The organism is Bacillus sp. YKCMOAS1 (assembly GCF_030268125.1).
GTDB classification, from domain to species: Bacteria; Bacillota; Bacilli; order Bacillales; family Bacillaceae; genus Bacillus; species Bacillus safensis.
Genome location: NZ_BSEI01000001.1, coordinates 631,035 through 688,705 on the forward strand (window position 1 = coordinate 631,035; position 57,671 = coordinate 688,705).

A 57,671-nucleotide genomic window follows, 5' to 3' on the forward strand; every position below is an offset into this window, starting at 1 on the left:
TGGAAATGGTCACAGAAAACATTAAACAGTCCGCTGCCGTTGTATTAGAACGAGACGGCCGGCTCATATCTACCATCACCATACGTTTTCCTTGGGAAAGCACTGAGCCGGTCTCAGGCTATCCATTTGTTTGGTGGTTTGCGACAGCTCCTGATTTAGCCGGTCAAGGGATTGGAAATAAACTGCTCGATTATGTAGAAAACACCTTGCTTCGGCAGACATATAAAGCGCCTGCATATACACTGGGCACTTCTGGCCGGAAACACCCTTGGCTTTTAGAGATGTACGAACGAAAAGGATATACAAAATATATTGAACGCGAGGCTGAAAATGGAGATTTAGGTGTTTTGATGTATAAAGTGCTTATCCCTGAGCGCTTTGATCCAGACATTCTAGGGGCACCACCCGCAGAAGAAAAAGTCGAAACGACTTCTACATAGGAGGTGATTCAACGTGGGTGAGTTTTTCAAATGGGAGTACGTGGTCACTCTCTTTCCTAAAGTGTTATCAGCCCTTCCAACGACCTTGCTGATTGTTTTATTTGCCACTTTGATTGGCGGCTTTCTTGGATTCATCCTTGCTTATTTTCGAATTGAGCGCATTCCTGTTCTGCACCAACTCAGTGCAGTCTATGTCTCATTTATTCGCGGAACGCCTATCCTGGTTCAAATGTTTATTGTCTTTTATGGTCTGCCAGGTGTGCTCGCAGCAATTGGCCTTGATATCTCCATGTGGAACAAATTGATCTTTCTTTATATTACATATGGACTCAATACAGCTGCCTACTTTTCAGAAATATTCCGATCAGCCTTATCGAGTGTCCCAGCATCTCAATATGAAGCGGCTGCCTCGATTGGAATGACGAAATGGCAGATTTATAGAAGGACACTCATTCCTCAAGCAGGGAGAATCGCGCTCCCGAATATTGGCGTGGCTATTGTCAACTTATTACAAAATACCTCCCTCGCCTTCACACTGGGCGTGATGGATATTATAGGAAAGGTCCAAACATTAGGGGCTTTATACTATCGCGTTTTAGAAGGATACTTTATTGCTGCCGTTATATTTATCATTTTAAGTCTGCTGCTGGAAAAAGCGTTTGACCTATTGGAAAAACAGATTAATACACCGAAAACAAGGAAGCAGCGTCAGACGACATTCGTTTCCTTAAAAAGACCCGAAACAGCTTTCACAGTCGAAAAGCGTGCGAAGTAAAACGAGGAGGATTTCACATGAAAAATAACAAACAATTCAAAAAACATTACATCATCGGTCTGCTTACACTCGGCTCACTGCTGCTTGCTGCCTGCGGAAATGCAGAACAATCGAGTGGAAACAAAGCGGAAGTAGCGAATAATGATCCAGATGCGAAAGAAATCATCGTTGGCACAGGGAACGCTTATCAGCCTTTCGTTTACTTAGATGAAAACGGTCAACTAACAGGCTATGAGAAGGCTGTATTAGATGAAGTGGATCAGCTGCTTCCACAATATAAGTTTAAATATGAATCCTTCGAATTTAAAAATATTCTGCCCGCTTTAGATGCTGGCAAAGTAGATCTCGCTGCCCATCAATATGAAATCAATGATGAGCGCCAGAAGAAGTATCTATTTGGAAAAGTTGGCTACACAGATTATACAAGCTATGTGGTTGTTGATAAAGCCTCCGGTCATGATTTTCAAAGCCTTGACGATTTGGCTGGACACAAAGTGCACACCTCTACAGGAAGTAATTTCGCTTATCTTCTTGAGCAATATAACAAAAAGCATGATCGGAAAATTGACATTGTCTACGGAGATGGCGGGAACGAGATTCTCGTCAAAAACCTTCAAAATGGCACAGTCGATGCGGCCCTGCTCACAAAGTATGACGTCAACAAGCTAAACAAACAATTTAATGCCAATCTAGTCACCTCTGGAAAGCCTGTAAACGTATCTAAAACGTATTATCTTTATCAAAAAAACAATACGAAACTTCAAAAAGACATTGATCAAGCATTACAAAAACTAATCGATAACGGCAAGCTCGCTGAATTGTCTAAGAAAATATTGGGCGGAGACTTTACTACATCATAAGAAAGGAGCGATCTGAGTGGATTTTGATGTTGCCTTTATGCTACAGGCCTTTATAGCCGCACTTCATTATTTGCCAACGACACTGCTATTAGGCTTTCTCCCGCTACTATTTGGCTCTGTCTTTGGATTTGGTATTGCCCTTATCCGTTTTTATCAGGTGCCTGTATTGTCTCCTTTGTTTAAATGGTTTGTGGCTATTTTTAAAGCAATTCCGGTTGTCCTGATTTTGCTCGTATCTTATCTGCTTTTTTCCGATTCACTGGACCATTTGGCTGCATCTCTTTCTCTTCAGATTCGTTTCAGTGATTTGGACAGACGATGGATTGCCATTTTCGCCCTTACTTTATATGCCGTAAGCGGGTTATCTGAAATATTTCGAAGCTCTCTTGCATCTATTCCAAAGGGACAATTCGATGCTGCTCTATCCGTTGGTTTCACCAGCAGACAGGTTTTAAGAAGGGTCATCATACCGCAAGTCTTTCCCATCTCCCTTCCAATGCTGAACAACATGCTGATCAGTTTAATCAAAGCCTCTTCTCTCGTTTCTATGGTGTCTGTGGTCGATATTTTAAACGGCGCTTTAATTAAAGCCAATGTGAACTATCGTTATCTTGAAGCATACATCGCCGTTGCCCTGATCTACTGGGCCCTGTGTGCCTCAATCGAAGCCATTACAGCCGGATATGAGAAATATGGACATAAAAACAAAAGGAGACGATTGGCATGATTGATATCAAACAGGTGCATAAAGCGTTCGGTAAAAATCAGATTCTGAGAGGAATTGATTTAACGGTAGAAAGAGGCGAAGTGGTCGTCATTTTAGGTCCGAGCGGTTCTGGAAAATCAACCTTTCTGCGATGCTTGAATTTTCTTGAGCGTGCAGATCAAGGAGAAATCAGCATTGATCACACGACCGTCAAGTTCAATCAAGCAAGGCCTAAAGACATTCTCGCACTTCGCAGAAAAACCGCCATGGTCTTTCAGCAATACGATCTATTTCTTCATAAAACAGCACTTGAAAACGTCATGGAAGGTTTAGTCATTGCCCGTAAACAACCAAAAGATCAAGCCTATGACACATCTCTCCAATTACTCACAAAGGTCGGATTACTGGAGAAAAAGGATGCCTATCCGCATCAATTATCTGGCGGACAGCAGCAGCGAGTCGGCATTGCACGGGCACTGGCTTTGAATCCAGAAGTCATTTTATTCGACGAACCGACCTCTGCATTAGATCCAGAACTTGTAGGAGAAACGCTTGATGTCATTAAACAGGTAGCACAAACCGGGGTCACCATGATCATCGTCACCCACGAGATGAGCTTTGCCTATGATATTGCTGACAGGGTGATTTTCATGGAGGATGGAGTCATCGTCGAATCAGGTACGCCGGAAGAAGTCTTTGAACAGACGAAAGAAGAACGTACAAAACAATTTTTAGCAAGATTCTCTTATCACCATTCATAAAATACAAGTCGATCCATGGGGTCGGCTTGTTTCTGTGCAAAATAAAAACCAGTCTGTTCTAGCCATCAGCCATCACATACTGGTTCTTCTCGTTAGTTCAATTCCTTCAACTGATCAATATAAGCAAGGGCAGCCTCAAATTCTTCGTCCGTATAGCGCTGCTTGCTTTTAATGGTGAAGACCTTTTCCTTTATCTCATCTTCTGGCAGGTCATCAAAATATAAAATCGTTGAGACAAGCTCTAGGAAACGGGACGATTGCTCGTTCATCTGGTGCGTCAGCGCTTTGAGGTCAGGCATGTCCACTTCACATTGATCGAGAAACTCTTTCCCATTGTCCGTCAGCGAATAGCGATATTGATAGTATCCGCCCTTTTTTTCCTTCATTTCGTCCAAGAATCCAAGGTTGCACAGCTCTTCAATTCTGAGCGTCAACTCCTCTGAATAGGGGCCATAAAAATGAAAATCGTATTTCTCGTAAAAAGGCAAATTTAGCTTTTTTGCTATGTAAATCATCTTTTGCAGCTTCTTCCGTCCAACGATTTCCCCTGATTCAGAGAATACCTTCATCAACTTTGCATGCTCTTTCAACAAATTCCCGACATCTCCTTTTTCAGTACTTCTTTATCCCAAACCAAGCAGCTTCATGATCGCCTTCTTTTCTTCAGCTTTTTCCGACATATCTACAATTAAGTCCATCGGGAAATAAAGTTTATGATCGGTTCTTCGTTTACCGGAAATGGCGTCAACAATATCTGACTGTCTCGACAGTTCTTTAATATGACCGCTTTGCGTCAAAAGGTGAATTGGCAGCCTCTCTTCTTCCTCTCCTGGTCTATAAAAGTCATAGGGCAAGTCAGAAGACGAGTCGACCACTAAATAGTAGTCAGGATCAATTCCTGCCTCCTTAAACAAGGCGGTCAGCTTGAAATATTTCGTCATTTCTTCATTTGGATTAAACTCTGTATATTGGAACAATCGGCGGTTCATAAAACGGCGGCACAAATCGGCCAGCACGTGATCTTCTTCGTCTTCCCACGCCTGAAAATAAAATAAAACAATGGATTCATCCAGCTTAATATAGTCCTCTGTGGTGACATTTCCCTCAAAGATTGAGTAAAAATGAACTGGGGCATGTGTAAAAATATAACCCGTTTCATGCAGCTCTTTTGCACGATGAAGGATTTTCGTTAAAATGACTTCCGCACTGCGTGTCACTGGATGGAAATAGACTTGCCAGTACATTTGATAGCGGCTCATAATATAATCTTCTACCGCATGCATCCCGCTCTGCTTCATCACAATCTGATCTTCTCTCGGGCGCATCACACGTAAAATACGTTCCATATCAAAGTGGCCGTAGCTGACGCCTGTATAGTAGGCATCACGCTGCAAATAGTCCATTCGGTCGGCATCGATTTGACTTGAGATCAAACTAACCACCTGTTTGTTTTGATACGTTTTGGCAATGACTTCAGCCACATGCTTCGGGAAATCATCACTCACCCGGCGGAGCACTTCATTGACTTCCGTCTGCCCTAAAATAATATCTCTTGTAAACGATTCATGGTCTAAGTGGAAGACCTTTTCAAAGGAGTGAGAAAATGGACCATGTCCGAGGTCATGAAGCAAGGCTGCACTAAGTACAAGCTCGCGCTCTCCTTCATCCCATTCAGGCCGCCCTTTAAACACATCATCCACAATTCGTCTCACAATCTCGTATACACCGAGTGAATGATTGAATCGGCTGTGTTCTGCACCATGAAACGTCAAATACGTGGTTCCTAGCTGTTTAATCCGTCTCAGGCGCTGAAATTCTCTTGTTCCTATTAAATCCCATATTAATGCGTCCCTTACATGAACATAACGGTGCACAGGATCTTTAAATACCTTTTCCTCAGATAATTTACCTTTTGGATACGCCATCGTTTCGTCCCTCTTTTTTTAAGACGTGTTTCTATTATATCGGGTAACTTTTCCCGAAAACATCCTTGAATTTGTTGGTGAATGTGTTCTCAAAGATTGCACGGACGTAAAAAGCCCGACCTGACAGGGACGGACCTCTTTTTAGGTCGACTGAACACATTCAGTGACATTTATTTGACTTTTTTTTGAACCTTTTCAAGTAATTCATCTTCTGTTGGTGCGGATAATGGGCGATTGTTCACAAACGCAAAAGCCTTTTTTCGTCCTGGACCACAATAGGATTGACAGCCAATCTCAATTTTTGCATCAGGGTCAACCGATTTGAGTCGAGGCAATAACGTCTTTAGGTTCGTCGCATCACAATCGTCACATACGCGAAACTCATTAGCCATGGTCTTACGCTTCCTTTCAATGATGATACTTCATTCTATATGAAACAGTTGGACAGCCAATCGTGAATAATATACCACCCAACATTGTACATCGAAGCGGCTGGACTTGCAAGACGCTTTGCCGCCCCAATGACGCGTTTACATAAAAGCTAGTATTTTCCACTATCCTTTTAGCAAACTTGTATAAACCTTCTTGAACTTGGCTAATCTAATACCATCAAATCATATGGGGGTTTAAACACATGTCAAAACAAAGACAAGATGCTTGGTCAGAGGAAAATGATCTCCTCCTGGCAGAAACCGTCTTACGTCACGTCAGAGAGGGCAGTACGCAGCTAAATGCGTTTGAAGAAGTAGGAGACAAGCTGAACCGCACCTCCGCAGCATGCGGATTTAGATGGAACGCTGTCGTGAGGCATCAATATGAAAAAGCGTTGGCACTAGCCAAAAAACAACGAAAACAACGGATGCGTGCACTTGGCAATGGCCAGCCTGCGAAAAAACGATTACTTTATCAGCCGCAAGTAGAAGAAACGGTCACTCAGGAGGAATTCTCCCAGGAATTGGAGCCAGCAAAGGAAGAAACATTTGCACCAGCTGCTGAAACTGCCGAACAGCTTCAGTTTGTGGATCAAAGCTACAATGAAGAGTTAGCTAGTTTATCACATTTATTGTCACAGGCTTCTCCTGCCCCAAATACCGCAGAGAAAAAGCCGGAAGCAAATCCATTTAGGCAGCATCAAGAATTAACCATCGACGATATCATTGATTTCTTACGCCGTTATGAAGGCGATGGTCAGCAATCCACTGCCTTACGTATGGAAAACAGCCGCTTAAAAAGAGAAAACAATGAGCTTTCTCATAAAGTCTCGCAGCTAGAAGCTGAAGTAAAAAAGCTTGAAAAGGATCAGCTCACGATTCAAGAAGATTATGAAACACTCGTCAAAATCATGAACCGTGCAAGAAAACTAGTTTTGTTTGAAGAAGACGATAGTGCCGCACCAACCTTTAAAATGGATCGGAACGGCAACCTCGAAAAAATGGCAGAATAACAAAAAGTGCTCCCCGCCTCGGGAAGCACTTTTTTAAATGCCCAAAAATAGCATCACACTAAAAAGGACATTGATCAAAAACACGAACATAAAAATATACCTGACCTGCCTTACTTGAAAATCACCAAACATAAAAATATAAAGACCTGCGATGCCAAGTGTCAGTACAGGCTGAAGAAATGGCACTAAAAGCGAAATGCCGTAGCCGGCTCCCATGATGACAGGAAGCCATAGTAAATAGAGGTAACCGCCATTTTTGGATTTCAAGAAACCACTCCCTCTCTTTCTTCTATCTGCTTGATTTCAGGCTGAACAAACTTGAGTCCGGCTATTGTGCGGCCGCGTTTTTGTGATGTCCAAACCACAATCGCCGGCTGCTCTGTCAGAGATTCTGTATCAATGGTGATTAGCACTTTGTCATGTAATTCAATTGAAGCTTCAGACTCGATTTTACACCCAGATAAACTAATATCATGTATATTCACCGGCACCTTCTCTTCTAACCGGTCCTCATAGACTAGCGTGCCTGCCACACCTTGCAATGGTCTTCTCATCCATTTGCGCCGAATAGCCTTTGGTACTTTCTCCGTTTCTCTTACAAAGCGGAGAAATGTCCGAACAGCATAGGATTTTTTCTCACGATCCGTTATCGATACGTGCTCTCGTGTGAATAAGAAGCGGATCAGTGATAGGTACTGTGATTTTTCTGTGTTAGTAAAAGCCACACCAACCATCAGCTTGTCTCCCTCCGAATGACTCCAGACCACATCACATGCCACACTTTCATTCTCTGAAAAGGATAATTGCATTTGTCCTTGATTTAGAGAAGAAGCTTGATCCAATGGAATGGATAGACGTGCACCTGAATCACTCATATCTAGTAGAAAACAAGCAATCGACTCATCTTGATGATCAGAACGGAGCTGCCCCTCTTTTTCAATGACAAACCGCTCTGATTTTCGATAACGCGGACGATCAAACGCCACAATAAGTGCCATGAACAGCCCTGCACCGTTATAAAGTACCCAAAAAATATTAATCAACGTGAGATCAGCATTCATCGTCCCATTTACTTTCATATCGTATCCTATTTTCACAAGGACAAGCAATGAGAGCAGCAAGAAGATCAAATGAGGAATCATCGTTTTCAAATGGAAATGTCTCTTGTCCGTTTGAATTCCCTTCGGCGTGACAAGAAATTCAACCCTCTTCTTCAAAAACAGCTCACTTAAAGCCACACCAGCCAGGTGGAATGCCATAGAGCTTTCGTAAATATGACTCCAAAACATACTTCTTTTTTGATTCGACACCAGTTTAAACGCTAAATACGAACTAAAGAACGCCGGCAGCCAAAACATGAAAATGGACTGAAAATCGGCCCAGAAACTTTGAATACCAAATAATAAAAACAATATCGGTGTAAGAATGTAAATCATTTTAAACAAACCGTTAAACCAATACACAATGCCATCTAAATAAAGAACGCGCTGCATAAGCGTTAAGCCGCGAACCTTCAATGGATTAAACTTACGGGCACACTGAATGTTCCCTCTCGACCACCGGTCTCGCTGCTTTAACAGATCAAGCCAGCTTTCAGGTGCCAGACCGACAGCTAATACCTCTCCGACAGACACAGATTTGAACTTCCCTTGGAGAAGCATTCCTGTCGCCATGTCTTCTGTAATTACCCCAGTAGCAAATCCGCCAATTTCCTCTAATGCTGTTCTTCTAAATACCGTATTACTCCCGACATACATGACCGCATTGAATCGATCTTTACCAGATTGGAGGGTTTGCATGAAGAAGTCCTGCTCATTTGGAATTCGATCCTTCGAGAACATATTATATTGGAAAGGATCTTCGTTATAAAACGCTTGTGGAACTTGAACAAATGCAGTCGCTCCATCATGAAAGTAAGGCACTGTCTTTTCTAAAAAGGCAGGAAGCGGGACCATATCAGCATCAAGTGTGAGAATCAGCTCCCCATTCGTTTGAGACATCGCATGGTTTAAATTCCCCGCCTTAGCAAACTTGTTATCCGTTCTTGTCAGATAATGAACACCAAACTCAGAAGCAAGCTGCTTCACAGACTCCCTCTTGCCATCATCACATAAATAAATATGGACGCTGCCTTTTGGATAAGACAGATTCAAACAACCTGCAACCGTGCGTTTTAGCACTTCAATTGGTTCATTATATGTAGCTATGAAAATATCAACTGTTGGCAGCCTTTCAAGATCACTGATCATGACTTGTTTCCGATTTGAAGGCTTCCAAACAAGTGTATAAAACACAAGCAGCTGTAAAAATCCAATACATTCACAGGCCACAAGCAAGATGCCCATTATCATATTAAATGTACCTTCATGCGGCAGTGTAAAGAAAAGACGCCAGCAAATGTATGCGGCATTTGTTAACACACAGAGCACAATGATGATTTTTTTAATCGTAGAGGCCATTGGCTGAATACGATACATCACATACAACAAAGACAAAACACAAAGCATAAACAGCGGGTAATACGTGGTGATGAATGACAATACATTTTCCTTCTTTCTTATGTCATAAAGGACTATCACATATATAAAATTTCATAACAAAGGAGGGGATTCTTCCATTACATTGCCCCTCCAAATCTATATAAATCATTTCCACAATCTATCTAACTGATTCGAATAAAAATCAATGGCCTTTCGATAACTCAAAATAGCAGGATCGTTTGTCGTCTCAGTTAAACAGTTCAGTAATATTTCCATCGCTTTGCTATGTTCCTTCAAATTATACAAAGTCATGGCATAAAACGTTTGAATGGCTTTATTATGCGGATAAGCTTCCATCGCATGCAGGAATATCTGTTTTGACTTTTCATATTCCCCTAAGGTTCTGTATGTACTTCCTAACCCTAGTAAAGCGTCTTCTAGTTCTTCTGAAGACAATCCTAACTCAATGGCCCTTTCATAAAAAAAGACAGCTTGTTTTTCCTTTCCTAACACATCATAACTCCAAGCACATTGATAGTGAATGGAGGCATGGTCTGGATACTCTTCTACAAGACGGGTGAGCATGTCATTGGATTCTTGAAGATGTCCACTTTCTCGAAGTTCAATGGCTTTCAGAAGTTTCGTTTCCATTACATCACCCCTAATTTTTAAGATGGAAAGATGTGTTTACGAGAACACTTTCTCATTTCGCTCAATCATCCGCGTCATGTTTTTCTCAAACTCTAGCTGTTCCTCGGTGGTCAGTCCTGAAGCTGTCAGTTGGTCGCTCAGCTTTTGGAGTTCTTCTAGTAAAAGACGCATGAGAAGCGCACAGTCAATTGGTTCTCCAGTTAATTCTGATAGGGATGCCATCGTATCCGGCTGTATATCAGGGAATACCGCTTTCACCTCATGTCGTTTATCCTTTAAGGCCACCTCATAAAAACGGCGAATCAAATCAGCTCGTTTTTGACCGCTTCCATCTGCACACAAATAGATTTGCACAGCGACCCCTCCGCGTAATCTACGCTGAGAAATGCCGGCAAATTTCTTTCCATTGATACTCAAATCGTAGCTGCCTGGACAGTAAGAGCCGACAATTTCATAAGCTTCAATGTCCACCTCATACACCGACAGCATCCGGCGGATCAATTCCACCATCGCATCATACCCGCGGTCAATATCAATGCCCTTCTTTTGTTCAGCAAAGATTAAAGACACATTCAGTACGCCTTCATCCAGTACCACAGCAAGACCGCCTGAATTGCGCACAATCACACGATATCCTTCATCCTCAAGCAGCTTTACACCATCTTGGAGAAAAGGAAGTCTTGTATCCTGAATCCCAAGCACAATCGTATTGTGATGCACCCAAGAACGGGCTGTCGCTGGTGAGAGGCCCTTCCCCACCGACGCGCAAAGCGTATCATCCATCGCAAAGGATTGCTTTGGGTCTACATAGAGACCTAGGCTCGATTGATCTATGATTCGCCATGTCGGCTGTGTCAATAACTCAATAGGTTCATTTTTCATGTCCTGCATATCCTCTCGTTCATAAACTGTGTTTATTATACCATGGGAGGAATGGAGGGAGAATGCAAAAAAGCTCCATAACATTTGGCGTCACAGAGCGTTTCAGTTAGATGATTTTGTTTTCTTGTTCTTCCTTTTCGAGATGAAATAAACAGCTGCAATTAAAACGACAGGAACCCCAACCACGAGGCATGCAGCGATCAATGTATTCCACGGCAAATTGATCATCTCCTTAATAAACTAAACTTCTATGAAACAGCCCTCATTTACCCAGCTCAACAAGTCTTCAGCGACCAGTTCCGCATGCTGAGAGTCCATCACACCAGTATCGACGATCCACACTTTTTTCTCCTCTTCTGCCTGCCGCATGAGAAGTACTCGCCCGCCGCCATCGTCACCAATTGCTGCATAGCCGCTTGCATACTGCTGAACCTCCCACGTTGCATTGCGTTCCACTATGTCCTCAGTTCCGTATAGTAGAACATCGCCTCCAACAGAACATCCATTTGTCTGTTTCAGCAATTCCTTATAAGCACGGGGCAGCACCATGTTTAGCTGGGATTCTGCCTCTTTGATATGTATGTCACTTGCTGGTTTGTTCACGTGCAAATTTAGGATTTGAGTTAAATTGAGCATTTTAAGAGCCTCCTCTATGTTAAGCAGCTGATTTTTTCATGACCCTTTTATACATCTTTAAAAGAAAATAGCCTCATCTAGAACTATAGACAGCCATTTTATCTATTACAGCATTTCTTTTAGCAAACTCTCTGCTTTATGTAATTCATCTAGAAAGGGGTTTAGATAATCATTGTAACTATCCAAATAAGCTCTTACCCCGCCAATGATCAACATCTTTTGGAGATCTTCATTGTTCTGAATGATCCTTTGTGCATCCTTATATCTTTTGTATATTAATTGGAGAACACCTTGATTGATTTTTTGGGAATAGTCTTTTTCTAGGATGTTGATGACGGTTTGGATTTGTTTCGTTAGTTCTTGTTTTTTGTTCATTGAACGCTCCTATTTTCGAAGTTTTATTTAAATCATTCAATGGTACTTTACTGTTAATAATATAGATTGAGCTTTGATGATACACATGCGCTATCATATTTCAGCCCAAACTGCCCCGGGTATGAACCTACAGAAACCGGTTTTGCCAACGATCAACTTGACGCATATTTCACTAACTCATAAATAATTAAAAGGCCCTCTTACCGAGGGCTTGGATTTTAAAGTTCTAAGATGTCAATTGTTACTCAACTGCCAATTCCCATACTATTTGACCATCTACCAAAATCTTATTTGGTGGATCATCATAAAGAGATATCTCAACTAAAGAGCTTTTCTCTTGAATTAACCAATCGTATACACTGCCACTGTTTTCATTAGGATGAGATAGAATATCATTCACTTGGAAAGCAGCAGCAATATATTCTGTAAAATTAATATCATCTTCATCTAACATATTATTTGTTTCAAAAACTGTATCTAGTTTTCCTAAGATTTTCAACCCACTATTCCATTCCAAAATCATATCTTTTTTTTCATACTTTATTAATGTTCCAATCAAAGAATCGTAACCCATTTTTTACCTCCAATTCATTTTAAGGCCTCGCTGGTACGATGTGAGCACCATCTTTCCCATAATGTATCATTCCCTTAGTAGTCTCTTCATACTTTCCAGTATCAATATTATAGTATTTTCCTATTGCTTGGCCAAAGTCTATCCTTTCTTTATTCTTACCCAATTCTTTGCCTGTCCCTGCATATTTATCCAGCAATTCTTGTGCCTTTTTATTATCTCCGTAAAAAATGCTTTTATTTTTTCCATTTGCTACTTCTTGCTTGTAATTTGGTGTTTCTGGAATATGTTTTTCTTGAGCTCCTGATTTTACTTTTGCTGGGAAACCATTTACTTCACGGTAAGGTCCTTTAGGTACGGATTGTTTTCCGTAAGCAGGTGTTTTAACCCTCTTCACATTCTTCTCTTGATCCAACCTAAAAACATATTTCCCAACCTTCACTATTTTCGTGATTGGGATGATAGAGACTGCGGATAAGGCTCGGTCTGTGCTACTGATGTTTTGGCTGGTTTCTGGGTCTTTGCCAGTAACGGCTCGGTAGCCGTCGTAGATGCCGCTGTATTCTAAGATGATGTTTTCGGTAGTTGAGACAACTTCACCATCTAATATGCGTTTAGCGTTGCCACGGCTACGGCTTTCTGGAATTTTATCGACTTCTTCTATTCTTATTTCGCCGTTTGTGAAATACGTTCGGATGATTTGTTTATTGGCATAAACGGTGTATCGTCCACCAATAAAATCAATATTCGATGGGTCCGTGACGACTTCATCTGCGATGTCGAATTCTTTTAACTTTTTAATGCCTTTTACGTTGAATAGTTTACCATTTATGACCCTGATGTCTCTATGAATCTTGTTTTTCCCGTTCACGGCTTCCCTTTGCAATGTCGTAAGCGATGGATCGTTTGCTGTGATTTGTTTACTGATGTTTTTATGGGTGTCATTCCGAACAACCGTCTCCACATTCGCTTGTCGTTTCTCTTTCAGTTTCTTCAGCATGATGATCATTGGATTGTCTTTTGGGTTGTCTATTTTGTCGTTCAATCCACTGATGGTGCTGCTTACTTTTTCTTCTTTTCCATCTTTGAAAATAGATCCCTTTTGATAGCTCGTGATGTCGATTTTAGGGCTGGTGAACATGGTACTTAAGGTATCTATGTATTGCTTCATTGTTTGAAGGGAGCTTTTGGTTTCATGTAAAGCATTTTTCTGCTCCCTGTCAAATGCATGAAGCAGACCAATGGTTTTTGAGGTCTCAAGCCATGCCTTTTGATAGTTTTGCTGAAAAGCTGATTCGTCTACACTTGGCAAGTGAACAATATGACCAACTCTGCCGATGGCGTGGTTTACCTCTGATACGATTTCAGAAATCGTACGTTCAGCTTTTTTTAAGCCTTGATCAAGTTCTTGTTCAATAAACGCTTGTGAGATAAAGCCGTGCTCGTTTGATTCTAGTGCGTGAAGAGCCTGCTTTGTGTTTTTCAATGCAGCACTATATTCCTCAGTGACGACCTGAAAGAATTGCAGGAAGGGAATATGGCATTCTGTATAGAAGGCGCGGATGGCTTGTCCCGCCTCTCCCTTTAGTGCGCCGTCGAGTGAGATGATGTGATTGATTTGTTTTTCTAAGGAGCTGATTTGCTGTGACTGCTGCTTTAACGTATTCAGCGTTTGATCTATTCCGTTTATTAGCCCAAAGGCGTCAAGGGTTTTCATTGCGTTCTCCTTTATTTTCTTTTACTGCTGGAAGCAAGCGCCTTGTCCGTTTCAATCATGGTGTTCACCGCTTGTTCTGTTTGTACAAGCTGTTTCTGAAGGATGCCTATATAGGATGTAATTAATTCGTTCAGTTGTTGATTAATCTTTTCTAATGAGTCTGCCGTCACGAGCTGATTTCTTCCTTTGATGGTTGTTGGAAGGGCTGCATTCATTTGAGCGCCTGATTGTTTTGCATGCTGTAATACTCGTTTGACCTGACTGGCATCTATTTTAATTTCTCTCATCATGTGACTACCCTCTTTTTTCTTCCAGTTGTTTCTGCTTTTCTTTCTCTATTTTTCTTTCAACCGAATGAATTTCATGTTCTAACGAATGAATCTCCGATGTGAAATCACTAATTATCTCATCAATTCGATTTAATAGATTGGTTAGCTGTACTCCTTTTATCTCCTGACTGGCGGAAGCCATTTCGTCTCGAATGTCATCAAACGTGTCTGCCAAATGGCCAAACCATGTATGTGATGTCAGATCCGGATGAGTGATTTTCTTGCTGGCATCTGACAGGGTTAATTTTGCCTCTTTGATTTCTTTGCGGCACAGGTTGAGTTCGATGATTTGTTCTTTTTTTATAGATATATCTGCCTTTAATGAATACAAGGCTGTTTTATAACCGATGATTGCTCCAGATATGGTCAAACACCTCTATCCCTTAAATAGTCCTCCGTTATGTTACCATTTACTAGAACAAGAGGCATATGATTGAAAGTGAATTGACCAAAAAATGAATCGTACGTATTGGGTTTTAATACCTATTTCTAACGCGCAAAAAAGCTGAATTCATTTACTGAATCCAGCTTTTTATTGCTTATTTGAGCGAATCACTCGCTGATGCTGATGGATGATCGCTAAATGAGGTGTCTTTCTTTTCAGGAATATAATTCAGAGAGAAACCAACAAGACTAAAAAAGGCACTTAACACCAGTGTTGGGTTTTTGAATAGATTCGTACTTGCAATAATCATATCTCCCTTTTGCAAGACAATCCCTAGTATTTGACCAAATACCAACAGGGCTCCTGACGTTAAGAACAGGACAAGCAGCACTTTAAATAATAATTCCATTAATGCTCTCATGTGTTTCTCCTTTCTATACTGGAAGTATTCCCATTCCGATGAGCCAGCCAATTCCCACGATCGGCAGCATATAGTAGAGAATCAGTGGTATAAAGGTTTTCTCAGGTTTGGCTCCTGCAAGACCAGAAGCAATGAAAATCGATCCTGATGCCGGCGGGGAAGCGCCTTCTGTCGATGAAAAAGCAAGAATGGCGACAACAGCCACAACTGGATCCACTCCGACTGAGACTAAAGCTGAAAACGAGACAAGTCCAACAGCTGTTAATGTGGCTGTAGAAGATAATGGTCCAGCCACCAGCGTGACAAGAATTCCCACAATGAGTACCATGAGCCATTTCGGAATGGTAAGTACTGATGTGATTTGCGTCAAATCTTCTGCCAATCCTAATTCAGCAAGCACCTGGCTTGCCGCAACAGCAAACAGCATCAAGGCACCGATCGTTGTAAATTTAGGAATGGCCGACTTGAAAAACTGAGACCAATCAAGTGCAGACGCCTTTTTTCTCCCGATCGTTAAACTAATCAACATCATGAGAATCGGAATCCACGTAATTAAAGAAATGTGATCCATTGCCTCTGGTCCAATGTTTGGATTACTTTTTAAGTAGTTTGCCAGTGGACCAATTGTGATAATGATAGGAATCAAGGCACCGAAAAAAATAAAGATCGACTTCCACCCTTGTTTCACAGCTTCCCTAAAAGGAAGAATATCATCTGGCGGCATGGCCTGAATTTTATTCTTTTTCACCAGAATATACACCAAAATAAATCGGTATACGACTTGATACAGTCCCCCTATTAGAAGCGCAATATATAAATCTCCTTCCGATACAAGGGCTGCAATTGGTGCAAACCCCAGCATGATAAACATGGAAGAGTTCGGAGGCAGTGCTGCTCCAAGTCCGCCATTCCCTGCTAAAATGGTCGCTGTATGGGTTCGGCTCCAGCCTGATTTAATCATCCAAGAGGCCGTGATAGAGCCAGTGGCAGCTGTGTTTGCAGAATTTGAACCTGAAAGAGCACCTAAGACTGCTGAGCCTAACGTACTCATATAAGCTGCTCCACCAGGAAGTTTACCTACAACCGAATTTAAGATTCGCAAGAGTGCATGAATTAATTCCAGCTTTTCAATTAAATAAGCCATGAATACAAATGCAACAGCTGCATAGAGCACCTCATATGTGGATGCGAATTTTAATCCATCCCAGAAAAGTCTTAATGCATCCAATCCGCCAAATAATGTGGTTGCAATAAAGCCTAATAGCATGGCTTCTCCCATATTCCGTTTCACGACGACATTCCATATAATGATGACAGCTATGAATACAATCAACGCAATAAAACCCATATCGTTTTTTCGCCTCCCCTTTGTTAAATAAAACGCTTACAATTTATTACCCCTGCTGCATCACGTCAATGACTTCTTCCCAGCTGGCCGGCTTTTTCCCATTAAACCGTTCAACGAATTGAAAGTCTGCTAATCTCTCTAGCTTCTGTTGTGCTGCCCGAGACATGCTTGCATCAATATGAGCTGAATCCAGCATTTCAATAGAGCCAAGAAGCTCAACCGCTCGTCTTTTCGCATGCAATGCACTCCCTGTTACAAGACGATTCATGGTCTCTTCAAAACTTTTGCTATCCATTGTATTGCTTAGTGAAGAAATCACTTTATGCTCCACATTATATTTTTTGGAAATTTCCAAAAATTCAATCATGAGACCAACGATCCCCTTCATATAAATGCTTCTGATCAGCTTTAAAGCCGAAGCATCTCCTGGCTGGTCACTGATTTTTGTGATATTCATGCCATAAGCATTCATTACTTTCATGAATTGGTCAGTTCCACTGCCGCTTGCCGTGATCGGAACCTTGTGTTTGTTGACTGGAAGAGGCCCTAGCATGGCGGCATCTACAAATAGAGCTTCTTGCTTTTCAATTTCGTTTGCCACTTGTTTTTTGATGTCTGGTGTTGATGCCGACACATCCACATATAGTTGATTCTTTTTCAAACTTCCCGTTACAGATTGTGCCACTTCTAAGGTTTTATTCGCTGGCACAGCTGCAATCACAATATCAGATTTCTCAATGACTTCGCTGATACTGCTGGTTAATTGAACTCCTGTCTGCGATGCTTTCTCTTTCAACGCGCCAGCTAATTTCTCATTCTGTAATAGTACATCATACGCGTAAAATTGATCTAATCCTTCTGTTTTCAATCCCGTTGATAGCTCATATGCTGCTTCTCCATAACCGATAAAGCCTATCTTCATCACCGATTCTCCCCTATCCCTGAAATTTTTTCATTCTGCCATCCAGCCATGCCGGTGCTAAAAGACTGATGTCTTGCTTTCCTTCGTCCACATACTGTTGAATCGTTTTTAATCTCTGATTTTCATACGCTTGTTTCTCTTCCGCTAGTGTCAGCAGATGTTCCGCCTTTTCCTTTGGAACGATGACGACTCCATCATCGTCAGCAATGACTAAATCACCTGGAGCTACTTTGACACCGCCGCACGAGATGGTTTGATTCAATTCCCCAGGACCATCTTTAAAAGGTCCGTTTGGCATAAATCCCTTACTGTATATTGGAAAAGCCAGCTCCTCTAAAGAGAGTTTGTCGCGAACAAGCCCGTCAATTACGATTCCTTCAATTCCTACCGCCTTTGCTGAATGGGCCATCAATTCCCCTAAATATGCATGACCTTTATGGTCTTTTCCATCAACAATCAGTACATCTCCTTCTTTAGCAGAATAGATCGCTTGATGAAGAAATAAATTATCCCCTGGCCGTAAGCTAACGGTAAAAGCTGTCCCTACTATATTCATGCCTCTTGCAACAGGCTTAATTTGATGATCCATCGCTCCGGTGCATCCCATCACGTCTGACAGCAAGGTTGAGTTAAGCTTTCTTGCCCGATCTATTAGATCATTTGACACGAATTGAACAGTACTCATTGTTTCCATCATCCCCTTTGAGTTATATTCGTTACATTCAACTTTATTAAAGTAATATATATTACTTTCGTGACACGATCATACCATCTCGATTTTATTTAGTAAAGCGCTTTCATAAAAATTAAATGAAAAAAATGAGTCACCACACGACTAATGTGTTGTGTGATAACTCATTTTCGTTAACATATGATTGATTTGATCTAAACGAGGTTTTGTTCTTTCAGGGTCATTAATGGCTAAGGCACTTAAAATATAATCTACGATAAAGATAGCAGATACGACAGAGTTATGAGAGCCCACACTTGCTGAGGAACATGGTAATACATATTGTGCATACTTAGTTAGTGGAGAGCTGTAGCTGTCTGTAATTAAAAGCACTTCCACCCCATATGACTTCGCTGCCTCCAGCAAGTCCTTTATACGCTTTGCATAGCGGGGATAGCTGACCGCTATAATGAAATCATCAGATTGAAAATGAACGAGATCATCCACCCAGTCGCTTTTGTCCGCATCAATATATTGACAGTTCCCCAATAGCCGATTGATTCCAAATGACAGATACTCGCCAACAGGTCTTCCACTTCGGACACTTGTACACAGAACCTGGCGGGAGCTGGCTATTTTTTCAACAATATGCTGAAAGGTTTCTTCCGTGATATTGTCTAAAGCGTACTGGATATTTTGAAATTGCAGCTCCACATGGTTGTGCAGAAGCTTACTTTTATTTGAATGCTTGAGGTTCGCTTCAAGTCTCGTTTGAGGGGCAGCTTTATGCTTCATGTTTGATTGAAGCTCTTTTTGAAGCTCAGAGAAACCGGAATACCCTACAGCAGAAGAGAATCTCATGATGGTAGCTGTACTCGTCCCAACTTTTGAAGCCAATTTATCTACAGTTAAAAACGCGACCTCCATCGGATTGTGCACGATATAATCTGCAATTCTCCTTTGTGCCTCTGTTAATCCCGCGACCTTATGCTGAAGCTTATGTATGAAATCGTCCATTATTGCACCTGCCTATTCTATCGGCTTTATCTACGATCAAATTTTTTCTTTTCCCCCTATATTGTACACATTTGTCATCAAAAAAACAGCCAGCACGAATCTATCGTACTGGCTGCCTTTGTCGAGATCATTATAGTGCTTGAGCTGCTGTGATAAGCGCAAGATTGTAAACGTCTTCGGCATTACAGCCTCTTGAAAGATCGTTTACTGGCTGGTTTAAGCCTTGTAGGATTGGACCTACAGCTTCAAAATTACCTAAGCGCTGTGCAATTTTGTAGCCAATGTTTCCTGCTTCGAGGCTAGGGAAAACAAATACGCTGGCATCGCCTTTGATGACGGAATCTGGCGCTTTTTTCGCTGCTACTGAAGGAACGAAAGCTGCATCGAATTGGAATTCTCCATCAAGTACAAGCTCAGGTGCCTTTTCTTTTGCAATGCGAACTGCTTCAGATACTTTTTCTGTTTCGTCTGATTTAGCTGAGCCTTTAGTAGAGAAGCTAAGCATTGCCACACGTGGTTCGATATCAAACATTTTTGCTGTGTTTGCACTTTCGATCGCAATTTCAGCTAGATCTTGGCTGTCTGGAGCAATGTTGATTGCACAATCAGCAAACACGTACTGCTCTTCGCCGCGAGCCATGATGAAGACGCCAGATGTTTTCTTTACGCCTTCTTTTGTTTTAATGATTTGAAGTGCTGGACGCACTGTGTCAGCAGTTGAGTGTGCCGCACCGCTCACAAGTCCGTCTGCAAGACCTTTATACACAAGCATTGTACCGAAGTAGTTTTCATCTAGTAATGCTTTTCTTGCTTGCTCTTCTGTTGCTTTGCCTTTACGTCTTTCTACGAAAGCTTGTACAAGCTCTTCAAAACCTTCATATGTATGTGGATCATACACGTCAACACCATCAAGTGTAAGACCTAATTCTTTTGCTTTTGCTTCAACTTCTTGTTTTTTACCTACCACAATTGGCTGTAATACTTTGCCATCTGCTAGTTTTTGAACGGCTGTTAGAATGCGTTCGTCCATTCCCTCAGGAAAAACGATCTTTACTCCTTTACCTGCAACCTTTTCCTGAACTGTTGAAAAAATATCTGCCACTACAATACCCTCCTTGATTTTACAAAAAAAGCGTTCTCTTTTAAGCATACTCTTCTTCTACCTAAATTCAAACTACCAACTTATATTATAGCGCTTACAAATTAAATTCTTATTTTTCAAACTAATTTAATCAATTTTCATAAAAGCTGTTTTCTTCGTTCAAGTTTTGATCACATCTCCATTTGGACAAACTATGTTATAGTTGGAACAGATGGAAAACTGTTAATAGGAGTGAAAGAAATGAGCGAACAACATACAACAAATGAAGCAGCTCAAACACTAGATGGCTGGTATGCGCTGCATGATTTTAGAACGATCGACTGGACAGCTTGGAAGCTGCTGACAAGTGATGAGCGCCAAGCCATCATTCATGAGTTCACAGGTCTATTGGAAAAATGGAAAACAGCTGAGCAAGATAAAGCTGGGAGCCAAACAATCTATAGTATTGTCGGCCAAAAAGCAGATATTATGCTCATGATTTTACGTCCGACAATGGAAGAACTAGGTGAAATTGAACTTGAATTCAACAAAACACGACTAGCAGAATTTACGATTCCAGCTTATTCGTATGTTTCAGTTGTTGAGCTCAGCAACTACTTAGCAGGAGGCGGCGATGGCGGAGATCCTTACGAGAACCCGCATGTACGTGCGCGCCTATATCCAGAGCTTCCTTCTTCTCAATACGTGTGCTTCTATCCAATGGATAAAAGACGTTCTGGCAATGACAACTGGTACATGCTTTCCATGGATGAGCGTAAATCTCTTATGAGAAGCCATGGCTTAATTGGCCGAAGCTATGCTGGAAAAGTAAAACAGATCATTACAGGTTCTGTTGGTTTTGATGATTATGAGTGGGGCGTAACCCTTTTCTCTGATGATGTGCTTCAATTTAAAAAATTGGTTTATGAAATGCGCTTTGATGAAGTCAGTGCACGCTACGGCGAATTCGGTTCCTTCTTTGTTGGAAACCGTTTAGCAAACGAGCAGCTGGCGTCTTATTTCCATGTATGATAAACTCTTAAGGCTTCGGATCTTTCCGAAGCTTTTTTATGTATTTGTTTAGAAAGGTGATCACATCATGAAAAACTTCCCCATCGCTATTTTTGCGTTAACGCTCGGTGCGTTTTCGATTGGCATGACTGAATTTGTCATCATGGGCCTTTTGCCAAATGTCGCAAACGATCTTCATGTATCAATTTCTGCTTCAGGACAGCTGATTACTGGATACGCACTTGGTGTCGCAGTTGGTGGACCTATATTAACGTTATCGACTGGGAAAATGTCGAGAAAACGTCTCCTCATTCTGTTAATGATTCTTTTCGTGGCGGGAAATGCTGCTGCCGCTGTCTCGACCTCTTATGGTCTATTAATGGCCGCCCGTATTTTAACGTCATTTGCTCATGGAACGTTCTTTGGCGTCGGAGCCATTATGGCTGCACGGCTTGTGCCTAAAGAGAAAAGTGCAAGTGCGATCAGCTTCATGTTTACAGGACTGACGGTAGCCAATGTACTCGGTGTGCCGTTCGGTACCTTTATCGGAAATCAATTCGGCTGGCGTATGTCTTTTCTAGTCATTGCCGTCATTGGTCTCATTTCCTTAATCGGTATCATCAGCTTAGTTCCGAATCAATCAAAGGAAGAAGTATTGGATATTCGAAATGAAGTATCCGTCTTGAAAAAACCACAGGTACTCGTTTCCTTTGCGATGACCATCTTTGGTTTTGCTGGTGTTTTTACAGCATTTACGTATATCAGCCCAATCCTGCTGCAAGTCACTGGCTTTCAGGAAAATGGGGTAACGCTCATCCTTGTCCTATTTGGACTTGGGGTCACCATCGGGAATTTAGTTGGCGGAAAACTTGCTGACTGGAAGCTGATGCCGAGTATTATGGTGACACTGCTCCTACTCATTGCTGTCCTGTTATTGTTTACAGTCACTTCCGAATTCAAAGTGCCTGCCGTGCTGACCATTTTTGTTTGGGGAATCATTTCATTTATTCTTGTTCCTACCTTGCAATACCGCACGATGAACATGGCACATGAAGCACCGACACTCGCATCGACGCTCAGCCATTCTGCCTTTAATATTGGGAATGCCGGCGGTGCAGCGCTTGGCGGTCTTGCTATCGACATCACACATTTACAGCTTGTTCCGTTATTTGCTGCAGCTGTGACATTTATTGGCCTTATCATTACGTTTATGAGTTATCAGTCAGATAAACGAATAAAAAGGACCTGACATAGGTCCTTTTTTATTTCACCACGGTCATTTCTGGCTCTTCTATTTGTTTTAAGCGTTCCTGAATGGGATGGGAAAAAGAGTGCTCTGACAAGACAATATGGGAGACGGTTTTTGTAAATCCAGACACTTCTTGAATAAAGGCTTCAATTTCTTCAAGAGACGAAACTGACAGCTTAATGAAAAAGCAAGACTGTCCTGCCACTCGATAAGCAAAAAAAGCGCGTGGGTGCTCGTTCATAAAAGCCACAAAACGCTGATACTCCCCATTTAACACCGTAACTTCCAGCAGGCAGTCAATCAGAAGCCCTAATTTTTTATAATTGACCTGAACAGAATACCCTTCGATAATCCCTGCGTCCTCTAATTTACGCACTCTTTCTGCTACCGCAGGTGCTGATAAATTCACTCGTTTGGACAATTCCCTCATGGATAAGCGGGCATCTTCTCTCAATTCATTTAAAATATGCACATCAACATCGGTGATTTTCATTCGTACCTCTCCTATCCAAAAATCGTTCCATTTGAAAAGTATTTGATGATAATACTTATGATGCGAAATGTAAAATAAAACTAAATAATGGTAGAATTTATTTTAACGGAATTGAATGAAAAAGCAAGTATGGAGGGATCACTTGATGAAAGAATCTTTAGACAGCCAGGCTTCTAAAACATTTCCCATCACACTTGCCATCGCACTCACACTTGGCGTTTTTGCGGCGGGATCGGAGGAACTGGTGATTTCACCACTGCTGCCTGATTTATCAAACTCCTTTCAGCACTCTCTTGATGTTCTCGCTCTTTCCATCAGCATTTATGGGTTAGCTGTGCTGGTTGGAGCTCCGCTTCTCGTTCCTTTAGGGGACCGGTATTCAAGAGAGCTGTGTTTGATAATTGGGCTGTCTTTCTTTTTGATTGGAACAGTGATGTGTGCTGCTGCCCCAAATTTGGCCATGTTTTTTGCCGGCCGTGCTATTTCTGGGCTGGCGACTGGTGTATTTGTGCCAACAGCCTATGCTCTTGTGGGGGACCGGGTTCCATATGAATATCGCGGCAAAGTGATGGGACTCATTGTATCGAGCTGGTCTCTTTCTCTTGTCCTTGGTGTGCCCATTGGCGCTTTTATCGGTCAAAGTTTGAACTGGCGATGGACATTTTGGATTTTCGCCATGATGAGTCTCGTTGTCCTGCTGCTCGTCATCCTTGAATCTAGAAAACAAGTCGCCACAGCTCATCCGAAGGCACCTCAAGCTAGGGAGAAATCAGGTTCTTTATGGGGGGCTTTGAAAATCGATCGTGTCCCTGCCTATTTGACCGTGACATTTTGTAACATGCTTGGATTTTATGGTATGTATTCATTTTTAGGAGCTTACCTACAAAGTTTGTTTTCCGGAGGGCAATCAACAGCTGGACTTCTGATCATGGCTTATGGCGTTGGTTTTTCCATGAGTATATTTACCGGGAAATTAGCAGATTGGTTTGGCAAAACACGGTCTCTTTTCTTTGTGCTGGGCGGCATTGCGCTCGTTCTTGCCTTACTTCCTTATGCCCCGTTCTCATGGACATTGCTCATTTTCGCTTTATTTATTTGGGGTGCCATGCAAAGTTTATCCGTCACGCTTTTGAGCACCGTCCTGAGCGACTGCTCCCAAACACAACGAGGCAAAGTGATGGCTTTTTACAGCCTTGCTTCCAATCTAGCCGTTATGCTTGGGTCCGCTTTGATGGGACCTGTTTATGTCCATTTCGGCTATCATACGGTAGGACTTGTATGTGCACTCATTACGCTCGTTGGTTTTCTCATCAGCTTCATCAGCTATAAACGTGAAAAAACCTTACAGCAGAAACATAAAAATACCTTTGAAACGTGAGCTCATTTCACTGCACATCTCGATATGTGCAGTTTTTTAGATCAATTTTTAATATCATCATAAAATACATTTTTTATAAATTTTGTTGACAATTACCAATTTTATTTTTTATAATCTAGTAAAAATTTGAAAAGATTGGATGGTAAACATGATCTTAAAGAATGATGTTTTTCATTTCAAAGAGGAGCCCATCGTTTCACCTAAGATGTTTACAGTCAATACATTAGGCCCTAAGGGGACAAGCAGTGAATATGCAGCAAAACATTTCATCTCTCATTCCACCACTACACTCGGCACTCATACGAAACTATCCCTTTACGACACATTCGAAACTTGCATTGAACATACTCTCTCTAACGCACTCCAATACACTCTCGTTCCACACGCATACGAAGGAATTAAACACTTCTACATGAGACCTGACCTGCAGCTTTTACAAATATTCAGATGTGACACGCCCATGTATGGTTTGGCTGTCAGACCAGATTTCCCCTTTCAAGAACAAATGCTTCACCATTTAAAAATTGTTTCTCATCCTGCACCTGTGAATTTGATTCAATATTTTATTCATCAAAATGCTGAATTTGAGCTTGTCAATTCTACAAGTACAGCCGCACAAAAAGTAAGAGACGGCGAATTTGATTTCGCTTTAACCAATGAGGTGGCTAGAGCTACATACGGCCTCACCTTCATTCGAACATTTAAAAGCATTCCTATGAGCTGGTCTATATTCGGAAAAGGAGAGATGTAACATGACGACTGAACAAAAGGTGCAAGAATTATATTTTCCTCAAGCGAAAAAACGAGAATGGGATAATGGTGTCATCCAATATTCTACTGTCAGAGGCGATACGGAAGTGTTAATTTCATACGTCCCTCCTCACACGATCATCGAACCTCACGAGCATCCGGAAGCACAAATCGGTATCGTATTAAAAGGCGAGCTTCAAATGACGGTCGGCCAATCGACCCAAGTGCTCACCACATTAGAATCAGCCTATATTGCACCACCATTCGTTCCTCACGGCGCATCGAATTTGACAGATGAAGAAGTGATCGCCATTGATATTAAAAGATTAAAAGATGGCGAGGAATATACGGCTCCTCCTACTTATTTCTTAGACATTTTCAAAACGCGTGATTTGCTTCCTGGCATGGAAGTGACCTTTTTTGTGGAGGACTGGATGGAGCTTATGATTGCCAACATTCCGGGGAATGGCGGGGAAATGCCTTTTCATAAGCACCGTAATGAACAAATCGGGATTTGCATTAGCGGTGGTTACGATATGACGATTGAAGGCTTTACAGAGAAGATGGAATTTGGCACGACCTACTTCTGTGATCCAAAAGAAGATCACGGCGCCATTAATCCAAAGCCAGAAACATCAAAGTCTATTAATCTCTTCTTCCCTCCACGCTATAACCGTTTAAAGCCAAAAGCGTCTAAGGTGAAGAAATGAACATTGCCGGAAAAGTCGTCCTCATTACAGGAGGTGCATCAGGGATTGGGCTTGCCGCGGTCAAGCTTTTCCTTGAGCACGGAGCAAAAGTAGCAGTAGCTGACATCAATGAACAGAGCGGCAAACAACTCATTGAGTCATTGCCTCATGAACATGCTGCTTTTTTCAAAACAGATATTACGAATGAGTCTGACTGTCAAAAAACCGTTCAGTCCGTGCTGAGCCAATTCGGGACAATTGATGTGTTGATTAACAATGCAGGCATCGAAATTGTCTCACCTATTCACGAGATGTCACTGAAGGATTGGAACCATATTCTACAGGTCAACCTGACGGGTGTATTTCTTATGAGTAAGCATACATTGCCGCATATGCTTGAGAAGAAAAGCGGGAGTATTATTAATACTGGATCTGTCGGAGGTCTCGTTGGCTGGCCTGACATTCCTGCATACAACGCAACAAAGGGCGGTGTCATCCAGCTCACCAAATCGATGGCGATCGACTATGCCGCTCATCAAATCAGGGTGAATTGTATCGCCCCAGGCATCATTGATACGCCATTAAATGAAAAATCCTTTTTAGACAATCATTCAGAAAGTCTTGAGTTTGTCAAAAAGGAAAAAGCAAAGGTGAATCCCTTGCTTCGTCTCGGAAAACCTGAAGAAATTGCGGGCGTGATGCTGTTTCTCGCCTCTGATCTATCCAGCTATATGACTGGAAGTGTTGTCACAGCAGATGGCGGTTACACCGCTAGATAAAAAGGAGTGCTTTCATTGAGTAAAAAAACCGTACTTGTCATTGCTGACTTAGGAGGATGCCCGCCCCATATGTTTTATGAAAGCGTGGCGGCATCTTATCATATCGTTTCTTATATCCCTAGACCCTTTGCCATTACAAAGGGTCACGCTGAACTAATAGAAAAATACTCCATTGCCGTCATCAAAGACCGCGATTATTTTGAGACACACCCTTCTTTTGAACACCCTGATTCTATTTACTGGGCACATGATGATTATTTGAAATCAGAGGAAGAGGTGGTGGATGACCTAGTCCGTGTGGCTTCCTTTTTCAAAGCTGATGCCATCACCACCAATAATGAATTATTTATTGCACCAATGGCAAAAGCCGCCGAGCGGCTGGGGCTGCGCGGCGCTGGGGTAAAGGCAGCTGAAATGGCGCGTGATAAAAGCCAAATGAGAGCTGCATTCAACGCTGCGGGTGTCAAAGCGGTGAAAACTCAGCCTGTCACCACTTTAGCTGATTTCCAGCAAGCTATTGAACATATCGGAACACCGCTTATTTTAAAGCCTACATATTTAGCAAGCTCGATTGGCGTGACCCTTTTTCATGACAGAGCGGGCAGTGATGATCTCTTTTTAAACGTACAATCCTACTTGCAAACCATTCCCGTCCCAAACGCTGTGACATTTGAAGCACCATTTGTCGCTGAAACGTACTTAGAGGGTGCTTACGAGGATTGGTATCAAGAGGATGGCTATTCTGATTATGTCAGTGTAGAAGGATTAGTCGTAGAGGGAGAATATATCCCTTTTGTCATACATGACAAGACCCCTCAAATCGGTTTTACAGAAACGGCTCATATTACTCCCTCGATACTAGACAATGAAGCCCAGCAAATCATCATTGAGGCAGCAAAGAAGGCAAATGAAGGGCTGGGCCTTGAAAACTGTGCGACCCATACAGAGATCAAGCTCATGAAAAATCGAGAAACGGGACTGATCGAATCCGCAGCTAGATTTGCTGGCTGGAATATGATTCCGAATATCAAAAAAGTGTTTGGGGTGGATATGGCCAAGTTGCTGATCGATGTATTAGTCGATGGAAAAAAAGCGGAGCTGCCAAAAGAGCTGCTTTCTGGACATACGCATTATATAGCAGACTGCCATTTGTACCCTCAGCATTTCAAAGAAAGCGGGCACATACCGGCAGATGCCACACATATCACCATTGATCATGTCCATATTCCGCAGGATGCTTTAGTTGGAGATACTGTGATCATCAGTGAAACCGTCCCATCTAAAGGCACCTTTGTGGATCTCTCTTTATTCGAAGCCTTTAATGGCATCGTGTCGCTTGAATTAAAAGGGTCATCCTCACAGGATGTTGCCGCATCCATCCGCAACTTACAGAAGCAAGCTGCCATTCAGTTAATGGATGAATTAGTGAAGGGATAGAAAGAGAGGGTAATGTGGTGAAGATCTTACCATCTAACGTGATTGAACGGCTGCCAGAACAGAAATTTGGAACCGTCTTTGAGAAAATTGCACATAAAGCACAAAACGGGGCGAACATCATAAACCTTGGGCAGGGAAATCCTGATCTTCCGACTCCTGCACATATCGTAAGCGCCCTTCAAGAGGCAGCAGGCACTTTGCAATTTCAGCAGTATGCACCTTTTAGAGGCTTCGACTTTTTCAAGCAAGCCATTGCAGATTTCTACAAAAAGGAGTTCGGCACTGAGATAGACCCACAGAAAGAAGTGGCCCTTTTCAATGGGGGGAAAACAGGCCTTTATGTCATGAGTCAGTGTCTGCTTGACCCCGGGGACATTGCCCTCGTCCCCGATCCAGGATACCCAGAATATCATTCTGGGATCTTGATGGCAGACGCAAAGCCCTACTGCATCAAACTTGAATCGAAAAATGGCTATTTGCCGAATCTCTCTTCAATTGATCCGGAGGTGCTCAAAAAGGCAAAGGTTCTTTTCTTAAATTATCCGAATAACCCAACAGGTGCTGTGGCAAATGATGCATTTTTTGAAGAGGCTGCTGATTTCGCATCGGCTCACGGACTACATGTCATTCATGATTTTGCCTATGGTTCATTTCATTATGAGCAAAAACCAGTAAGCTTTCTGAATGCTCCTCTTGGAAAAAGTGTAGGAGTAGAATTATATTCTCTATCCAAAACATTTAATATGGCAGGGTGGAGAGTCGCTTTTTCTGTAGGTAATGAGGACATCATCCAAGCAATTAACGCCTTCCAAGATCATGTGTTTGTCAGTATGTATGGAGGATTTCAACAAGCCGCAACCGTCGCCTTACAAAGTGATGACCGTCACATTCAATCATTAAAAGAGGTCTACCTTGAACGAATTCACTTCTTCATCCGTCAGGCAGAAAAGCAGCTAGGATGGTCCATCGAACATCCAGCTAGCGCCTTTTATTTATGGGCTCCAATCCCTGATGAGTTTGAACATTCTCATGCATTTGCAGACTATTTACTCGAACATACTGATGTCGTTGTCACGCCTGGGGGTGTGTTTGGAGCACATGGAAAACGTCATGTCCGCATCTCAATGGTTGCTCCAATAGAACAGCTTGCCCTGTTTATCGACCGGCTTCGCATTCTTCCGATTCGCTTTAATCAAAAAAACCGCATATAGCGGTTTTTTTGATGCTATATACTTTTCATCGCTCCACCATCGACAGATATTTGTTGTCCTGTAAGATAGGAAGCTTCCTCTGATGCGATAAAAGCGGCCAATGAAGCCATTTCACTCGCTGAGCCCACTCGTTGCATTGGAATTCCTGACGCTACAGCCTGTACAGCTTCTTCCCGCGATAATGCCTGTTTACGCATCATGTTTCCGATAAATTGTTCATACCGATCTGTAGCAATAAATCCCGGGTTTAAACAATTCACTGTGATCCCTGAAGATGCAAGCTGTGTGGCAGCATTTTTACTAGCATTGATAATCGCTGCATTCATCATACTGTTCGTAAACATTTGGTCACCGGGTTCCTTCCATAGGTTCCCGACAATTTGAATGATCCGGCCATACTCATGTCGTTTCATCATCTCTGCTGCACGCTTCATCGTATCAATGTACGCAATGGCTTTTTGAGAAAATGCTGCCATCATCTGCTCGCTCTCACACGAATCAAAGGTATCTGGCTTTCCCCCCGGAATGTTATTAATCAACACATCCAGTCTGCCAAACTCTTTTTCTATTTCCGTAAAAGCCTCAGCCCTCACCCCTTCATCTGACATGTCGCCACAGAAAAGAGCCACCGGCTCCTTTGTTTCTGCCATACGCCCAATGTGCTGCTGCGCTTCTTCTAGTGAGGATTGATTTCTAGAATTGATGATGACCTTTACATGGTCTTGAGCGGCAAGCTTTATGGCAATGGCCTTTCCAATTCCTGTACTTGCTCCTGTTACAAATGCAATTCTTTTAGACAAAATCATCCACATCCCTTTTCTTATCGGTTTCGTACATATACATAAAATGACACATATAGAATGTATTTCAACAAAAAAAGACCTTTCTCCTGCGAAAGGCCCCTCGTTCTCTATTTAAATGTCGTTTCCCAATCAAACCCGATCATTTCGTCATTCCAGGCAATTCGCTTTTCATCTGGGTTTTTCGGGTCATACGATTCTGTTGTGAAATACACAATTTGCAGCGGCGTCTCACCTAATACACGGTAGCCATGTGCGACACCCTTTGGGATGAGAAGCAGCATCGGATTGTCTTCTCCCATATAATACACATCGGTTTGCCCCTTTGTGGGAGAGTCCTCACGCAAATCATATAACACGACCTGTGCATGACCTGCGGGGAAGAACCAAACGTCGTCTTGTTTTTCATGATAATGAAAGGCTTTGATCACGCCTGGAAAGCTTTTCGACCATGACGCCTGCCCAAAGCGTTTCAGCATCGGTTCATCATCTCGAATGAGCTCTGCAAAAAAGCCGCGGTCATCACAATGTTTCATGAGTTTTTTCGTTTCAACACCATCAATCATGCTGATGCCATCTCCCTTCTTTCTGCAAGTATTCGTGAAGTGCATCCTTCCAATGCCTCGGCTGCCAGCCTGTGGCTTCAATCGCTTGAAGATCTAAGACAGAATAGGCCGGGCGTGGCGTTTGGAAGCCGTACTCTTCCGTGGTAATAGGCTCAATTGTGGCGGACAAGCCGCTTTTCATCACAATTTCTGACGCAAAATCAAACCAGGAACAGCTTTCTCGGTTACTGACATGGTACACGCCTGCCTTCTGATCAAACAAATGAATCAGAGCCTCAGCTACATCCTTTGTATAAGTAGGAGACCCTATTTGATCGTTCACAATGCGTAAATGATCCTTCGTTTCAGCGAGCCGAAGAATGGTATTCACAAAGTTATGCCCCTCATGTCCGTAAAGCCACGAGGTACGAATGATTTTCACTTCGTCTGATACAAGCTGAATCAATTCCTCACCAAGCTTTTTACTCTTTCCATAAATGGTTTGAGGATCTGCTTGTGCATCGACTTGGTAAGGGGTGTCCGCCTGCCCGTCAAACACATAATCTGTACTGACATGTAACACATCAGCCCCTGCGCGCTTTGCTTCTAATGTTGTATAGTAGGCGCCAATACCATTCACAAGATACGCCTTTTCGGTTTCTGTTTCACATTGATCAACAGATGTATAGGCTGCTGCACTGACAACAATATCAGGCTGATAGTGTCTCATCGCATGCCTGACTGCTTGCTGGTCTGCGATATTGAGCATGTTCCTCGTTAAGGCAATGACGGTCATGTCTTTTTCCTTGAGCTGCCTGCTCAATTCTTTCCCTAATTGGCCGCCTGCACCGGTGATTAAAACTTTCATCCGTCACCCTTCTTCGCTCTGATCGTATTTGGCTCGATACCAATTGATCGTTTTTTCGATACCTTCTTCAAATGACGTCTCCTGCGTCCAGCCGAGCTCGCCTTTTAGCTTACTGGCATCAATGGCATACCGTCTGTCATGTCCTTTTCGATCTTGAATAAACACAATTTGATCATGACTGATTCCGAGCTGCGATAAAATCGTTTTGGTCAAATCGAGATTTGTTTTCTCATTGCCGCCGCCAATATTGTATACCTGCCCCGCTGTGCCATTTTCTAGCACCTGCTTCACAGCTCTCGCATGGTCCTCTACATACAGCCAATCGCGAATTTGCTGACCGTCTCCATAAATTGGGATGTTTTCTCCATTGACTGCTTTTCTAATAATGGTCGGGATTAATTTTTCCTCATGCTGATACGGTCCGTAATTGTTGCTGCATCGTGTAATCATCGCGGGTAATTGGTGAGTGTGGATATAGGATTTCACAAGCAGGTCTGAACTCGCCTTGCTTGCTGAATAAGGATTATTCGGTGAAAGTGGTGTTTGTTCTGTGAAAGCAGGATCATCTGGCTCCAAATCTCCATATACTTCGTCTGTTGAAATATGAATGAGCTTTTTCGCTTTTCCTTTTAAGACCGCTTCAAGCATACGATACGTTCCGAGGACATTTGTTTGAATAAAAGGCTCTGCTGATTCAATGCTGCGATCAACATGCGATTCTGCCGCAAAATGAATGATGGCATCATAGACTTCGTCAAATGCTTGATCCAGCTCATGCTGAAGGGTGATATCCCCTTGAATAAAACGAAAATGAGACAACTTTAATAATTCATCCATCTCCTCTGGATGGCTGGCATACGTTAATTTATCAAAAACGGTGAGCCGGACATCTGCATCCTGAAGCAGCAACTTCACAAAATTCAGTCCGATAAAACCCGCTCCGCCTGTAATTAAATAAGACTTCGTCATTCGGATCCCTCTTTTTTCTTCATCGTTTCAAACATTTTCGCAGATGCTTGGTGGAGAGATTCATGTGTTCCTGCATCAATCCACCACCCTTTTAACATATCATAGGTCAGCTGACTATTTGAGATATACAGATTGTTCACGTCTGTAATCTCTAATTCGCCTCGATCTGACGGTGAGATTCTCTCAATATATTGAAAGACTTCCTGGTCATAAAAATAGATGCCCGTAACGCAGTAAGATGAGCGCGGATACTCCGGTTTTTCCTCTATTGATAAAATCCGTTGGCGCGTGGCATCAATTTCTGCAATGCCAAACCGCTTTGGATCTGCCACTTCTTTCAACAAAACCTTGGCTCCTCTTTCTTGCTGCTGAAAGGCTTCAACAAAAGGGTTTAGTGAATCCTCAAATACATTATCACCAAGCATCAGCACAAACTTCTCCCCTTCTACAAAGGGCTTTGCATAGGATAAACCGTCTGATATACCAGACGCTTCAGGCTGTACCTGATATACGATGTTCAACCCCAGTTCCTGATCGCTTTCAAGCAGCTTTTGAAACAGCGGGATTTGTTCTTCTTGTGATATGACCATCACATCTAAAATCCCTGCTTCCTTCAATTTGAACAATGACCAATAAATCATTGGATATGGACCAACCGGCAATAAATGTTTATTGAAAATCTTCGTTAAAGGCGCCAGTCGTGATCCCTTTCCTCCTGCTAAAATAACTCCCTTCACATCTACACATCCTTATGTTCTTTTTGGTGATGATTCATGAGGTGTATAAGAATGTTTTTCACTCGTTCAGTTCCTTTTCCATCTATGAGTGTCCGTCCATTGAGATGAATGCTCCTGCGGAGAAAATAGCTGCCGGACAGTCTTTCCACAGCACGCCGAATATCTTTTTCATCCACAAGTTCACCTAATCCAAGATGGTGACAGGCTCCCTTTTGCGCAAAACGAGCGGCTGTCACTGCTTGGTGGTCTACTTGTGAAAGGACAATGCTGGGCACTCCGATACAAACTGCCTCGTATAACGTCATCCCGCCAGCCACTATTGCCAGATCGGCTTCCGAGAGACGCGCAGGTAATTGATCTGTATGACGAATGAATTGAATATGCTCAGCCTCTATTTGTTCTTCAATGCGGGAGGCTTTTCCTGTAACTGCTAAAATGTGTAGGTGATCAGCTTCGAGAAGTGCTGATACAGCCTTTGATAACAATCCGCGTGGGTCACTGCCTCCAAGGCTGATGACCACCTTTTTGCATTCTTTTCGAACCTCGTATGTGTCTTTTAATCGGCTTATCTCTTGATCTAACAATAAATAAGGTGTTCCATCAAAATATGCTGTCCCATCTACTTGCATGTGCTTTTCGTCCAGACCGCCATAAATGCCGTTCACGACAGCATCGGCAAGCTGACAGGCTTCTGCTCTATTTTCTTCGAATAAAACTAGCTTTGCAGAGCCGGAGGACGCTTTGATCGATCGAAGAAATTGGAGGTCACAATCAAGTACATCAATCAGCAAAAGATCAGGATTCAGCTCTTTTATGTCCTTTTCCATCTGAAGGAATGCCTTCGACTCCTGCACCAAATGAACGTGCCAATTTGGACCTGAGATCATTTCTACACAGATCTGTTCATTTGTATAGAAATATAAGTCGTTTCCTTCTTGAAGCAGTTGATTTGCCAGCCGTTTCATTCTGACAACATGCCCCATTCCTCTTAAAAACCCGCCATACACAACAATCATGATTTTCTTGTTCATTCAGCATCCTTCTGTTTCACAAATTGATTCAATCGAACAATATCAGGATCTTGTTCGCAAATGGTGATGAGTTCAGCCGTAGGCACATTAATGGATCCGCCAGCTCTCTCTAGTAAACGGGTCGCAAACTCATAATCTTCTTCTGTATCAATCGTGAATCGATAAGCAGGATATGCAAGTTCTTTGGGCGGTGTGAATAATTGCAGATGAAATTGCTCAGGATGCTTTCTGATATAGAGCGTGACATGCTCACGCTCTGGCTGCGTAAGGGGAAAATTGTCGATTTCACTTAAAATCTGTGCGTCGATCATTTCCCCGGAAATACCGAGTGGTGTGCCAGTCGTATACGTGTAATCAGCCTTCTCTTGTCTATGTTTTTCAAGCATTTTCGACAAAAGGGCCGGATCTATAAATGGGTTATCTCCTGTTAAACGCACAATGATTTGCGGTTCAAAATGACGGACAATCTGTGCAAATCGCTGCAATACATCTGTCTCACTGCCACGAAATACTTTATATCCCTTTGAGAGACAATAATGAGCCAGCAGATCATCTTCTGCCTCAATTGTTGTGGCGATCATGAGGTTCTGCGTTTTGTGATTGTAATGATCTGATTGCTTTACTCGTTCAACAATCAGGTCGATCAGCGCCATACCGCCGATCGGTTTCATCACCTTTTTGGGCAGCCTTGTTGAGCCCATTCTCGCCTGTATGACAAAGAGGACATCATTAATCATTTGGCGTCTCCTGCGTGAGTACATCTTTCCACGAAACCCCTGTATGGGCTGGGATATCTCTGACAGCCTTTGCGCCAAGTAAAATAGACATATACCGCGGATGCAGACCTTGGCTTTTTTGGCCTGGACGTAACACGGCTAGATTTTCTGCGGTCAATGCCTCGCCCTTCGCAATGCCTTTTGTCGTAAAAATGCCTCGATACGCAAATTCACGAATCTTGCCTTCAATAGCTGTTGTCGTTTTATAAGAACTGCCAAGGAGCTCTTCTGGCACTGAATGAGTGTCAGCTTCTTTTAGATGCCGCTGCTTTTCTGCCGCTCGAATATGCTGAACCATTTCCTTCAATTCATCAGGATCAAGAGCAAAGGAATGATCAGCCCCAGGTAACGTTTTATCTACTGTAAAATGCTTTTCAATGATTGCTGCACCAAGCTTCACAGCGGCCACTGGCGCATCAGTCGGATGCTCACTATGATCAGAAAAGCCAATGACTGCATCGGGAAATGCCGCAGCTAATGTTTGAAGCACTCGCAGGTTCGTGTAAGCTCTAGGTGCTGGATACTTTGCTACGCAATGCATGATAGCGACCTGCTGATTTTGTTCGCTTGTAATCGCCTCATATGCTTCATGGACATCTGAAATGGTTGCCCCGGCTGTTGAGAAAATAATGGGCTTTTGAAAAGATGCCGTGTGACGCATAAGCGGCAAATGATTGATTTCATAGGATGCTAGTTTGAAAGCCGGCGGATCAGTCTGATTCAACAGATCCGCAGATTCTTCGTCACACACTGTGCTTAAAAAAATCAGCCCTTTTTCCGCGCAGCGTGACAATAACACCGGGAGCCATTCTGGCGGCAGCTCCATTTTTTCTACTAAAGAAAAAATGGACACCTCTTCTCCCTTGGCTGTTTCATACAAACCCGGTTCCTTTTGATACATCCGATCAGCTTGAAACATTTGAAACTTCACCGCATCGGCACCTGCTTCTTTTGCCACATCAATTAAAGCAAGTGCCTGATCCAGCTTTCCATCATGGTTAATGCCTGCCTCTGCAATGATAAAGACAGGCGCACCATCCCCCACTTTGCGATCTCCGATATAGAAATGCGCCATCTTACCTCTCTCCTTTTTTCGGCCACACATGGTAATACAAGAAGGCATTTTTTGTTCTAAAGCCCAGCTTTTCGTAAAGCTGAATCGCGGTTGTGTTATGCATTTGAGTACCGGCAGACATAAACCGGTGCCCTCTCTCATACGAGGCTTTTATCATCGCCATAACCAGCTTTTTTCCGATCCCTTTTCCTTGTACATCCGGTCTAATGGACAATAAATCAAGCACTAGTTCATCGCCCTTTGTTACACCTTGAATCAATCCAATGACTTCACCGTTCACCTTTGCCGCGAGATTGATATCTGCACGTCCGAGTAGATTGTTTCTCATCCATTCCTGAAAGAAATGCTGGACGACATTCTGATCTAGAAAAGCATCAAGTGCATACCGGCTTTTCCCAAAAGCCTGATGAGCAAGTGACACCGCCTCATCGTATTCCTTTTCATCCGGAAGACTGATGACCACATCTTCACCTGTTGATGTTATTTCCATTTGAACAGGGGGCGCCTCAAGACGAGTGAGACCGCCTACATAGTACACATGTGCCAGCCTTTGGACGATGCGGTTTTTTTCAAGATCAGACGCTTCAAGACGTAAAAAGAAAAAATCGCATTTTTCTGTTCTCATCCAATTGATGAAACGCTCCATCAATTCTTGAAAAGCTGACGCTGACTCCGCTTCTATAAACTTCACATGAAAAATATGCTGATCAAAAATGCCGCTTTCCCATTTTGACCATTCATATAACAGGACCGCTTTGAGCTGGGCGCCATTAACAAGAGCAAACTGCTTGAAGGCGTTCATTTGTTCCGCTTGTTGGCCGTATTTCTCCAGCCAAGCCGCCAGCACCTGATCATCGATGGAATGAACGACCTTCATGATGATGCCTTCTGTTCTTTTAAAATAGACAACACCGCTGTGATAACATCCTGCACATCTTCATCTGTCATACTCGGATAGAGCGGCAGTGAGAGCGTCTGCTTGTAGTATGCGAGTGACTTAGGGAAATCCTCTGGTGAATAGTGATACGTTTGTTGATAGTATGGGTGCAAGTGAACAGGGATAAAGTGAACACTCGTGCCGATTTTATATTCCGTTTGCAGCTGATCAATCAGTTCATCACGCGTGATGAATGCTTCTTTTGGATTTACTTGCAGTACATACAAATGCCATGCATGTCTTCCTTCCTGATGCACAGGCGGCAGAATCAGGCCCGCTTCTTTTTGAAAAGCCTGATTGTATGCTTTCGCAATCTGTTCTCTCCGTACCTGCATGTCATCTAGTCGGCTTAGCTGAACAAGCCCTAACGATGCCTGCACGTCAAACATATTCATTTTATAACCAGGTTCCTCGACCTCGTAATACCACGTTCCTTTTTCTCCATAACGATTCCACGCTCCCTTACTCATCCCATGGAGCGCTAGTCGTCTAATTCGATCCGCAAGCGCATCATCATTTGTTGTCAGCATGCCGCCTTCACCAGTCGCTAGGTTTTTCGTTGCATAAAAGCTAAAAGCGGTCGCATCACCAATCGATCCAACGGGCTGACCATGGTACGTTGTGTAAAGAGCATGGGCAGCATCTTCAAGTACAAATAGATCATACTTTTTGGCAATCGCTAGAATCCGGTCCATATCGCACGATTGACCAGCAAAGTGAACAGGGACAATTGCTTTTGTATGTGGTGTTATGGCCGCTTCTATTTTCTCTGCATCCAGATTGAGTGTTGCTGGATCAATATCGACAAATACAGGCGCTGCTCCCGTATGGATGATTGTATTTGCTGTTGCGCAGAATGTCAGAGGTGTTGTAATCACCTCATCCCCAGCCCCAATCCCTCTTGCCTTTAACGCTAAAAATAAAGCAGCCGTACATGAATTGACTGCGATCGCATGTTTTGCACCGGTCAGCTGCTGAAATTCTTCTTCAAACTGTCTTACTTTTGGTCCAGTTGACAGCCAGCCGGACTTTAATGTTCCGATGACTTCATCGATTTCTTCCTGCTCAATGAAAGGCAGAGCATAAGGAAGAAATTGTGCTCTCTTTTTTCCCATATCGCATGCACACCCCTATCTTCATCTCTGAAAATCCACACCAGTTTTTGTTTTGAGCAGAGAAAGCAGAACATCGGTAGATCGCGCATGAGGATAGTGTTGTTTAATGAACTGAGCTCCTTGCTGCTTTGCCAGCTTCATCTCTTGTTCATCCGACAAAATACGAATGGCTTTCTCAGCTAGTTCAACAGGGTTTTCCATATGATAGCTGCCAAGCGACTCGTAATATGGGTATCTTCTGCCTTCTGTCATTTTCCCGATCAGCACACTCTTTTCAAAAAGCATGGCTTCAAGACCAACTGTTGATGTGAGCGTAATCACGATATCCACATATGGCAGCAGGTCATACAGGTCAATTTCTTTTTTAATCAATTTCACATGATTTCCCGCTCGTTCAATAGACACATAGTCGTTTAATCGATTTCGAGCAATTTCCCAAGGATGCGGCTTCATGACCAGCTGAATGTCTTTCCGTTTGGCAATCGTTTTAAGAACATCACCATAGAAGGCTTCAGAAAACGGCTGCGTTGCCACAAGCACGGTCTTTTTAGCCGGACTGAAGTTCAATTTACGAAAAATAAGATCCTGTTGAAGCGGTGTTCGCTCCTTCACCAAATCAAACCTCGGATGACCTGTGATTTCCACCTGTTCCGGCTGACAGCCTTTGTCTACATACCAGTCCTTTTCATACTTTCCAAACACCCCATGGCAAGTCGTGAAAATCGGTAAAAAGGCTTCGTCTCCCATAAGCGCGCCGTGCTGAAGACAGATACTCGTCAGCTGGCGTTTCACTGTTTGCAAAGCGAGTACGCGGCTGTAAGCATCCTCCGTCGTTCCAACAATGACAGCTGTAATCGGCTGCATTTGAAACAGCACTTCTATCTGGTCAATGACATCAATAAATTGCACAATGTCCTTCCGCAATTTTTCTCTAAAAAAGACATTGCCAAAGACAGGGTGGTGAGCGTAAGGTTTAAGGAGAGCATTTGCTTTTTCAATATATTCAGCGTGGGCTTCTTTATTAACCTCTCCGGTTAATTCCGGCTTACTGATAACAGGTATTCCGAAATAATCTGCCTTCTTCCAGCGAGCGAGCACCACCGTTTGGTTTGGATGGAACCGCTTGTAATTTTGTTCAGTAAAACGCAGGTGTTCAAAGTGAAGCAATACCTTTCCATTCGCCGGACGATAAGCGATACGCTTGATCTGCTGCTTATGCTGATCAAAAAATGGCTGAATCTCTTCCGGTAATGGACAATCGGTTGTCAGTTCTTGACCAAATGCTTCATCTTCCATGCGTTCCCTCACTTCAGGACTGATATATTGATAAAAATTGCTGATCAACCCAAGAGGAATTTCCTTGTAGGACAAATCTTTCATCAGATTCACATACTCAAAGTACACCTGCCAATAATGATGAATATAGTGCGACATTTCAGGTCACCTCCCATATTTTTGTTTTAATATGCTGCGGAGATCCCAGCAGGTAGACTGCTCGGGAAGTGCTTGAATAAAGGCACTTTTCTCTTCTGCTGCCAGTTGATAATGAATCGACTGTTCTGTGATGTAATTTGTATCTAATATTTCATCAAAGGGATAAAACGGATAAAAATGATTTAGCCGAAAAAAGAAACGGGCATCCCCTATTCGATAAAAATGCGGACTCTCGTCCCAGTAGGACCCAAATTCATCATGAATTTTTGATAAGATGGATGCACGATGCACGACAGAGCAATGATCTATAGCGCAGGGAGCATTCCATTGCACTGTTTGCGCCGGCCGAATCATTTCCTTCACTGGCTCTTTTTTGCTATTTAAATAGATAACTTTAGAACTAGAATAGACAATATCTTTACCTGGATGGGCATCTAGATAATGAGTGAGCTTCTCTAAACGGTCCGGGGCGTAGACATTGTCATCTGTGGCATAGGAAATATACTCGCCCTTTGCCAGTTCTAATGCTTGATTAATCAGCACGGCGTAGCGAGTTTTCGCTGTTCTCTCTTCCAATGTTTTGACACCGCTTTGGATAAAGTGAACGCGGGGATCTTTGCGAAACGGTTCAATAGCAGCAAGGGTTTTTTCGTTTGATCCATCATCCATGATAAAAAGTTCAAAGTCTGACAGCGTCTGCTGCAGGACCGCTTCAATCGATCTGCCGACGTAAGCCGCCTTGTTGTAGCTCGTCATAATGACAGTTACTTTTGTCAAAATTATCACCTCGGTCTCTTTCAAACTATGTTTATCATATGTGTCTCCTCTGAAAGAGACTGTAGAGTGACCTATTTTTTATAAAATTGGATTTTTTTAATGATCTTTCTTTGAAAAACGCGAAATTTTTGGTAATATAAGTAATCATTTATGTGTATTAAAGGAGTAAAGAACATTGGAAGCTATGAAGAATGATCACTCCCAAGAAGAGGAAGTAAAAGGATTTTTTCGATTTTTTAAAATTTTCGTCGCGACAAAAACGATTATTCGCTCATATCGACATTCCAATATTCCAATTTGGCTGATGATGCTCCTTGCAAGTTTCGCCGGTACAGGCTGGATCTACGAAGGGTATTTTAGCGAGTATATGGGCAATCATATTCCATTCCCTTTTATTCTGTTACAAGGAGCGGGATATGGTATTTTGGCAGGCAATATGATTCTATTTTTCGGTGCCCTCATCATCAAATGGTTAGGGCGTCTCTTTTTCGGCTGTCAAACGGCGTATCGAGATATACTCAAGGCCTGCACACTGACAGTCTTTTTCCCTTCTGCTTTATTTGCACTTACTTGGATTTCCACTGTTGGGATGCTCGGTCCGTATACGTTTGTTAAAATCACACCATATTTAGATCAGCATTATGAAGTATGGTATTATATCGATCTTTTGACTCTTACGGATGTATATGCAAAGACGTGGATATTTGGAATGGCTGTTTTAGGCATTGTCGCTGTGATGAAACTCAGATTATGGCAAGCCTTCATCATTGTGATCACACCGCCCGCCGCGTTTTTTCTCATCGTGACACTTTTATTTGATGTCCAGCACGCTGTAAACTGGATCATGTAAAAAGGACGAGTACCGATAGAATACGAAGATTTTTCTCCACTTTAGGAACTGTAGAGCAGTTCCTTTTTTTCGTTCAATGTACATATTCTCCCCTCCTGTCTCATAGTGTGAAAGAGAGAAAGAATGCTATGGAAACAACAGGCGCCTAAACGCCTTCTGTTTAGAACACCATGAGGAAAGAGGAGGAACGTTATGAAATTGAAAAATCAATTTGGGCAAGGTTCGGGTTTCGAAGGTCAAGATTTCCGCCAGCAACAATATGGAGCAAATCCGTATCCTGCGCAGCAGATGGGTTATTCAGTCCCTCCCCAAACGCAGGGTCAAATGCAAGGTCAAATGCAGCAGGGGTTTTCACCAATGCCGTCTACCGGCACTTCACAAGGAGGCCAAGGAACGCAAGGCGGCGGTCAGCCATATCAAATTCCCTCTGGACCGATCTATCAGCAAAATGTCACCGGACAGCTGCCTATTGAGCAGTCCTATATTGAAAATATTTTACGATTGAACCGCGGCAAGGTAGCCACGATTTATATGACATTTGAGGCGAGTAAGGAATGGAATTCGAAGATTTTTAGAGGCGTCATTGAAGCTGCAGGACGTGACCACATTATCATTAGTGATAACAAAACAGGAACACGATACTTACTATTAACAATCTATCTTGATTACATTACGTTTGATGGAGAAATTCAGTACGACTATCCATATTCGATGTCAACATATTCTCCGAGATAACGTCATACATGGCAAAAGCAAGGCACAGGTGCCCTTGCTTTTTTCTTTTGTCTAGGTTTTTGTCACACCGCTGGGGCGCGGCTCATAAGATGCCTAGTAGTTTTTATCAAAAGCCTAGAGGTGACATCAATGACTGTTGAACTGGATTATACATCACCAAATGTGAAATTTTCATACGATCTGAATCAAAGCCCCCTTGTGAAATACGATCAGCATAACCTGATTAATGTGTTAGGAAAAAAACAATTAAACTCATTGGATCAAGTGTCCCTGCTGGATATATATTTGAGTAAAAGCAAAGTCGTAGAGCCTCATTATCATCAAAATGCCGCAGAGCTTGTTTATTGTATAGCCGGTTCTGCTGCCGTATCGATGCTGAATCCATTTACAAAAAAACTGCACACCTATACCATTACACCTGGACAGGTGGCAAACGTGCCTCAAGGCTGGTGGCACTATGAAGTCGCTCTCCAAGACAGAACTCATTTGTTAGCCATTTTTAACGCATCTACACCTGAAGTGATCCTAGGCTCAGACCTTCTTACCCTCACCCCTTCTCACATCATGGCCCATACTTATTGCATGAACGAAACACAGTGGAAGCAGGCGACAAAGCCTGTGAAACCCAGCGTGTTTATCGGACCATTTTGCCACCGGGAAGAGGAGTCTCAAACGCACCCTGTCCCTCCTTCTCACTACGTCCCTTATTATCAAGCACCACCCAATTATACTCCTTACTGGAGTTAAGAAAAAAACCGATGCCCCTATAAGAGCATCGGTTTTTTACCTTATAAATTTTTTGCTGCTGCAATTACCAGCATGATCCAAGAGGCGATAAATGCTACTCCGCCAATTGGGGTAATGGCACCTAGAATCTTCACCTGAGTCAATGCCAGCACATAAAGGCTTCCTGAGAAGAAAAGGATGCCTGCAAGCATCACCCAGCCAGCGGCAGGAACCAAGGAGACACCTGACAGCTTATCTGCAAGAAAAGCGACAACAAATAAGCCAATGGCATGGAACATCTGATATTGAACACCTTTATTCCATATTTCTATATATTTTTCAGGGATTTTCCCTTCTAGACCGTGCGCACCGAAGGCTCCAAGGCCTACAGCAAGCATGGCGTTAATGGCACCTAAAATGAAAAATAGTTTCATTCGTCATTCTCCTTATCTCGTCAATTATGTTTATCATAGCGCGGGTGAAGGGCGACATTCAACTTTCCCTTTACGTTGACACGAGATTGTCGGATTTCTTTTTCTTTCGTAACAAGACCTGATCGACAACAATCGCAATGAGCGTGCCTAGAACAAGACCGTTGCTTAATAATGAAATGAGCACAGGATGCATTCCTTTCAAAGCCCCCTGAGGCACAAACATCGCCCCTACTCCTGCTAAAACGGCAATCCCAAGAACAAAGCGAATCCGCGGGATTTCTTCTTTCTCATATTGATCAAACTCCGACATCGCAATCCCAATCATGGAAGAGAAGACCACAAAGTTTACAGCAAGCCCCACAGGTGATGGCAATGCAGAGAAAAAGCTCATGAGCAGCGGAAACAAACTAATGAGAACAATAAGCAGACTTCCTATGAAAAAAGGCTTTCTAGAAGGAATTTTGGTTGTCTGGATAAATCCTGCTGCCCCCGAAATAGGTACAGGCGCAATCGCACCGATCAGCCCGCTTAGTAAATGACCAAATGCTGCGACAAAACCAGCAGGGCGTGCTCTCTTCCGCTCACGCAGTTCACCAAATGCCTTCACTGAGCTTTCCACAATTCGAATACTTGCCAGCATGTTCACAATGAGTAAAATCGTTATAAAAAAGGACGTGACAAGCAATCCGCTGTCAAAGACCGGCATACCGAATGGAAACAGCTTCGGAAACTCGATGATTTGCTCTGGAATTCGAACTGGCTTCGCCAATCCGAGTAGAGCGAATAACAGCCATCCGCCTGCAAGTGCGAATAACACAGAAAACTGCCTCAAGTAATGCCATTTTGAGCGGCTGATCATGAAGGTGAGGATAATAATCAAGATCGATAAGCAAAAGACAAGCCCATCTACTTGATTTCCTCGATAGCCGATCCCCATCAGCCCTTTCATGATTGGCTGACTTAGCTGCACAACAAGCAGCAGCAGGTAAATGCCTGTGACGACTGGCGTAAATAAAGACGCGAGCCAATTGATGATTTTAAATAGACTAAAAATAAAAAAGAAAATAGCACTAATAATTAAAGCCCCTTGTAATGCTTGCAAAGTTTCAGGATACGTCGCAAAGATTGTTCCTGTCATGCCGGCATAAAGGGTATACACACCCCACCAAAGCCCTGCTGGACTTTCATTAATCGGCAGCATATGGCCGCATAAACACTGCACCATCGCCACAAGACCAAGTGAAAAGAAAGTACTTTGAATCAGCTCTGCCGATTGTACTTGATTCAATTCAAATGCTTGTGCAATCGCAATTGGTACGGCAATAGAAGCTGCGATAAAAAATGCCATCCACTGAATGGCGCCCAAAAATAGTTTCAAACCGATCACCTTCCCTTTGTCGTGACAAGACCATTAAAAATCAAAAATAGAGTCGCCGTTCCCGTCCTTCTCTTTTTGACCCTCATCATTTTGCTGAAATTTCTTCGCGCCACTTGTGCCCATGAGTTTCTCCAGCATGGCTTGATCTGTAGACACAGATGGCGCTGATGGTGTATGTATCGATGGAGGTGGTGAGATGACTGGCGACTGCGGCATTTGCGCCTGTGATGGTGCGTCGAGAATGACATCACATAGTGAAGAAATCGCTGCCACTTGACGTTTCACCTCTTCATCATTTCCACTTTGTTTTGCTTTTTGAACCGCTTCCTCCATTTTTTGAAGCAGGCTTGATATATGAATATTCAAGGGTAGACCCTCCAATCTAAAAAAATCTCTTTTCAACATTATTTTACCAAATGAACAAACCAAATGGGTTCATTTTTTCAAAGCAGTGCGCTCAGCCTCTCTAATTTGACCCCTCATCTTCATTCACACATAATAAAAGAAACAAAATCGTCTATGAAAGGATTAAATCATGAACAAGCTCACCGCTCTATTTCAGAAACAAAAAGTCTTTCAGAAGCCGGCAGTTAAAGAACGCATCCGCATTCTTCAAGACTTAAAAGCAGCAATCAAACAGCATGAGAAGGATATTTTACAGGCCTTAGCCCATGATTTACATAAATCCGAACAGGAAGCCTATACAACAGAGATCGGAATGGTGTATGAAGAAATCAATCATACCATCAAGCACCTTCACAAATGGGCGAAGCCAACACGCGTGAAAACACCGCTGACTCATATCGGATCGAAAAGCATGATCATCAAGGAGCCCTATGGAAGTGTGCTCATCATTGCTCCTTGGAACTATCCTTTCCAATTGGCCCTTTCTCCATTAGTCGGCGCGATTTCTGCGGGAAATGCCGTGATTTTAAAACCGTCTGAGCTGACCCCGGCAGTCTCACAAGTGATCAGCACTATCATCAAACGTGTATTTCAAGAAGACCATGCGGCTGTTGTAGAGGGCGGTGTCGATGTTAGTACAGAACTGTTGAAGCTGCCCTTTGATTATATCTTCTTTACTGGAAGTGTGGCAGTCGGCAAAGTCGTCATGGAAGCCGCCGCAAAGCATTTGACCCCTGTCACACTTGAGCTTGGCGGAAAAAGCCCCTGCATCGTCATGCCTGATGCCGACATCAAGCTAGCAGCGAAGCGGATCACCTTTGGAAAATTCACCAATGCAGGGCAAACTTGCATTGCACCAGACTATTTGCTCGTTCATGAATCCATCAAAGAGGAACTTCTGCGAGAAATGACGGCCTGTATCCGTGACTTTTATGGTGAACATCCCGAAACGCATCCGCACTTTGGCAAAAATGTCAGTCAGCGTCATTTTGACAGGCTCACACAATTTCTCTCAAATGGAACGATCGTCACAGGTGGACAGCGCAATGAACACGAGCTTAAAATCGCTCCGACCATTTTAGACGACATCACCTGGGAGGATCCCGTCATGCAGGAGGAAATTTTCGGGCCGATCCTGCCTGTCATGACCTTTGATTCTCTGCATGAGGTAGCGCATATGATCGAAGCAAGGCCAAAGCCGCTTGCGCTTTACTTATTTACAACAAATAAAGAAACAGAATCCTATATTCTAGAGAACCTCTCATTTGGCGGAGGATGTATCAATGACACGCTTATGCATGTCGCTACACCTTACCTGCCATTCGGAGGCGTCGGCGAAAGCGGCATGGGACGATATCACGGGAAGGAAAGCTTCTTTACTTTTACGCATGAAAAAAGCGTCCTGCGCCAAACGAACCGCTTCGATTTTTCCTTCCGTTACCCAAATGCGAAAAACGGACTCGACTTGGTCCGCAAATTTTTAAAATAAACAGGACGAAGGGGCTCTCCCCTCGTCCTATTTTCATTCAATATCCTTGATACACCAATTGATTTCTTCGAATCCCATTTGCTTTAAATACGTGTTTACCTTTGAAAACGGACGACTGCCAAAAAAGCCGTTTCTTGCAGAAAAAGGACTTGGATGAGGTGACTCAATGATGTAATGCTTGTTTTGATCAATGCGTTCTTTCTTGTTTTGAGCATGTCTGCCCCATAACACAAAAACGACGGGCTGATCACGTTCATTCAGCACATCAATCACGCGGTCTGTCACACGTTCCCAGCCTTTTCCTTTATGCGAATTCGCCTCGCCCTTTCTCACAGTCAGTACAGTGTTTAAGAGTAGCACACCCTGCTCTGCCCAGCTGACAAGTGAGCCGTGGTTTGGAACAGGACAGCCAAGATCATCCTTTAGCTCTTGAAAAATATTTCTCAAAGATGGCGGGTGTTTGACACCTGGCTGAACAGAAAAGCTTAATCCATGTGCCTGCCCTGGGCCATGATAAGGGTCTTGTCCTAAAATCACCACTTTGACCTTTTCATATGACGTCAAATGAAGGGCACGATACACGTCATCTGGTTTTGGAAAAACGGTCTGCGTGCGATATTCTTCCTTCATCCATTCACGTAATTCCTGATAATATGGCTGTTCAAATTCACTTTTCATCACAGCCCACCAGCTATCATTTAAAAATGGCTTCATTGTGGTTTTCCTCCTTCTACTTGCTGCGCTAGTCTGGAGATCATCGGTTTTCCATCCCACACAATCTCACTCTCTGATTCTCGCTTTTTCATCGCTGGTTCTTCTAATAATATAGCAAAGTTAGCTGTTGGCAGGTCGCCTAAATCATGCTTTTCACTTAAATCATCTAGGTAGTTCTTCCTTGTTTCACCAAGATCACTAGACTGATTTCCACCGCCGTCAAAAAACGCATAGATCACGCTGGCAGCTGGTACTCGTTTGACTCGGGCATGCTGTGATACACGCAAAAAGAAGTCCCAGTCCCAATAATGATGCATCGCTGGATCAAAATAGCCAATCTCATCGTGTATAGAGCGTTTGTACATACTGCCAGAAGGAACATATGTAGAAAAGACACGCATATCCTCAATGTCCGCTGTATAAGCAAACAAACGTCTCGACAGTGGAAAGCGGGTCGCGCCTTTTTCTTCAAACGACACAATTTCTGCATCAGAAAAAACAAAATCGGCATCTTCCAACGCCTTGCTCATGCGTTCGATATGACAAGGTGTGAAGTAATCATCGTCGTCACTCAGCATGATGACGTCGCCTGTCAGCTCCCGGATCCCCACATTTCTGGCATTCACATGCTGGACATTCTCATCTAAATGAATCAAGCGGATCGGAAGCTCAGGGTAAAGTTCCTGAATGCTGTCGACTCGCTCTCCTGCATCATTGACGACGACAATTTCAAAAGGCTGTACGGTTTGTCTTGAAATGGATTCAAGCAGCTCACACAATGCGCTGAGCCGGTTATGTGTCACAATTAATAAGGAAATCTTCATATGCAGCTTACTCCTTTAATAGATTCGTCTTTTTCCATTAAAACATAAATTGACTTTCTTCTCATGATATAAAAGGCGGTTTGATTTGATGAGAAAATGGGAATTTTTGATGAAAAGGAGTGATGATAATGGAATATATCACGGCTGAGAATAGTAAAGAAGCGAAACAGGCCATCGACCACATTCATTCATCGGGTTCAACAAAGGACGCTGTATTTGTTTTTGCGTACGACCCAGAACGCTCTGATACCGTAACAGAGTATACAGACGCCAAAAGCATGACTGCGGTCGATCAAGGGATTTTGGATCAAGTCGCCAATGTCATTCGTACCCGGGATGATGAACTGATGGCCAAAATGATGTCAGCTGGCGCCGATCAAGAGTTAGCTTTAACCCTTTTAGACGAACTGAAAAAAGGGAAATTGGTGATTTGTAAAAGGTAAGAAAGAGAGGCGTTCCGAAGAGAGGAACGCTTTTTTATGCCGTTTCATTGTGATAAATGGAAAAGCTGATTATAATAAGGGATAGAACAATAACTGTTACACATCACATTGGAGGTTCAGCAACTATGTCTATGAATAAAGCACTCACCATCGCAGGTTCGGATTCAAGCGGCGGTGCAGGTATCCAAGCAGATTTAAAAACGTTTCAAGAAAAAAACGTCTACGGGATGACAGCTTTAACCGTTGTCGTTGCAATGGACCCTCATAATCATTGGGATCATCAGGTGTTTCCAATTGATACGGCGACGATTCGCGCGCAGCTCTCTACCATTGTTGAAGGCATTGGTGTAAATGCACTGAAAACGGGTATGCTCCCAACCGTCGACGTGATCGAGCTTGCAGCTGAAACCATCAAAACATACGACCTAAAAAATGTCGTCATTGATCCTGTTATGGTTTGTAAGGGTGCGAACGAAGTCCTTTACCCAGAGCACGCGGAAGCATTGCGCGAAAAGCTCACGCCACTGGCAACCGTTATTACACCTAACCTTTTCGAAGCAGGTCAATTAAGCGGAATCGGCGAGATCAAAACGATTGAACAAATGGAAGAAGCAGCAAAACGCATTCACGAACTTGGTGCAAAATATGTGGTCATCACTGGAGGCGGTAAGCTAAGCGAAGACAAAGCCATCGATTTGCTTTATGATGGACAAACCTTCGAACGCCTTGAAACAGATAAAATCGACACAGAATACACACACGGCGCAGGCTGCACATTCTCAGCAGCAGTTACAGCTGAACTAGCGAATGGATCAGACGTGAAAGAAGCCATTTATGCAGCAAAAGAATTCATCACTGCTGCCATCAAAGGCTCTTTCCAGCTAAACGAATACATCGGACCAACAAAGCATTCTGCTCATCGTTTTGACAAATAAAACAAAAAAAAGCCGATTCGCCGTTTAGGTGAATCGGTTTTTTGTTTATCGAAAGCTTCTTCTCTGTGCAAACAGCCAATCGGTTAAGCCAGGCGTCTCATAAGCAGGCGTCCATGATGCATGGTCATATCCATACTTGCTTGCGTACTCCGTATAAAGCGGCTGGCCGCCTGCTTTTTGAATAGCTTGAATTGTATTTCTCGCATAGCCGATAGGGATAATGGAATCATCTTCTGCATGAAATGCCCATATTGGCTTGTGTGCTAATATTCCTGCCTTGCTTGGATCTGCACCCCCAGCAATAGGAATCATCGCTGCAAACAAACGAGGATATGTGATATTCAACTGGTACGTGCCAAATCCACCTTGTGATAAACCCGTCGCATAAATCCTTTTCTGATCAATCTGATAAGAAGTTAACACATGCTGAAGGACATCATAAGCTTTGTGTAAATCCGGTGAAAATTGAAACACGTTTGTCAGATCGATTTCATTTTGCAAATTTCTTGTTAATGCAAAGCCTCCATCCACAGCATTTCGCGCCTGAGGGGCTAATACGTACGAAGGATGTTTCTTTTGGACTTCAGGGGAAGCCCATAAAACTGCACCATCATTCGCAAGTAACTGCTTTTGATTGTCTGTTCCCCTCTCACCTCCTCCATGTAAGAACAGGACGAGAGGATAGGCTTTACCCCTCTTACGATTTTTTGGAATATACAGCCGATAAGGCATTCCTTTGTATTCGAAAGATAAAAAAGATGATGCAATGTCCTCTCGTGTGACAAACCGATAATTGTATGTAGACGTGGAAAGGCGGTGACTTTTATTGTAAACGCTTACTTTTAAAGTCGTATCTGTTTCGATATGAATGGGCTTTTTGTACAACTGACTTTGAGTTGTCGGCTGGCTGCCATCTGTTGTGTAATAAAGAGAAGCTTTTTGAACGTGAGAATGCAGAGCTACCTCTTGTGAACGATAATATTGACCAGACGGGACTGAAGCAGTTGATGCAGCATACGACGTATGATTTCGGGCAGAAGAAATGGAAGGAAAAAGAAAACTCATAGAAAATAAGACAATCATAAAGGTGATCAGGCATTTCTTGGTTGTATGGTTCATATCGTTCCTCCTGTACATGCTCAGATGAATTTTTATTTATTATTTATCATGACAATAAGAATGTCAACGCTTTCATTCAAATTTCTGAATAATCTGACCGAAACAAAAAAGCATACCCGCAACCGAGTACACTCTTTTATCCATACATGAATGCCTATTTTTGCTGATCGGACTCTTTCGCCATTTTTCGAATAAAGGCTTCGATGGATTCAACAAATAAAGCATATTCTTTCATTTGTTTATACGTATCTGTCAGCTTCTCTTTCACTTCTTCCTGCTCTAAAGAAGGTTCACCGAGAATAGATTGAACTTGAATGAGCAATTCTTTATATTCTTCACGTTTATCTTCAACATGATCTGCCATTGTCTCCAAGCGTTTTCTAGTCGTCGGCTGCTGTTTTGAATTCAAGTAAACAACCCCTTTTTTGTCCTACCGCATTTGGATAAACGTCAGCCTCAGCTGTATATATTTTAAAATGATACCATAATTCCACCTGTTATCATATATGTAAAACGTCATCAAACCGCTTTAGGCCAACCTTGTATATACATGGTATAGGCTTTAAGATACAGGCTGATTTCACTAGAAAAAAGCAGATCATTGATCTGCTCAGATTGTAGATAAATTATTTTTCAAGCCGGATTTCCCCTATTTCCTTCTGACTCTTGAAGGCAGTTCTTTTTTGCTCAAATTTCATAGCTAATACCAATATGAAAGCTATTATTAAAATAATACTTAAGAAAATCAAACCGGCTTGCATTTTTCCTGTAGCATCTTTTAGCCATCCAACTGCATAAGGGCCAACAAAACCTCCTAGACTTCCAATTGAATTAATGACTGCAATTCCAACAGCTACTGTGGCTGGACTCAATATCATAGTGGGTAATGACCAAAAAGGACCTTTAAAACAATACATGGCTGCCAATGAAATGGTGATGAAAATCATTGCAATAAATGGATTGGATACCATTCCTACACTGAGTAACGTTAAACCAGCTACGAGTAATGGTAAAGCTGTGTGCATACGTCTTTCACCTGTGCGATCTGAGCGTCTTGACCAGTAGTTCATGACGATTGAAGCAATAATATAAGGGATTGTAGCAATGAAGCCGATCTGGGTGTTTGATAAATAGCTAGATAATCCTTTAATAATTTGGGGCATCCAATATCCAACACCCAGTGTACCTGCAGTATATACAAAGTAAATTAAGGCGAGGTACCACAGTTTAGGATCAGTCAAGGCCGTCTTATGACTAGTTGTTTGTTGGCCTTTCTTTTCTCGTAGCTCCTCGTCCTTTCTTAATTCTGAAATCAACCAATTTTTTTCTTCGGCTGTTAGCCACTTTGCTTGTTCTGGCCGGTCTGTTAAGTAGAAATATGTAACAAACCCTAAAATAACAGCAGGGGCGCCTTCGATAATAAACATCCAACGCCATCCAGGCACATTCATCCAATGAATATGATCAATAATTAAAGTAGAAACGGGAGCTCCTATAATATAAGAAACGGCGATTGCTGTCATAAACATCGCAATTGTACTTGCTCTTTCTTTAGCTCGGAACCAATAAGTAAGGTATAGAATAATACCTGGAAATAGACCTGCCTCTGCTATTCCAAGAAGGAATCTAATGATATAAAGCTGGGTAGCATTCTGAGCAAACCCAGTTGCCATAGAAATAATTCCCCAAGTAAAGAGTATCCTAGTAATCCAAACTCTTGCCCCAAATTTTTGCATTAGAATATTACTTGGTACTTCAAAGAGAAAATAACCAATAAAAAAAATACCTGTCACAAGACCAAACATTTTACTTGTGAGTCCTAGTGCTTCATTCATTTCCAATGCAGCATATCCCACATTTGCCCTGTCTAGATAAGAAATAATATAGAGTAAAAATAGTAACGGGATAATTCTTCGTGTCACTTTTCGAATCGTCTTCTTTTCGAAATTCAATTGAGAATTTTCCAATCAAATTCCTCCTTTTAAAAAGAAATTTTGATAACGCTTACATTTATCTAAAAAATAAAGAGATACTCTTACGGTTCTGTAAGATGTCTAAGAGTATCTCCATTTACCCTTCTGTTGTTTCCTCAAGACAGCGAACAAAATGAAATATATCTGTCAAAAATGTTTATTTCCAACTAGAAACGCTCTCAATATCTGGTATACCGTTAAATATTAAGTGTTTCGGTTGATAATTAATGTTACCTAACACGGTTTCTCCATCTACATCAGGAAAAGCAGTCTCAGTAGAAGTAGAATCCAGAACCACAAGGTTATTTGGAGTAAAAGTAAAATCGTCAATTCCTAACAATTTAGGAGCTGTTACCAGAACGGTTCTAAAAGCTTCATCTAGAGACAGTCCACCTACAATCATTTTAGAAATGATATAGCTCATGTTATAAACAGGGTATTTTCTCCATGACGCGCTTGTTAAATCTGAACTGATAGTATCTGGTTTAATTCCCTCAGCTAAGCATTTATAAAAAACATTCCAATTAAAGTGTTTTCTACCGTGACCGATATCTAATACTATCCCTCTTTCTACTGCAGCTAGAAATTCTTTTTTTACCTTCCCGGCAGTATTTAACACGTTTCCATCCCTTCCTTGAAATGGATGAGTGAGAATGTCCCCTTTATTAAAATATTGTGTTACCTCTTCAATATCTAGTTTAGTTTCAGTTAAATGAACCATCATTCGTAAATCAGTTCGATCGGCTGCTTCTCTTGCTAAGCGTAATAAAGACCGGTCAGTCGTTATGTCCACCTGACCTAAGCGAATCTTAATTCCTAATAAACGATCATCAGCTAAAGATGCAACTTCAACAATTCGATCCAACGAAATACTTTCTGGCTTGGTTGGGTTAGGGTTGGGATGATTGGTTAGCCCTTCTGGTAAGGCTGATAACCAAGAACGAACTGTTAATGGGCTCTTTTCCCAATAACGATTTGCTTCCTCCCATCCGTCATAGCCAAAAGTACCTGCGTCCCCAACTGTCGTTACTCCTGAGGAGAGATATTGTTTATCTTTCACACCAATCTCCGCTCCAGGTGCCCATAAATGACAATGAAAATCGACTAGTCCTGGTACAATTACGCTAGATTCAGATAAATGAATCTCCCTATCATCCTCATGAGTAACTGTTATTCTTGTAGACTTATTTGGAATGAATCCCTTTTCTGACCAAATAGAACCGCCTTTAAAATTCCATACTCCCATGCAAATACACCCCTTAACTTCATATTGATATAATAGATTCGTTTATTTAATTGTTAACAATAGCATTCTCTTTACATGCCTTGATAACATCCAACCACTGTGCTAAATCACTGACCAACATACACTCCTCTTCTTTTTGGATAGTGGAAACAATCAACTAAGTGGTTCATTTCCAAACACAAACCAAAAAAGATAGCGCTTTCAAAAAATAAAATGAATGACTCAACCCCTATCCCCAAAGGATTATCACGCACCTCAAAAAAATTTTTATGATTTATCTTACGTAATAAAAATTACTATTTTTTATATAAAAGTAATATTTATTACCAATAATTTAAATGTATGTTATCACTCATACTTAATAAAGTAAACCTTTTTTATAAAGAACAGCAGATAAAGTAAAACGAACAGTGAAGCAAATGGGAAATGATCGTTTTCCGGAAAATATAATGGAATTGATGGCGAGGGATATGTAGACGTTGTGATTACCATTGGTCCAAAAGCAAAAAACAATGAAAATAAAAATTCCACTTATGATCAGTGGAATAAGATGAGGATGCGGTATTGGGGTACCCAATTTCCCGCACCTCGCTTATCTGATAGAGAAATGTATTTACTTGCACCTTTCTATCAATCGTGCAGACGGCTCTGAATCTCCTTTTTTTATATGACGTGCTGTTTTTGGTTACTTTTAATTTCACATCATATTAATGATCACATGTAGGGTTCGGATCAACGACCTGCTTCTTTTTGTAAATGCCATGTCTTCAATGTCAGCTTTGTTTCATTTCTTCCACTGATGGATATTGATTTATTTCCCGGGGAAGGAAAGTAACGTGCAGTAAAAACTTCTCGGCCACCATTTACAAAAATCTCAATCGACGATGCATCAATAAAGATATGAAGGTCGTGTAATTCCTCTATGACTGCTTCACGAACTTCCTTTGATCGATCTTCAAATCGATCCCGCTCTAATGTCAGCTTCCCTTTCTCTTTATCATAGATGATCCGTGCAGCTGCACGGATACAGCATTCAAACCCTTTCTGTGTGTCAATTTGATCAATGAATACCTCTGCGCTCGTAATATCATCTACAGGGATAGAATGAACAGAACGTTTAATATGAAAAACATGCTCTTGTTCATTGGTCCGCATGGATTGAAGTTCACTTACTGGTTTTTGAATGAGATGTCCGTCATCATCTAAACGGAGCTCTCTCGGGATCGTGAGGCAGTGTATCCATTGATAAGAAATCGTCGGATGATGCTCTTCTCCTTGATCAGGCACCCCCATCCACCCGATTAAAAGACGTCTGCCTGATTCGTCTAAAAAGGTTTGCTGCGCGTAGAAGTCAAAGCCTCGATCCAGCTCCTCAAACGCTCCATGCGTATATTGATAAGTATGATCATCCAATCTCCCAACAAAATAACCTGATTGATGGGTATTGTGATATTTTAAACCATCCGGCTTGAGCCCTTGCGGTGATACAATCAATACATCTCGGCCGTCTAACTCAAACAGGTCTGGACATTCCCACATATAGCCGAAATTGTCTAAACCATTCTTTCCACTGCCTGCAATCGTGCCTTGAAACGTCCACTTCTCTAACGTATCAGAGGTAAACAAAACAAGGTGTCCTTTCAGGTCTAAACTTTGTGCACCAAGAACCATGTACCACTGACCATTCCTCTTCCATACCTTTGGATCTCTAAAATGGGCAGTGAAACCTTCCGGCAGCGTTGCCACGACACCTTTTTTCTGAAAGTGAATGCCATCCTCTGAAACAGCTAAACATTGATACGTCTCACGGTTCCCTTGTTCATCCCGAACGTTTCCAGTGTACATCACATGCATCTGCCCATCGTCTATAAATGCACTGCCAGAATAACAGCCGTTTTGATCAAACCAATCACTTGGGGCAAGAGCGGCTTCTTCGTGATGCCAATTCACTAGATCTGTCGATGTGTAATGACCCCAGAATTTTGCACCATGTCCCGTTTTAAATGGCTGCCACTGATAAAAAACATGATAAATTCCTTTCCACTGAATCAGCCCATTCGGATCATTTAAAAGACCGACTGGCGGCATTAAATGAAATTGCTGCCGGTACACATCCTTTTTAACCAAATGCTCATAGTTTCGAATACGTTCTGCTATCTTTTGACGAAGTGCTGCGTCAGTTGTTGTCATGACTGTGACCACCCCTTGATTATTTTTCGACTTCTTTTACTTTAAAAATGATGGTGAGAATAAATGAAACAGCAACAGCGATTAACATACCAATTACATAATTGACCACATTTTGAACACCGAATGGTGCTGCAATCGCAATCATCGGAATGCCTGTTAAACCATAAGCATTGGCGGCTACCTTCGTGAAAACGACAAATGCCCCGCCCAATGCGCCCCCGATCATCGCCGCAATAAATGGTTTACGGTAGCGGAGGTTTACACCGAATATGACAGGCTCGGTAATTCCTAAAAAAGCAGAGAAGGCAGCAGGAAGGGCAATTTCTTTTGTTTTTGCACGCTTGGCTAAGAAAAAGACAGCCAATCCTGCCCCGCCTTGCGCGACATTCGACATTGCCCAAATTGGCAGCAAATAGTTACGTCCAATATCATTCAGCAATCCTGCCTCAATCGCATGGAAGCTATGGTGAACCCCTGTGAGCACAATTAAAGAGTAAGCACCGCCGAAAATGAGTCCTGCTAAGAACCCTGCATGGTCATAAATAAACGTCAGCGCATTCGAAATTCCTGTACCAAGCATTCTTCCAAGCGGGCCAACTGCAATAAACGTCACAAATCCAGTTACAATCACCGTCACAAATGGGGTCACAAGTAAATCAATACTGTTCGGAACCACTTTTCTTAAATTCTTCTCAACAAGACACATGATATATACGGTCAATAACACTGGAATAACCGTCCCTTGGTAACCAAGAAGAGCAATATCAACATTGAATAAATGCATATATTCTGGTTTTGCTTCCGTCAATCCCCACGGATTAAGCAGATTCGGGTGAATCATAATTCCCCCAATGACGGCTCCTAAATATGGATTTCCACCAAACTCTTTCGCTGCACTGACCCCAATTAAAATCGGTAAAATGATAAAGGCTGCACTTGAGAACATATCAAGCATTTGGAAGACCGCAGAGCTTGGGTCAGCCCATTTGAAGGCTTTCATCATACCTAAGAGACCCATTAATAAACCGCTTGCCACAATTGCTGGAATGATCGGTACAAAAATATTCGATAACGTCTTGGCAAAACGCGCAAGTAGATTCATTTTTTGTTTCACTGCTTCATCATGGCTGACAGGCTTTTGTTTCTCGTCGCCTGTCTCGAGACCAGTCTCACGAGCAAATGGTTCATATACTTTGTTGACAGATCCCGTTCCGAAAATGACCTGAAATTGTCCTGAACTTGAGAAAGCCCCCTTCACTCCTTCAAGTTCTTCAATGGCCTCTTTGTCAATCAAATCCTCATTTTTCACCACCAATCTGAGTCTTGTTGCACAATGCGTGGCACTGATGACATTTTCTTTGCCGCCTAACAGACTTGTTAATTCTTTGGCTGTTTTTTGATAATCCATGATGTCTCCTCCTTTTTTAAAGCAAAAAAGACCTAAAATTCACCAACGAGTAAAGGACATACACGTCCCCTCGTTACGCAAATTTTAGGTCTTGCCTGCCTGACAGTCACAATCCCGCGATATCAAATTTTGATGACGCTTTCATCATAGTATAAGACTGTGACATGCGTCAACCTCTTTTTTCAAATCCAATGACCCATATACACTAATAAGAGTAGTGTGCATAAAAAAAAGCCTGCATGCAGGCACGATCATTTTAAACCAATTCGGCTTCCTGCAGACGCTGGACATGCAGCGTGATGTAGCCGATCTCCGATTCAGGGAGATGAAGTCCATATTCATCTT

Annotated in this window: 64 protein-coding genes (2 of these 64 cut by a window edge); 20 read left to right on the forward strand and 44 right to left on the reverse strand. The window is 42.4% G+C overall.

The annotated features are described in order from the left end of the window. The 5 genes in view from QSJ46_RS03240 to QSJ46_RS03260 are tightly spaced (at most 17 nt apart) and all read left to right on the forward strand, a layout consistent with a single transcriptional unit that may run on beyond the window. Positions 1-440 carry the 3' portion of a GNAT family N-acetyltransferase gene (locus QSJ46_RS03240; RefSeq protein ID WP_212043525.1) on the forward strand. It extends 124 nt beyond the left edge of the window, so 440 of the gene's 564 nt are visible here — the last part of the coding sequence; the start codon falls outside the window, past its left edge; its stop codon occupies positions 438-440. Positions 441-453: 13 nt separating this feature from the next. Continuing rightward, on the forward strand, positions 454-1,215 hold the full coding sequence (locus QSJ46_RS03245) for an amino acid ABC transporter permease (protein ID WP_058838525.1): 762 nt from the start codon (positions 454-456) through the stop codon (positions 1,213-1,215). 17 nt (positions 1,216-1,232) lie between these two features. Next, the gene (locus QSJ46_RS03250) at positions 1,233-2,075 is read left to right on the forward strand and encodes a transporter substrate-binding domain-containing protein (protein WP_224929737.1); all 843 of its coding nucleotides are present in this window, start codon (positions 1,233-1,235) and stop codon (positions 2,073-2,075) included. A 16-nt stretch (positions 2,076-2,091) separates the two neighbouring features. After that, entirely contained in the window at positions 2,092-2,802 is a 711-nt protein-coding gene (locus QSJ46_RS03255) for an ABC transporter permease subunit (protein ID WP_047202585.1), read from the forward strand. Further along, complete coding sequence (locus QSJ46_RS03260) at positions 2,799-3,542, forward strand: amino acid ABC transporter ATP-binding protein (RefSeq protein WP_107162916.1); 744 nt, start codon at positions 2,799-2,801, stop codon at positions 3,540-3,542. Before QSJ46_RS03255 ends, QSJ46_RS03260 begins: the two co-directional genes overlap by 4 nt. 92 nt (positions 3,543-3,634) lie before the next feature. Here QSJ46_RS03260 and QSJ46_RS03265 read toward each other — a convergent pair whose 3' ends face one another. The 3 genes from QSJ46_RS03265 to QSJ46_RS03275 all read right to left on the reverse strand — a co-directional run bounded on the left by QSJ46_RS03265 (position 3,635) and on the right by QSJ46_RS03275 (position 5,859). Further along, on the reverse strand, positions 3,635-4,135 hold the full coding sequence (locus QSJ46_RS03265; RefSeq protein WP_047202587.1) for a YwgA family protein: 501 nt from the start codon (positions 4,133-4,135) through the stop codon (positions 3,635-3,637). Between the two features lie 30 nt (positions 4,136-4,165). Further along, entirely contained in the window at positions 4,166-5,467 is a 1,302-nt protein-coding gene (locus QSJ46_RS03270) for an HD domain-containing protein (protein ID WP_007497716.1), read from the reverse strand. 170 nt (positions 5,468-5,637) lie between these two features. After that, positions 5,638-5,859, reverse strand: coding sequence for a YuzB family protein (locus QSJ46_RS03275; protein ID WP_003215259.1), 222 nt, complete (start codon positions 5,857-5,859; stop codon positions 5,638-5,640). A 242-nt stretch (positions 5,860-6,101) separates the two neighbouring features. Between QSJ46_RS03275 and QSJ46_RS03280 the strand changes: the two genes are divergently transcribed. Next, positions 6,102-6,911, forward strand: coding sequence for an RsfA family transcriptional regulator (locus tag QSJ46_RS03280; protein WP_034281253.1), 810 nt, complete (start codon positions 6,102-6,104; stop codon positions 6,909-6,911). 33 nt (positions 6,912-6,944) lie between these two features. Here the strand turns inward: QSJ46_RS03280 and QSJ46_RS03285 are convergent, their stop codons facing one another. The 16 genes from QSJ46_RS03285 to pta all read right to left on the reverse strand — a co-directional run bounded on the left by QSJ46_RS03285 (position 6,945) and on the right by pta (position 20,417). Next, positions 6,945-7,178, reverse strand: a complete 234-nt coding sequence (locus QSJ46_RS03285; RefSeq protein ID WP_024426379.1) for a DUF5970 family protein — start codon at positions 7,176-7,178, stop codon at positions 6,945-6,947. Further along, positions 7,175-9,451 (reverse strand): glycosyltransferase, encoded by a 2,277-nt coding sequence (locus tag QSJ46_RS03290; protein WP_224929739.1) that lies wholly within the window; start codon positions 9,449-9,451, stop codon positions 7,175-7,177. Before QSJ46_RS03290 ends, QSJ46_RS03285 begins: the two co-directional genes overlap by 4 nt. A 105-nt stretch (positions 9,452-9,556) precedes the next feature. Continuing rightward, positions 9,557-10,042, reverse strand: a complete 486-nt coding sequence (locus QSJ46_RS03295; RefSeq protein ID WP_047202590.1) for a tetratricopeptide repeat protein — start codon at positions 10,040-10,042, stop codon at positions 9,557-9,559. Between the two features lie 36 nt (positions 10,043-10,078). Next, positions 10,079-10,924 (reverse strand): octanoyl-[GcvH]:protein N-octanoyltransferase, encoded by an 846-nt coding sequence (lipL, locus tag QSJ46_RS03300; RefSeq protein ID WP_107162913.1) that lies wholly within the window; start codon positions 10,922-10,924, stop codon positions 10,079-10,081. 240 nt (positions 10,925-11,164) lie between these two features. Then, positions 11,165-11,578 (reverse strand): SMI1/KNR4 family protein, encoded by a 414-nt coding sequence (locus QSJ46_RS03305; protein ID WP_285604383.1) that lies wholly within the window; start codon positions 11,576-11,578, stop codon positions 11,165-11,167. A gap of 87 nt (positions 11,579-11,665) precedes the next feature. Further along, on the reverse strand, positions 11,666-11,935 hold the full coding sequence (locus QSJ46_RS03310) for a hypothetical protein (protein WP_039182236.1): 270 nt from the start codon (positions 11,933-11,935) through the stop codon (positions 11,666-11,668). Positions 11,936-12,176: 241 nt separating this feature from the next. After that, on the reverse strand, positions 12,177-12,509 hold the full coding sequence (locus QSJ46_RS03315; RefSeq protein ID WP_058838515.1) for a hypothetical protein: 333 nt from the start codon (positions 12,507-12,509) through the stop codon (positions 12,177-12,179). 19 nt (positions 12,510-12,528) lie between these two features. After that, the gene (locus tag QSJ46_RS03320) at positions 12,529-14,223 is read right to left on the reverse strand and encodes a T7SS effector LXG polymorphic toxin (RefSeq protein WP_285604271.1); all 1,695 of its coding nucleotides are present in this window, start codon (positions 14,221-14,223) and stop codon (positions 12,529-12,531) included. Between the two features lie 11 nt (positions 14,224-14,234). Beyond that, on the reverse strand, positions 14,235-14,513 hold the full coding sequence (locus QSJ46_RS03325) for a YwqI/YxiC family protein (protein WP_285604272.1): 279 nt from the start codon (positions 14,511-14,513) through the stop codon (positions 14,235-14,237). A gap of 4 nt (positions 14,514-14,517) precedes the next feature. Beyond that, positions 14,518-14,916: a YwqH-like family protein gene (locus QSJ46_RS03330; protein WP_047202615.1), complete on the reverse strand. Its 399-nt coding sequence runs from the start codon at positions 14,914-14,916 to the stop codon at positions 14,518-14,520. 175 nt (positions 14,917-15,091) lie between these two features. After that, positions 15,092-15,358, reverse strand: coding sequence for a hypothetical protein (locus tag QSJ46_RS03335; protein WP_041087759.1), 267 nt, complete (start codon positions 15,356-15,358; stop codon positions 15,092-15,094). A gap of 13 nt (positions 15,359-15,371) precedes the next feature. Then, positions 15,372-16,706, reverse strand: coding sequence for a TRAP transporter large permease subunit (locus QSJ46_RS03340; RefSeq protein ID WP_047202597.1), 1,335 nt, complete (start codon positions 16,704-16,706; stop codon positions 15,372-15,374). A 46-nt stretch (positions 16,707-16,752) separates the two neighbouring features. After that, on the reverse strand, positions 16,753-17,628 hold the full coding sequence (locus QSJ46_RS03345; RefSeq protein ID WP_285604273.1) for a prephenate dehydrogenase/arogenate dehydrogenase family protein: 876 nt from the start codon (positions 17,626-17,628) through the stop codon (positions 16,753-16,755). 13 nt (positions 17,629-17,641) lie between these two features. Beyond that, positions 17,642-18,313: an RraA family protein gene (locus tag QSJ46_RS03350; RefSeq protein ID WP_285604274.1), complete on the reverse strand. Its 672-nt coding sequence runs from the start codon at positions 18,311-18,313 to the stop codon at positions 17,642-17,644. A 150-nt stretch (positions 18,314-18,463) separates the two neighbouring features. Next, positions 18,464-19,315 carry a MurR/RpiR family transcriptional regulator gene (locus QSJ46_RS03355; protein WP_075612092.1) on the reverse strand — a complete coding sequence of 284 codons (852 nt, stop codon included), beginning with the start codon at positions 19,313-19,315 and terminating at the stop codon, positions 18,464-18,466. Positions 19,316-19,445: 130 nt separating this feature from the next. Beyond that, positions 19,446-20,417, reverse strand: a complete 972-nt coding sequence (gene pta / locus QSJ46_RS03360; protein WP_024423792.1) for a phosphate acetyltransferase — start codon at positions 20,415-20,417, stop codon at positions 19,446-19,448. A gap of 240 nt (positions 20,418-20,657) precedes the next feature. Here pta and hemQ point away from each other — a divergent pair, with 240 nt between their 5' ends. Further along, the gene (gene hemQ, locus QSJ46_RS03365; protein ID WP_024423793.1) at positions 20,658-21,428 is read left to right on the forward strand and encodes a hydrogen peroxide-dependent heme synthase; all 771 of its coding nucleotides are present in this window, start codon (positions 20,658-20,660) and stop codon (positions 21,426-21,428) included. Between the two features lie 67 nt (positions 21,429-21,495). After that, positions 21,496-22,656, forward strand: coding sequence for an MFS transporter (locus tag QSJ46_RS03370; RefSeq protein ID WP_224929752.1), 1,161 nt, complete (start codon positions 21,496-21,498; stop codon positions 22,654-22,656). Between the two features lie 13 nt (positions 22,657-22,669). Here the strand turns inward: QSJ46_RS03370 and QSJ46_RS03375 are convergent, their stop codons facing one another. Continuing rightward, positions 22,670-23,149, reverse strand: coding sequence for an Lrp/AsnC family transcriptional regulator (locus QSJ46_RS03375; protein ID WP_041087746.1), 480 nt, complete (start codon positions 23,147-23,149; stop codon positions 22,670-22,672). A gap of 145 nt (positions 23,150-23,294) precedes the next feature. On the opposite strand from QSJ46_RS03375, the gene QSJ46_RS03380 reads away from it, so the two are divergent. From QSJ46_RS03380 to QSJ46_RS03405, 6 genes are all read left to right on the forward strand, one after another. Further along, positions 23,295-24,527 carry an MFS transporter gene (locus QSJ46_RS03380; RefSeq protein WP_285604275.1) on the forward strand — a complete coding sequence of 411 codons (1,233 nt, stop codon included), beginning with the start codon at positions 23,295-23,297 and terminating at the stop codon, positions 24,525-24,527. 148 nt (positions 24,528-24,675) lie between these two features. Next, on the forward strand, positions 24,676-25,278 hold the full coding sequence (locus QSJ46_RS03385) for a type 2 periplasmic-binding domain-containing protein (protein ID WP_024423797.1): 603 nt from the start codon (positions 24,676-24,678) through the stop codon (positions 25,276-25,278). A gap of 1 nt (position 25,279) precedes the next feature. Further along, positions 25,280-25,987 carry a 3-((4R)-4-hydroxycyclohexa-1,5-dien-1-yl)-2-oxopropanoate isomerase gene (bacB, locus tag QSJ46_RS03390; RefSeq protein ID WP_285604276.1) on the forward strand — a complete coding sequence of 236 codons (708 nt, stop codon included), beginning with the start codon at positions 25,280-25,282 and terminating at the stop codon, positions 25,985-25,987. Then, a complete protein-coding gene (locus QSJ46_RS03395; RefSeq protein WP_285604277.1) occupies positions 25,984-26,745 on the forward strand; it encodes a glucose 1-dehydrogenase in 762 nt (253 codons plus the stop codon). The genes bacB and QSJ46_RS03395 overlap by 4 nt, the downstream gene beginning before the upstream one ends. 15 nt (positions 26,746-26,760) lie before the next feature. Further along, on the forward strand, positions 26,761-28,182 hold the full coding sequence (gene bacD, locus QSJ46_RS03400) for an alanine--anticapsin ligase (RefSeq protein WP_212039596.1): 1,422 nt from the start codon (positions 26,761-26,763) through the stop codon (positions 28,180-28,182). Between the two features lie 17 nt (positions 28,183-28,199). Beyond that, entirely contained in the window at positions 28,200-29,393 is a 1,194-nt protein-coding gene (locus QSJ46_RS03405; protein ID WP_285604278.1) for an aminotransferase class I/II-fold pyridoxal phosphate-dependent enzyme, read from the forward strand. Between the two features lie 14 nt (positions 29,394-29,407). Here QSJ46_RS03405 and QSJ46_RS03410 read toward each other — a convergent pair whose 3' ends face one another. The 12 genes from QSJ46_RS03410 to QSJ46_RS03465 all read right to left on the reverse strand — a co-directional run bounded on the left by QSJ46_RS03410 (position 29,408) and on the right by QSJ46_RS03465 (position 40,457). Then, positions 29,408-30,199, reverse strand: coding sequence for an SDR family oxidoreductase (locus QSJ46_RS03410; RefSeq protein WP_285604279.1), 792 nt, complete (start codon positions 30,197-30,199; stop codon positions 29,408-29,410). A 104-nt stretch (positions 30,200-30,303) separates the two neighbouring features. Further along, positions 30,304-30,759 (reverse strand): dTDP-4-dehydrorhamnose 3,5-epimerase family protein, encoded by a 456-nt coding sequence (locus QSJ46_RS03415; protein WP_047203631.1) that lies wholly within the window; start codon positions 30,757-30,759, stop codon positions 30,304-30,306. Continuing rightward, entirely contained in the window at positions 30,752-31,606 is an 855-nt protein-coding gene (gene rfbD, locus QSJ46_RS03420) for a dTDP-4-dehydrorhamnose reductase (RefSeq protein ID WP_285604280.1), read from the reverse strand. Before rfbD ends, QSJ46_RS03415 begins: the two co-directional genes overlap by 8 nt. A gap of 3 nt (positions 31,607-31,609) precedes the next feature. Beyond that, on the reverse strand, positions 31,610-32,575 hold the full coding sequence (rfbB, locus tag QSJ46_RS03425; protein ID WP_285604281.1) for a dTDP-glucose 4,6-dehydratase: 966 nt from the start codon (positions 32,573-32,575) through the stop codon (positions 31,610-31,612). After that, entirely contained in the window at positions 32,572-33,312 is a 741-nt protein-coding gene (locus QSJ46_RS03430; protein ID WP_224929772.1) for a sugar phosphate nucleotidyltransferase, read from the reverse strand. Before QSJ46_RS03430 ends, rfbB begins: the two co-directional genes overlap by 4 nt. A 2-nt stretch (positions 33,313-33,314) precedes the next feature. Next, the gene (locus QSJ46_RS03435) at positions 33,315-34,343 is read right to left on the reverse strand and encodes a PseG/SpsG family protein (protein WP_285604282.1); all 1,029 of its coding nucleotides are present in this window, start codon (positions 34,341-34,343) and stop codon (positions 33,315-33,317) included. Continuing rightward, entirely contained in the window at positions 34,340-35,080 is a 741-nt protein-coding gene (locus QSJ46_RS03440; protein WP_252049901.1) for a cytidylyltransferase domain-containing protein, read from the reverse strand. Before QSJ46_RS03440 ends, QSJ46_RS03435 begins: the two co-directional genes overlap by 4 nt. After that, positions 35,073-36,194 carry an N-acetylneuraminate synthase family protein gene (locus tag QSJ46_RS03445; RefSeq protein WP_107162893.1) on the reverse strand — a complete coding sequence of 374 codons (1,122 nt, stop codon included), beginning with the start codon at positions 36,192-36,194 and terminating at the stop codon, positions 35,073-35,075. The genes QSJ46_RS03440 and QSJ46_RS03445 overlap by 8 nt, the downstream gene beginning before the upstream one ends. 1 nt (position 36,195) lies before the next feature. After that, a complete protein-coding gene (locus QSJ46_RS03450; RefSeq protein WP_285604283.1) occupies positions 36,196-37,071 on the reverse strand; it encodes a GNAT family N-acetyltransferase in 876 nt (291 codons plus the stop codon). Further along, complete coding sequence (locus QSJ46_RS03455; RefSeq protein ID WP_212039589.1) at positions 37,068-38,246, reverse strand: DegT/DnrJ/EryC1/StrS family aminotransferase; 1,179 nt, start codon at positions 38,244-38,246, stop codon at positions 37,068-37,070. Before QSJ46_RS03455 ends, QSJ46_RS03450 begins: the two co-directional genes overlap by 4 nt. 21 nt (positions 38,247-38,267) lie before the next feature. Then, complete coding sequence (locus QSJ46_RS03460; RefSeq protein WP_285604284.1) at positions 38,268-39,680, reverse strand: capsular polysaccharide export protein, LipB/KpsS family; 1,413 nt, start codon at positions 39,678-39,680, stop codon at positions 38,268-38,270. 6 nt (positions 39,681-39,686) lie between these two features. Beyond that, positions 39,687-40,457, reverse strand: coding sequence for a glycosyltransferase family 2 protein (locus QSJ46_RS03465; RefSeq protein ID WP_047203670.1), 771 nt, complete (start codon positions 40,455-40,457; stop codon positions 39,687-39,689). A gap of 184 nt (positions 40,458-40,641) precedes the next feature. On the opposite strand from QSJ46_RS03465, the gene QSJ46_RS03470 reads away from it, so the two are divergent. The 3 genes from QSJ46_RS03470 (at position 40,642) to QSJ46_RS03480 (ending at position 42,789) form a co-directional block, all read left to right on the forward strand. Next, on the forward strand, positions 40,642-41,307 hold the full coding sequence (locus QSJ46_RS03470; RefSeq protein WP_224929978.1) for a YIP1 family protein: 666 nt from the start codon (positions 40,642-40,644) through the stop codon (positions 41,305-41,307). A 192-nt stretch (positions 41,308-41,499) separates the two neighbouring features. Continuing rightward, complete coding sequence (gene gerQ / locus QSJ46_RS03475) at positions 41,500-42,042, forward strand: spore coat protein GerQ (RefSeq protein WP_034660388.1); 543 nt, start codon at positions 41,500-41,502, stop codon at positions 42,040-42,042. Between the two features lie 129 nt (positions 42,043-42,171). Beyond that, a complete protein-coding gene (locus QSJ46_RS03480) occupies positions 42,172-42,789 on the forward strand; it encodes a cupin domain-containing protein (RefSeq protein ID WP_039182316.1) in 618 nt (205 codons plus the stop codon). A 41-nt stretch (positions 42,790-42,830) separates the two neighbouring features. Here QSJ46_RS03480 and QSJ46_RS03485 read toward each other — a convergent pair whose 3' ends face one another. The 3 genes from QSJ46_RS03485 to QSJ46_RS03495 form a co-directional block, all read right to left on the reverse strand. Then, on the reverse strand, positions 42,831-43,202 hold the full coding sequence (locus QSJ46_RS03485; protein ID WP_025093833.1) for a DUF423 domain-containing protein: 372 nt from the start codon (positions 43,200-43,202) through the stop codon (positions 42,831-42,833). Between the two features lie 70 nt (positions 43,203-43,272). Then, the gene (locus QSJ46_RS03490; RefSeq protein WP_107162888.1) at positions 43,273-44,580 is read right to left on the reverse strand and encodes a purine/pyrimidine permease; all 1,308 of its coding nucleotides are present in this window, start codon (positions 44,578-44,580) and stop codon (positions 43,273-43,275) included. Between the two features lie 33 nt (positions 44,581-44,613). Then, a complete protein-coding gene (locus tag QSJ46_RS03495) occupies positions 44,614-44,946 on the reverse strand; it encodes a YwdI family protein (RefSeq protein ID WP_047203643.1) in 333 nt (110 codons plus the stop codon). A 169-nt stretch (positions 44,947-45,115) separates the two neighbouring features. On the opposite strand from QSJ46_RS03495, the gene QSJ46_RS03500 reads away from it, so the two are divergent. Next, positions 45,116-46,474: an aldehyde dehydrogenase gene (locus tag QSJ46_RS03500; protein ID WP_224929791.1), complete on the forward strand. Its 1,359-nt coding sequence runs from the start codon at positions 45,116-45,118 to the stop codon at positions 46,472-46,474. A 33-nt stretch (positions 46,475-46,507) separates the two neighbouring features. Here the strand turns inward: QSJ46_RS03500 and QSJ46_RS03505 are convergent, their stop codons facing one another. Beyond that, positions 46,508-47,188, reverse strand: coding sequence for a uracil-DNA glycosylase (locus tag QSJ46_RS03505; RefSeq protein WP_039182328.1), 681 nt, complete (start codon positions 47,186-47,188; stop codon positions 46,508-46,510). Then, positions 47,185-48,012, reverse strand: a complete 828-nt coding sequence (locus QSJ46_RS03510) for a glycosyltransferase family 2 protein (protein ID WP_047203645.1) — start codon at positions 48,010-48,012, stop codon at positions 47,185-47,187. The genes QSJ46_RS03505 and QSJ46_RS03510 overlap by 4 nt, the downstream gene beginning before the upstream one ends. A 128-nt stretch (positions 48,013-48,140) precedes the next feature. Here QSJ46_RS03510 and QSJ46_RS03515 point away from each other — a divergent pair, with 128 nt between their 5' ends. Then, entirely contained in the window at positions 48,141-48,455 is a 315-nt protein-coding gene (locus QSJ46_RS03515) for a YflT domain-containing protein (RefSeq protein ID WP_107163156.1), read from the forward strand. A 125-nt stretch (positions 48,456-48,580) separates the two neighbouring features. Beyond that, positions 48,581-49,390 carry a bifunctional hydroxymethylpyrimidine kinase/phosphomethylpyrimidine kinase gene (locus QSJ46_RS03520; protein WP_285604285.1) on the forward strand — a complete coding sequence of 270 codons (810 nt, stop codon included), beginning with the start codon at positions 48,581-48,583 and terminating at the stop codon, positions 49,388-49,390. Between the two features lie 45 nt (positions 49,391-49,435). Here QSJ46_RS03520 and QSJ46_RS03525 read toward each other — a convergent pair whose 3' ends face one another. From QSJ46_RS03525 to QSJ46_RS03555, 7 genes are all read right to left on the reverse strand, one after another. Next, entirely contained in the window at positions 49,436-50,509 is a 1,074-nt protein-coding gene (locus tag QSJ46_RS03525; RefSeq protein ID WP_212039581.1) for a chitobiase/beta-hexosaminidase C-terminal domain-containing protein, read from the reverse strand. Between the two features lie 154 nt (positions 50,510-50,663). Next, a complete protein-coding gene (locus QSJ46_RS03530; RefSeq protein ID WP_041087697.1) occupies positions 50,664-50,918 on the reverse strand; it encodes a hypothetical protein in 255 nt (84 codons plus the stop codon). Between the two features lie 217 nt (positions 50,919-51,135). Continuing rightward, the gene (locus tag QSJ46_RS03535; RefSeq protein ID WP_212039580.1) at positions 51,136-52,476 is read right to left on the reverse strand and encodes an MFS transporter; all 1,341 of its coding nucleotides are present in this window, start codon (positions 52,474-52,476) and stop codon (positions 51,136-51,138) included. Between the two features lie 163 nt (positions 52,477-52,639). After that, positions 52,640-53,728: an amidohydrolase family protein gene (locus QSJ46_RS03540; protein WP_047203649.1), complete on the reverse strand. Its 1,089-nt coding sequence runs from the start codon at positions 53,726-53,728 to the stop codon at positions 52,640-52,642. 732 nt (positions 53,729-54,460) lie between these two features. Then, on the reverse strand, positions 54,461-55,918 hold the full coding sequence (locus tag QSJ46_RS03545; RefSeq protein WP_269773694.1) for a glycoside hydrolase family 32 protein: 1,458 nt from the start codon (positions 55,916-55,918) through the stop codon (positions 54,461-54,463). A gap of 19 nt (positions 55,919-55,937) precedes the next feature. Further along, positions 55,938-57,326: a sucrose-specific PTS transporter subunit IIBC gene (locus QSJ46_RS03550; protein ID WP_285604286.1), complete on the reverse strand. Its 1,389-nt coding sequence runs from the start codon at positions 57,324-57,326 to the stop codon at positions 55,938-55,940. A gap of 256 nt (positions 57,327-57,582) precedes the next feature. After that, on the reverse strand, positions 57,583-57,671 hold the end of the coding sequence (locus QSJ46_RS03555) for a PRD domain-containing protein (RefSeq protein ID WP_039182354.1). Its footprint extends 745 nt past the window's final position; 89 of the gene's 834 nt are visible here — the last part of the coding sequence; the start codon falls outside the window, past its right edge; it ends in the stop codon at positions 57,583-57,585.

Bases quoted from the DNA above. Each gene is read 5' to 3' on its own strand.
- QSJ46_RS03250 (WP_224929737.1), top strand. From the start codon at position 1,233: ATGAAAAATAACAAACAATTCAAAAAACATTACATCATCGGTCTGCTT.
- QSJ46_RS03260 (WP_107162916.1), top strand. From the start codon at position 2,799: ATGATTGATATCAAACAGGTGCATAAAGCGTTCGGTAAAAATCAGATT.
- QSJ46_RS03270 (WP_007497716.1), bottom strand. From the start codon at position 5,467: ATGGCGTATCCAAAAGGTAAATTATCTGAGGAAAAGGTATTTAAAGAT.
- QSJ46_RS03275 (WP_003215259.1), bottom strand. From the start codon at position 5,859: ATGGCTAATGAGTTTCGCGTATGTGACGATTGTGATGCGACGAACCTA.
- QSJ46_RS03280 (WP_034281253.1), top strand. From the start codon at position 6,102: ATGTCAAAACAAAGACAAGATGCTTGGTCAGAGGAAAATGATCTCCTC.
- QSJ46_RS03295 (WP_047202590.1), bottom strand. From the start codon at position 10,042: ATGGAAACGAAACTTCTGAAAGCCATTGAACTTCGAGAAAGTGGACAT.
- lipL (WP_107162913.1), bottom strand. From the start codon at position 10,924: ATGAAAAATGAACCTATTGAGTTATTGACACAGCCGACATGGCGAATC.
- QSJ46_RS03310 (WP_039182236.1), bottom strand. From the start codon at position 11,935: ATGAACAAAAAACAAGAACTAACGAAACAAATCCAAACCGTCATCAAC.
- QSJ46_RS03315 (WP_058838515.1), bottom strand. From the start codon at position 12,509: ATGGGTTACGATTCTTTGATTGGAACATTAATAAAGTATGAAAAAAAA.
- QSJ46_RS03320 (WP_285604271.1), bottom strand. From the start codon at position 14,223: ATGAAAACCCTTGACGCCTTTGGGCTAATAAACGGAATAGATCAAACG.
- QSJ46_RS03325 (WP_285604272.1), bottom strand. From the start codon at position 14,513: ATGATGAGAGAAATTAAAATAGATGCCAGTCAGGTCAAACGAGTATTA.
- QSJ46_RS03335 (WP_041087759.1), bottom strand. From the start codon at position 15,358: ATGAGAGCATTAATGGAATTATTATTTAAAGTGCTGCTTGTCCTGTTC.
- QSJ46_RS03340 (WP_047202597.1), bottom strand. From the start codon at position 16,706: ATGGGTTTTATTGCGTTGATTGTATTCATAGCTGTCATCATTATATGG.
- QSJ46_RS03345 (WP_285604273.1), bottom strand. From the start codon at position 17,628: ATGAAGATAGGCTTTATCGGTTATGGAGAAGCAGCATATGAGCTATCA.
- QSJ46_RS03350 (WP_285604274.1), bottom strand. From the start codon at position 18,313: ATGAGTACTGTTCAATTCGTGTCAAATGATCTAATAGATCGGGCAAGA.
- QSJ46_RS03355 (WP_075612092.1), bottom strand. From the start codon at position 19,315: ATGGACGATTTCATACATAAGCTTCAGCATAAGGTCGCGGGATTAACA.
- hemQ (WP_024423793.1), top strand. From the start codon at position 20,658: ATGAGCGAACAACATACAACAAATGAAGCAGCTCAAACACTAGATGGC.
- QSJ46_RS03370 (WP_224929752.1), top strand. From the start codon at position 21,496: ATGAAAAACTTCCCCATCGCTATTTTTGCGTTAACGCTCGGTGCGTTT.
- QSJ46_RS03375 (WP_041087746.1), bottom strand. From the start codon at position 23,149: ATGAAAATCACCGATGTTGATGTGCATATTTTAAATGAATTGAGAGAA.
- QSJ46_RS03380 (WP_285604275.1), top strand. From the start codon at position 23,295: ATGAAAGAATCTTTAGACAGCCAGGCTTCTAAAACATTTCCCATCACA.
- QSJ46_RS03385 (WP_024423797.1), top strand. From the start codon at position 24,676: ATGATCTTAAAGAATGATGTTTTTCATTTCAAAGAGGAGCCCATCGTT.
- bacB (WP_285604276.1), top strand. From the start codon at position 25,280: ATGACGACTGAACAAAAGGTGCAAGAATTATATTTTCCTCAAGCGAAA.
- QSJ46_RS03395 (WP_285604277.1), top strand. From the start codon at position 25,984: ATGAACATTGCCGGAAAAGTCGTCCTCATTACAGGAGGTGCATCAGGG.
- QSJ46_RS03410 (WP_285604279.1), bottom strand. From the start codon at position 30,199: ATGATTTTGTCTAAAAGAATTGCATTTGTAACAGGAGCAAGTACAGGA.
- QSJ46_RS03415 (WP_047203631.1), bottom strand. From the start codon at position 30,759: ATGATTGATGGTGTTGAAACGAAAAAACTCATGAAACATTGTGATGAC.
- rfbD (WP_285604280.1), bottom strand. From the start codon at position 31,606: ATGAAAGTTTTAATCACCGGTGCAGGCGGCCAATTAGGGAAAGAATTG.
- rfbB (WP_285604281.1), bottom strand. From the start codon at position 32,575: ATGACGAAGTCTTATTTAATTACAGGCGGAGCGGGTTTTATCGGACTG.
- QSJ46_RS03435 (WP_285604282.1), bottom strand. From the start codon at position 34,343: ATGAACAAGAAAATCATGATTGTTGTGTATGGCGGGTTTTTAAGAGGA.
- QSJ46_RS03440 (WP_252049901.1), bottom strand. From the start codon at position 35,080: ATGATTAATGATGTCCTCTTTGTCATACAGGCGAGAATGGGCTCAACA.
- QSJ46_RS03445 (WP_107162893.1), bottom strand. From the start codon at position 36,194: ATGGCGCATTTCTATATCGGAGATCGCAAAGTGGGGGATGGTGCGCCT.
- QSJ46_RS03450 (WP_285604283.1), bottom strand. From the start codon at position 37,071: ATGAAGGTCGTTCATTCCATCGATGATCAGGTGCTGGCGGCTTGGCTG.
- QSJ46_RS03455 (WP_212039589.1), bottom strand. From the start codon at position 38,246: ATGGGAAAAAAGAGAGCACAATTTCTTCCTTATGCTCTGCCTTTCATT.
- QSJ46_RS03460 (WP_285604284.1), bottom strand. From the start codon at position 39,680: ATGTCGCACTATATTCATCATTATTGGCAGGTGTACTTTGAGTATGTG.
- QSJ46_RS03470 (WP_224929978.1), top strand. From the start codon at position 40,642: ATGAAGAATGATCACTCCCAAGAAGAGGAAGTAAAAGGATTTTTTCGA.
- gerQ (WP_034660388.1), top strand. From the start codon at position 41,500: ATGAAATTGAAAAATCAATTTGGGCAAGGTTCGGGTTTCGAAGGTCAA.
- QSJ46_RS03480 (WP_039182316.1), top strand. From the start codon at position 42,172: ATGACTGTTGAACTGGATTATACATCACCAAATGTGAAATTTTCATAC.
- QSJ46_RS03485 (WP_025093833.1), bottom strand. From the start codon at position 43,202: ATGAAACTATTTTTCATTTTAGGTGCCATTAACGCCATGCTTGCTGTA.
- QSJ46_RS03500 (WP_224929791.1), top strand. From the start codon at position 45,116: ATGAACAAGCTCACCGCTCTATTTCAGAAACAAAAAGTCTTTCAGAAG.
- QSJ46_RS03505 (WP_039182328.1), bottom strand. From the start codon at position 47,188: ATGAAGCCATTTTTAAATGATAGCTGGTGGGCTGTGATGAAAAGTGAA.
- QSJ46_RS03510 (WP_047203645.1), bottom strand. From the start codon at position 48,012: ATGAAGATTTCCTTATTAATTGTGACACATAACCGGCTCAGCGCATTG.
- QSJ46_RS03515 (WP_107163156.1), top strand. From the start codon at position 48,141: ATGGAATATATCACGGCTGAGAATAGTAAAGAAGCGAAACAGGCCATC.
- QSJ46_RS03520 (WP_285604285.1), top strand. From the start codon at position 48,581: ATGTCTATGAATAAAGCACTCACCATCGCAGGTTCGGATTCAAGCGGC.
- QSJ46_RS03525 (WP_212039581.1), bottom strand. From the start codon at position 50,509: ATGAACCATACAACCAAGAAATGCCTGATCACCTTTATGATTGTCTTA.
- QSJ46_RS03540 (WP_047203649.1), bottom strand. From the start codon at position 53,728: ATGGGAGTATGGAATTTTAAAGGCGGTTCTATTTGGTCAGAAAAGGGA.
- QSJ46_RS03545 (WP_269773694.1), bottom strand. From the start codon at position 55,918: ATGACAACAACTGACGCAGCACTTCGTCAAAAGATAGCAGAACGTATT.
- QSJ46_RS03550 (WP_285604286.1), bottom strand. From the start codon at position 57,326: ATGGATTATCAAAAAACAGCCAAAGAATTAACAAGTCTGTTAGGCGGC.